At 71.7% G+C, this 57,671-nt stretch carries 47 protein-coding genes (1 of these 47 running past the window's edge); 18 read left to right on the top strand and 29 right to left on the bottom strand.

Features of this window, described 5'->3' with window-relative positions:
* A protein-coding gene (locus tag Ate02nite_RS28300; RefSeq protein WP_203810870.1) for a pectinesterase family protein crosses the window boundary here: on the top strand, positions 1 to 81 show its end. Its footprint begins 1,356 nt before the window's first position; 81 of the gene's 1,437 nt are visible here — the last part of the coding sequence; its start codon lies beyond the left edge, outside the window; the stop codon is at positions 79 to 81.
* On the opposite strand, the gene Ate02nite_RS28295 is transcribed toward Ate02nite_RS28300, so the two are convergent.
* The gene (locus Ate02nite_RS28295) at positions 78 to 2,954 is read right to left on the bottom strand and encodes a DUF4132 domain-containing protein (protein ID WP_203810869.1); all 2,877 of its coding nucleotides are present in this window, start codon (positions 2,952 to 2,954) and stop codon (positions 78 to 80) included. The genes Ate02nite_RS28300 and Ate02nite_RS28295 overlap by 4 nt on opposite strands.
* Positions 2,955 to 3,010: 56 nt before the next feature.
* Complete coding sequence (locus Ate02nite_RS28290; protein ID WP_203810868.1) at positions 3,011 to 4,597, bottom strand: sensor histidine kinase; 1,587 nt, start codon at positions 4,595 to 4,597, stop codon at positions 3,011 to 3,013.
* Between the two features lie 191 nt (positions 4,598 to 4,788).
* On the opposite strand from Ate02nite_RS28290, the gene Ate02nite_RS28285 reads away from it, so the two are divergent.
* Together Ate02nite_RS28285 and Ate02nite_RS28280 are read left to right on the top strand one after the other, a co-directional pair.
* Positions 4,789 to 5,148: a hypothetical protein gene (locus Ate02nite_RS28285; protein ID WP_203810867.1), complete on the top strand. Its 360-nt coding sequence runs from the start codon at positions 4,789 to 4,791 to the stop codon at positions 5,146 to 5,148.
* 9 nt (positions 5,149 to 5,157) lie between these two features.
* On the top strand, positions 5,158 to 5,964 hold the full coding sequence (locus tag Ate02nite_RS28280) for an N-acyl homoserine lactonase family protein (RefSeq protein ID WP_203810866.1): 807 nt from the start codon (positions 5,158 to 5,160) through the stop codon (positions 5,962 to 5,964).
* A 6-nt stretch (positions 5,965 to 5,970) separates the two neighbouring features.
* Here the strand turns inward: Ate02nite_RS28280 and Ate02nite_RS28275 are convergent, their stop codons facing one another.
* The 13 genes from Ate02nite_RS28275 to Ate02nite_RS28215 all read right to left on the bottom strand — a co-directional run bounded on the left by Ate02nite_RS28275 (position 5,971) and on the right by Ate02nite_RS28215 (position 19,156).
* On the bottom strand, positions 5,971 to 6,738 hold the full coding sequence (locus Ate02nite_RS28275; protein WP_203810865.1) for a sulfite exporter TauE/SafE family protein: 768 nt from the start codon (positions 6,736 to 6,738) through the stop codon (positions 5,971 to 5,973).
* A gap of 120 nt (positions 6,739 to 6,858) precedes the next feature.
* Positions 6,859 to 8,355 carry a gamma-glutamyltransferase gene (locus Ate02nite_RS28270; protein ID WP_203810864.1) on the bottom strand — a complete coding sequence of 499 codons (1,497 nt, stop codon included), beginning with the start codon at positions 8,353 to 8,355 and terminating at the stop codon, positions 6,859 to 6,861.
* Positions 8,355 to 8,990 (bottom strand): cyclase family protein, encoded by a 636-nt coding sequence (locus Ate02nite_RS28265; protein WP_203810863.1) that lies wholly within the window; start codon positions 8,988 to 8,990, stop codon positions 8,355 to 8,357. The genes Ate02nite_RS28270 and Ate02nite_RS28265 overlap by 1 nt, the downstream gene beginning before the upstream one ends.
* Before the next feature lie 12 nt (positions 8,991 to 9,002).
* Complete coding sequence (locus Ate02nite_RS28260; protein WP_203810862.1) at positions 9,003 to 9,776, bottom strand: creatininase family protein; 774 nt, start codon at positions 9,774 to 9,776, stop codon at positions 9,003 to 9,005.
* A 20-nt stretch (positions 9,777 to 9,796) separates the two neighbouring features.
* Positions 9,797 to 10,234 carry a cytidine/deoxycytidylate deaminase family protein gene (locus Ate02nite_RS28255; protein ID WP_203810861.1) on the bottom strand — a complete coding sequence of 146 codons (438 nt, stop codon included), beginning with the start codon at positions 10,232 to 10,234 and terminating at the stop codon, positions 9,797 to 9,799.
* Positions 10,231 to 10,995 carry an amidohydrolase family protein gene (locus Ate02nite_RS28250; RefSeq protein ID WP_203810860.1) on the bottom strand — a complete coding sequence of 255 codons (765 nt, stop codon included), beginning with the start codon at positions 10,993 to 10,995 and terminating at the stop codon, positions 10,231 to 10,233. The genes Ate02nite_RS28255 and Ate02nite_RS28250 overlap by 4 nt, the downstream gene beginning before the upstream one ends.
* Positions 10,992 to 11,966, bottom strand: a complete 975-nt coding sequence (locus Ate02nite_RS28245; protein ID WP_239147760.1) for an ABC transporter ATP-binding protein — start codon at positions 11,964 to 11,966, stop codon at positions 10,992 to 10,994. The genes Ate02nite_RS28250 and Ate02nite_RS28245 overlap by 4 nt, the downstream gene beginning before the upstream one ends.
* Positions 11,963 to 12,964 (bottom strand): ABC transporter ATP-binding protein, encoded by a 1,002-nt coding sequence (locus Ate02nite_RS28240; RefSeq protein ID WP_203810859.1) that lies wholly within the window; start codon positions 12,962 to 12,964, stop codon positions 11,963 to 11,965. The genes Ate02nite_RS28245 and Ate02nite_RS28240 overlap by 4 nt, the downstream gene beginning before the upstream one ends.
* Entirely contained in the window at positions 12,961 to 13,632 is a 672-nt protein-coding gene (locus Ate02nite_RS28235) for an alpha/beta fold hydrolase (protein ID WP_203810858.1), read from the bottom strand. The genes Ate02nite_RS28240 and Ate02nite_RS28235 overlap by 4 nt, the downstream gene beginning before the upstream one ends.
* A 1-nt stretch (position 13,633) precedes the next feature.
* A complete protein-coding gene (locus Ate02nite_RS28230) occupies positions 13,634 to 14,659 on the bottom strand; it encodes an ABC transporter permease (protein WP_203810857.1) in 1,026 nt (341 codons plus the stop codon).
* Positions 14,656 to 15,519 (bottom strand): ABC transporter permease, encoded by an 864-nt coding sequence (locus Ate02nite_RS28225; protein WP_203810856.1) that lies wholly within the window; start codon positions 15,517 to 15,519, stop codon positions 14,656 to 14,658. Before Ate02nite_RS28225 ends, Ate02nite_RS28230 begins: the two co-directional genes overlap by 4 nt.
* Positions 15,512 to 17,143: an ABC transporter substrate-binding protein gene (locus Ate02nite_RS28220; protein WP_203810855.1), complete on the bottom strand. Its 1,632-nt coding sequence runs from the start codon at positions 17,141 to 17,143 to the stop codon at positions 15,512 to 15,514. The genes Ate02nite_RS28225 and Ate02nite_RS28220 overlap by 8 nt, the downstream gene beginning before the upstream one ends.
* Positions 17,144 to 17,272: 129 nt before the next feature.
* The gene (locus Ate02nite_RS28215) at positions 17,273 to 19,156 is read right to left on the bottom strand and encodes a primary-amine oxidase (protein WP_203810854.1); all 1,884 of its coding nucleotides are present in this window, start codon (positions 19,154 to 19,156) and stop codon (positions 17,273 to 17,275) included.
* A 162-nt stretch (positions 19,157 to 19,318) separates the two neighbouring features.
* Here Ate02nite_RS28215 and Ate02nite_RS28210 point away from each other — a divergent pair, with 162 nt between their 5' ends.
* On the top strand, positions 19,319 to 20,005 hold the full coding sequence (locus tag Ate02nite_RS28210) for a GntR family transcriptional regulator (protein WP_203810853.1): 687 nt from the start codon (positions 19,319 to 19,321) through the stop codon (positions 20,003 to 20,005).
* A 1-nt stretch (position 20,006) separates the two neighbouring features.
* Here the strand turns inward: Ate02nite_RS28210 and solA are convergent, their stop codons facing one another.
* From solA to Ate02nite_RS28185, 5 genes are all read right to left on the bottom strand, one after another.
* Positions 20,007 to 22,280 carry an N-methyl-L-tryptophan oxidase gene (gene solA, locus Ate02nite_RS28205; protein WP_203810852.1) on the bottom strand — a complete coding sequence of 758 codons (2,274 nt, stop codon included), beginning with the start codon at positions 22,278 to 22,280 and terminating at the stop codon, positions 20,007 to 20,009.
* A 26-nt stretch (positions 22,281 to 22,306) separates the two neighbouring features.
* Positions 22,307 to 23,722 (bottom strand): aldehyde dehydrogenase family protein, encoded by a 1,416-nt coding sequence (locus Ate02nite_RS28200; RefSeq protein WP_203810851.1) that lies wholly within the window; start codon positions 23,720 to 23,722, stop codon positions 22,307 to 22,309.
* A gap of 9 nt (positions 23,723 to 23,731) precedes the next feature.
* Entirely contained in the window at positions 23,732 to 25,186 is a 1,455-nt protein-coding gene (locus tag Ate02nite_RS28195) for a glutamine synthetase family protein (RefSeq protein ID WP_203810850.1), read from the bottom strand.
* The gene (locus Ate02nite_RS28190; RefSeq protein WP_203810849.1) at positions 25,179 to 26,474 is read right to left on the bottom strand and encodes a Rieske 2Fe-2S domain-containing protein; all 1,296 of its coding nucleotides are present in this window, start codon (positions 26,472 to 26,474) and stop codon (positions 25,179 to 25,181) included. Before Ate02nite_RS28190 ends, Ate02nite_RS28195 begins: the two co-directional genes overlap by 8 nt.
* Positions 26,475 to 26,578: 104 nt before the next feature.
* Positions 26,579 to 27,175: a TetR/AcrR family transcriptional regulator gene (locus Ate02nite_RS28185; RefSeq protein WP_203810848.1), complete on the bottom strand. Its 597-nt coding sequence runs from the start codon at positions 27,173 to 27,175 to the stop codon at positions 26,579 to 26,581.
* A gap of 163 nt (positions 27,176 to 27,338) precedes the next feature.
* Between Ate02nite_RS28185 and Ate02nite_RS28180 the strand changes: the two genes are divergently transcribed.
* From Ate02nite_RS28180 to Ate02nite_RS28155, 6 genes are read left to right on the top strand one after another with little or no spacing between them, the layout of a single operon-like run.
* A complete protein-coding gene (locus tag Ate02nite_RS28180) occupies positions 27,339 to 28,886 on the top strand; it encodes an amino acid permease (RefSeq protein WP_239147759.1) in 1,548 nt (515 codons plus the stop codon).
* On the top strand, positions 28,883 to 29,680 hold the full coding sequence (locus Ate02nite_RS28175; RefSeq protein WP_203810846.1) for an urea amidolyase associated protein UAAP1: 798 nt from the start codon (positions 28,883 to 28,885) through the stop codon (positions 29,678 to 29,680). Before Ate02nite_RS28180 ends, Ate02nite_RS28175 begins: the two co-directional genes overlap by 4 nt.
* The gene (locus Ate02nite_RS28170) at positions 29,677 to 30,276 is read left to right on the top strand and encodes an urea amidolyase associated protein UAAP2 (protein WP_203810845.1); all 600 of its coding nucleotides are present in this window, start codon (positions 29,677 to 29,679) and stop codon (positions 30,274 to 30,276) included. Before Ate02nite_RS28175 ends, Ate02nite_RS28170 begins: the two co-directional genes overlap by 4 nt.
* A gap of 15 nt (positions 30,277 to 30,291) precedes the next feature.
* Positions 30,292 to 33,777, top strand: coding sequence for a 5-oxoprolinase/urea amidolyase family protein (locus Ate02nite_RS28165; protein WP_203810844.1), 3,486 nt, complete (start codon positions 30,292 to 30,294; stop codon positions 33,775 to 33,777).
* Complete coding sequence (gene atzF, locus Ate02nite_RS28160) at positions 33,777 to 35,414, top strand: allophanate hydrolase (protein ID WP_203810843.1); 1,638 nt, start codon at positions 33,777 to 33,779, stop codon at positions 35,412 to 35,414. The genes Ate02nite_RS28165 and atzF overlap by 1 nt, the downstream gene beginning before the upstream one ends.
* The gene (locus tag Ate02nite_RS28155; RefSeq protein ID WP_239147758.1) at positions 35,414 to 36,004 is read left to right on the top strand and encodes a biotin transporter BioY; all 591 of its coding nucleotides are present in this window, start codon (positions 35,414 to 35,416) and stop codon (positions 36,002 to 36,004) included. Before atzF ends, Ate02nite_RS28155 begins: the two co-directional genes overlap by 1 nt.
* On the opposite strand, the gene Ate02nite_RS28150 is transcribed toward Ate02nite_RS28155, so the two are convergent.
* Positions 35,988 to 36,515 carry a fascin domain-containing protein gene (locus Ate02nite_RS28150; RefSeq protein WP_203810842.1) on the bottom strand — a complete coding sequence of 176 codons (528 nt, stop codon included), beginning with the start codon at positions 36,513 to 36,515 and terminating at the stop codon, positions 35,988 to 35,990. The genes Ate02nite_RS28155 and Ate02nite_RS28150 overlap by 17 nt on opposite strands.
* A 129-nt stretch (positions 36,516 to 36,644) precedes the next feature.
* Between Ate02nite_RS28150 and Ate02nite_RS28145 the strand changes: the two genes are divergently transcribed.
* The 3 genes from Ate02nite_RS28145 to Ate02nite_RS28135 are packed head-to-tail and all read left to right on the top strand — an operon-like array spanning position 36,645 to position 39,955.
* The gene (locus Ate02nite_RS28145) at positions 36,645 to 37,682 is read left to right on the top strand and encodes an alpha/beta fold hydrolase (RefSeq protein ID WP_203810841.1); all 1,038 of its coding nucleotides are present in this window, start codon (positions 36,645 to 36,647) and stop codon (positions 37,680 to 37,682) included.
* Between the two features lie 40 nt (positions 37,683 to 37,722).
* A complete protein-coding gene (locus Ate02nite_RS28140) occupies positions 37,723 to 38,400 on the top strand; it encodes a response regulator transcription factor (protein WP_203810840.1) in 678 nt (225 codons plus the stop codon).
* A complete protein-coding gene (locus Ate02nite_RS28135; RefSeq protein ID WP_239147757.1) occupies positions 38,393 to 39,955 on the top strand; it encodes a sensor histidine kinase in 1,563 nt (520 codons plus the stop codon). The genes Ate02nite_RS28140 and Ate02nite_RS28135 overlap by 8 nt, the downstream gene beginning before the upstream one ends.
* A gap of 3 nt (positions 39,956 to 39,958) precedes the next feature.
* Here the strand turns inward: Ate02nite_RS28135 and Ate02nite_RS28130 are convergent, their stop codons facing one another.
* Positions 39,959 to 43,516 carry an alpha-L-rhamnosidase gene (locus Ate02nite_RS28130; RefSeq protein WP_203810839.1) on the bottom strand — a complete coding sequence of 1,186 codons (3,558 nt, stop codon included), beginning with the start codon at positions 43,514 to 43,516 and terminating at the stop codon, positions 39,959 to 39,961.
* Between the two features lie 165 nt (positions 43,517 to 43,681).
* On the opposite strand from Ate02nite_RS28130, the gene Ate02nite_RS28125 reads away from it, so the two are divergent.
* The 5 genes from Ate02nite_RS28125 (at position 43,682) to Ate02nite_RS28105 (ending at position 49,036) form a co-directional block, all read left to right on the top strand.
* A complete protein-coding gene (locus tag Ate02nite_RS28125) occupies positions 43,682 to 44,185 on the top strand; it encodes a SigE family RNA polymerase sigma factor (protein ID WP_203810838.1) in 504 nt (167 codons plus the stop codon).
* A complete protein-coding gene (locus tag Ate02nite_RS28120) occupies positions 44,182 to 45,399 on the top strand; it encodes a WD40 repeat domain-containing protein (RefSeq protein WP_203810837.1) in 1,218 nt (405 codons plus the stop codon). Before Ate02nite_RS28125 ends, Ate02nite_RS28120 begins: the two co-directional genes overlap by 4 nt.
* Positions 45,400 to 45,412: 13 nt before the next feature.
* Complete coding sequence (locus Ate02nite_RS28115) at positions 45,413 to 46,252, top strand: patatin-like phospholipase family protein (protein ID WP_203810836.1); 840 nt, start codon at positions 45,413 to 45,415, stop codon at positions 46,250 to 46,252.
* 235 nt (positions 46,253 to 46,487) lie between these two features.
* Positions 46,488 to 47,726, top strand: coding sequence for a DUF3500 domain-containing protein (locus tag Ate02nite_RS28110; RefSeq protein ID WP_239147756.1), 1,239 nt, complete (start codon positions 46,488 to 46,490; stop codon positions 47,724 to 47,726).
* Entirely contained in the window at positions 47,726 to 49,036 is a 1,311-nt protein-coding gene (locus Ate02nite_RS28105) for a HupE/UreJ family protein (protein ID WP_203810835.1), read from the top strand. Before Ate02nite_RS28110 ends, Ate02nite_RS28105 begins: the two co-directional genes overlap by 1 nt.
* On the opposite strand, the gene Ate02nite_RS28100 is transcribed toward Ate02nite_RS28105, so the two are convergent.
* From Ate02nite_RS28100 to Ate02nite_RS28070, 7 genes are all read right to left on the bottom strand, one after another.
* The gene (locus tag Ate02nite_RS28100) at positions 49,012 to 50,670 is read right to left on the bottom strand and encodes a S8 family serine peptidase (protein ID WP_203810834.1); all 1,659 of its coding nucleotides are present in this window, start codon (positions 50,668 to 50,670) and stop codon (positions 49,012 to 49,014) included. The genes Ate02nite_RS28105 and Ate02nite_RS28100 overlap by 25 nt on opposite strands.
* A 204-nt stretch (positions 50,671 to 50,874) precedes the next feature.
* Positions 50,875 to 52,173 carry a lipase family protein gene (locus tag Ate02nite_RS28095; RefSeq protein ID WP_239147755.1) on the bottom strand — a complete coding sequence of 433 codons (1,299 nt, stop codon included), beginning with the start codon at positions 52,171 to 52,173 and terminating at the stop codon, positions 50,875 to 50,877.
* 127 nt (positions 52,174 to 52,300) lie between these two features.
* Positions 52,301 to 53,032, bottom strand: coding sequence for a cellulose binding domain-containing protein (locus Ate02nite_RS28090; protein WP_203810832.1), 732 nt, complete (start codon positions 53,030 to 53,032; stop codon positions 52,301 to 52,303).
* Between the two features lie 17 nt (positions 53,033 to 53,049).
* Positions 53,050 to 53,424: a DUF742 domain-containing protein gene (locus Ate02nite_RS28085; protein ID WP_203810831.1), complete on the bottom strand. Its 375-nt coding sequence runs from the start codon at positions 53,422 to 53,424 to the stop codon at positions 53,050 to 53,052.
* Entirely contained in the window at positions 53,421 to 53,828 is a 408-nt protein-coding gene (locus tag Ate02nite_RS28080) for a roadblock/LC7 domain-containing protein (RefSeq protein WP_203810830.1), read from the bottom strand. The genes Ate02nite_RS28085 and Ate02nite_RS28080 overlap by 4 nt, the downstream gene beginning before the upstream one ends.
* Positions 53,825 to 55,924: a sensor histidine kinase gene (locus tag Ate02nite_RS28075; protein ID WP_203810829.1), complete on the bottom strand. Its 2,100-nt coding sequence runs from the start codon at positions 55,922 to 55,924 to the stop codon at positions 53,825 to 53,827. Before Ate02nite_RS28075 ends, Ate02nite_RS28080 begins: the two co-directional genes overlap by 4 nt.
* Positions 55,921 to 57,671 (bottom strand): helix-turn-helix transcriptional regulator (locus Ate02nite_RS28070; protein ID WP_203810828.1); only part of this gene is annotated, 1,751 nt, incomplete at its 5' end. The genes Ate02nite_RS28075 and Ate02nite_RS28070, both read right to left, overlap by 4 nt.

Raw genomic sequence — 57,671 nt, 5'->3', positions numbered from 1 at the left:
CCGCAGCTGACCGACGCGCAGGCGGCCAACTACACCCCGCAGAAGTACCTGGCCGGCACCGACGGCTGGAACCCGATCTAGGTTGTCAGGAAGCGCACGTCCCGGGCCACCTCCGAAATACCGGTGGGGGTGAGCCCGGCGACGTCGCCGCGGATCTCCGCGAGATGTTGCGGCTGGTCCGGGTCCTGCCAGTGGTAACCGGGCGCGAACCGGATCTCGATCGTCCGGGCGCCCGGCCAGGTTCGTTCCAGCGAGCGATGCCCGTCGGTGAATCGCCAGCCCCGGGCGGCCAGCGCGAACAGCTTTCCGCTCGGGACCTCGGTGCCCGCGACGGCGCTCAGGTCTTCGAGACCGAACAGCTCCCGGGACACCTGCGGGAACGGCTGGATGATCAGGTAGTCGTGGAGGATCTGGGCCCAGGCCGTACGGTCCGGGGCGAAGTGCCAAGGGTGAGCGACGCCCACCGTGAGCGTCGGGCCGAGCGTCCAGGTTTTGTCGTCGCGGTCGGCGAACGTGCGGTCCTCGGCCGCGCGGAAGACCGCGACCGCCGCACCCCGCTCGTCGAAGGCCGTCCACAGCAGCCGGTGCGTCAGCTGCCACATCAGCGGATGCTCGACGAAGTAACGCCGGAACTCTTCGGCGGTCCAGCGGTCACCGAGCGCCATCGCGTCCTCCAGCGCCCGGCTGCGCTCCGCGGCAACCGCGGGGAGGTCCTTGCGCAGCTCGGTGAGATAACGCCGGGCGGCCGTGGCGGTCCGCGGAAGCCGGGTGAGGTGCCTACCGTGCTCGTCGGTGATCCACACCTGGAACTGCGCGTCGATGCCGGCCGTGAACCGGTGAGGGCCGTCGTCGAGCACCGCGCGGCCGTCGGCGTCCAGGCCGAAGTCCGGGACGATCCGGTCGGCCAACTGGGCGGGACGCAGGCCGCGGGCCGTGGCGACATCGGCGAGGCGCTGCTCGGCCAGCCGCCGGAAACCGGCGGTCCTGGCCTTGCGCGACAGTCGATGCAGGTGGGTCAGCGCGAGGTCGGTGCCGATCGCGGCGAGTACGTCCATGCCGGTACGCACCCGCATGCCGGCGCTCGCCCAGGACGGGAAGAGCGCGGTCAGCGCCGGCACGGTGCTGTCGTCGCCGAGGCGGGCGAGCGCCACCATCGCCAGGTTGCTGCGCGCCGGGTAGCCGGCGGCCTGCCACTGCTCGAAGATCGCCCAAGCCAGGGCGGCGAGGGCGCGCGGGTCACCGGTCGCGCGTAGCTCGGCGATCCCGGGATGGGGGGCCGCGATCGTCGATGCGGCGAGCAGCGGTATCACGCCTTGCAGCGTGCCGGCCGGCAGGAGCGGCAGGACCAGCCACTCCGGCAGATCGGCGGCGCGGTCGGCCGGAGTGGAGATCCCGGTGATCGCTTCCACCCGGCCACGCGCGGCCGGGCTGAGCGTGGCCAAGGTGTCGGCCACGGCCTGCGGATAGGCGAGCACATGATTGCGCAGCAGCTCGTCCACGACCCCGCCCGGCGCCCGCTCGGCCAGCACCCGCAGCGCCACCCGCGGATCGCGCTTGGCCGCCACCAGCAGCGCCGGCCGGAAGTAATTCCGCTCGACCCGGTCGAGCACCAGCCCGAACGCCTCCTCGGTAGGCACCGCGGCCAGCGCCCCGATCATCCGTTTCTCATCGTCGGCGCTGTCGATCCGCCGCGGGTACTCCCGGTCGAGCTCCGCCGCCCAGGCGGTGCCGATGCCCGCGCCACCACCGGCCAGGATCGCCTCCACCCGGGCGAGCACCGGCGCGGGCAGAGCGGCCGCCAGCAGCCGGGGATCGCCCAGCACATGCCCGCCCAGCAGATCGGTGTAGAACGGGCAGTTTCCCTCGGCCTCCAGCTCGGCGAGAATCCGCAGCGCCCGCACCGGGAAACGGGTCAGCGCCCCCGACTTCAGCAGCAGCCCCGGGCGCAGCAGCGGCCCTTCCAGGGTGACCCGGCACAGCAGCCGGAAGGCGTCGTCGGTCGGGATCGCCGCGAGCAGCCGGATGCCGTCCGGATTAAGTCGTTCCCGGTAGTTCGGCTTCTCGTCCTCGAGCGAGAAGAGCCGGCGAAAGAACGGGTCGTCCAGGAAGACGGCCGCGGCCGGCCCCACCCCGTCCAGCAGGGTGCCCACCTCGCCCTTCCGCTCGTACAGCAGAGGGGAGGCGGTGACGTTGCCGCGCAGCAGTTCGACCTGGCCGACCGTGCCGGCCGCCAGCAGAAGGAGGCCGGCGGCCTGCTTCCAGGCCTCGCCGTGGTCGGATGCGTCCGGCCACCCCGCCGCGGTCGCCGCGCAGTCCTCGTCGACCCAGTCCGTGCGCCGCGGCACCAGGTAGGTCGTGACGATCCGGCCCACCGGCGAGGTGCGGTAGCCCGCCAGGATCTCAACGGCCCGCTCATATTCCTCGCCAGGCGCCCCGGCCAGCCGCACCCGAGTCGCCCGCGCCACCGAGATCAAGCCTTCCAGGTCGCGGCCGCGCCACATCCTCTCGAAGTTCTCCTTCGGGGCCGGGTCGATCTCCCACAGCGCACCGCTGACGACGAGCCCGGCCATCTCCCCGACGGCCCGGGCGGCGAACTCGATCCCGAACCGGGCCACCCAAGCGTCGACCAGCGCCGTCGCGACGGTCCCGTTCCGGGTGCCGGCCAGCAGGGCGGCAACCGCCGCGTGGCGCGGATCGGCGCCCGGCCCGTCCGGCCCACGCCAGCCGTCCAGGTGCCCGTGCCCCGCCGCGACCAGCGCCGAATCGAAGATCACGGCGCGCCGGGCAGTCCGAGCGACGCGCTTGGCGAACTCTTCCGTCCCGAGCATGTCCCGCAGCAGCCCGACCGGGTCGGCCGGCAGGCTCACGCTTTCACCCCGGCGAGGGCTCAGCCCGTCGCGCCAGGCTTCCGGCAGCACCCAGACGTCCTCGTCCGGCAACACGAACTTCGCCACGACATCTCCCGCGATCGATCGACAGCGCCCGAAGGCTAGACCACGGGTACGACTTTTCAGCGGGAGCGGGCCAGCGGCTCCTGGGGGAGTCGGATCACGAAGGTGGCGCCCGGGCCGGTGGTGTCCGCGACGGCGATCGTGCCGTGGTGCCGCTCCAGGATGGTTCGGGTGATCACCAGGCCCAGCCCGGTGCCCGGGATCCTGGCCTCCAGGGCGGTCGACGCCCGGTAGAAGCGCCGGAACAGCCGGGGCCGCTCGTCGACCGGGATGCCGATGCCGTTGTCCGCCACCGTCCAGGTCACCCAGCCCGGTGCGGCCGGGTCCAGGCCCGCGCGGACCGTGACCGTGCCGCCCTTCGGGGTGTACTTCATCGCGTTGGACAGCATGTTGTCGGCCACCTGCCGGAGCCGGTCCGGGTCGCCGCACACCGGCAGCCGCGGCGGCAGCTCGGCCCGGACGGTGAGGTCCTTGGCGTCGGCCGCGAACTTGGTGGTAGCGATGCTCTCGATGAGCAGGTCGGCCAGGTCCAGCGGCGCCATCTCGATGGTCAGGCTGCCGGACTCGAGGCGGGCCAGTTCGAGCAGGTCGTCGGCCATCACGCTGAGCCGTTCCGCGCAGTTGCCGATCGTACGCAGATTTTGGGCCTGCTCCTCCGGATCGGCCTCCTCCTCGAACAGGGCCACCGTGCCCAGGATGATCGCGAGCGGATTGCGCAGCTCGTGGGTGACCAGCGCGAGGAACTCGTCCTTGGTTCGGGCCAGGTCGATCGCCAACTCTTCGGCCCGGCGCCGCTCCAGGTACTGCCCGACGTGCGCGGCCAGCCCGCAGAGCAGGCCGATCAGGAGCTCGTCGGGCTCCTCGGCCCGGTCGCCGTACACACAGAGCGCGCCCAGCACCCGCGACCCGGTGCGGATCGGCACCCCGACGGCGACCCGCAGGCCGATCCGGGCGGCGGCCCGGTAGCGCGGCGAGGTGGTGTCGGCGCCGAGGTCGGGGACCCAGCGGACCCGGCCGTCCTGGTAGACCGTGCCCGGCAGGCCGGTGCCCGGCTGCAGTTCGCCGATCGCGAAGTGCGCCAGGTCGCGGCCGGCCCGATTGTGCCGGGCCGTGCACGTCAGGACCTGCCGGTCCTCGTCGATCAGCCACAGCTCGGAGACCGGCCAGCCCATCCGGACGCCGAGCGCCTCGACCACCCGGGCCGCCGCGTTGCTGCTGGTCGGTGCCTCGGCCAGGCCCCGCGAGACGGCCGCCTCGATCATCGTGAACCGGGCGCCGCGCAGGGCCGCCGACACGTCGTGGGCGAGCGCGTGAACGACCTGGTCGGTGATGGTGAGGACGGTCTCGACCGGCAGTTCGTGCCCGTCGCGGTGGGTTGCGGTCAGTTGCAGCCGGCGTTCGAGAAGCCGGCCCGGGTCGCCGTCGGCCAGCCGCAGCAGCCCGGCGTGGTAGATGGCCCGATGCCGGGGCGGGGCGATCAGCTGGGCGATGTCCTGCCCGTACGCCTGCTGCCGGCTCCAGCCGAAGGTCGCCTCGGCCGCGCGATTCCACTCGACGATCCGGCCGTCGAGGGTGACCGCCACGTAGGCCTCGGACATCATGGCGAGCACCGCGTCGGCGCCGGCCGGCGCGTTCCGCTGGTGCATGCTCGACCCCCATGCCGGACTGGACCGAACGCCTGCCCGATCATTTTGCACCCGTTCGAGGATTAAAAAGCCCATTTCCGGGGTACGGGCGGTCGGCCGACCCGGTGAAACAGCGCGGAAATCCGCTGGATCTTGGGTCGTCACCTGCTCCGGCTTCAATTCCTGTCAAGCGATAGGAAGTGGGTGGCAGGGTGGGTCGGCTCGGTGCGGTCCTCACCGCCTTCTGCGTCCTGGTGCACCTCGCCATGGCACACACCGCCGCCCTGCACGGCAGCCTGATCCCCACCGCATTCGCGACCGGCATGGCCGCGCTCTGCCTACCCTGTGCCGGGCGGCTCTGGCACGACCCGGACACCCGCACCTGGCGGATGACCGCGCTGATGGCCGCGGTGATGCTCGCCGCCCAGCCGCTGATGGGCGCCGGCCACGCCCACGGGCCGGCCGGCACTGTCGCGGCCGTGGCGTTGCTGCTGGTCGCGCTGCTGCACCGGCCCGGCCAGCAGCCGGGACAGGCCAGGCCACCGTGGCGCCTGCGCCACGACGAATCCTAGGAGAAGACCTTGGGCGTACGCCGAATCATCGCGCTCACCCTGGGCTGGGAGGACCTGCCCAAGTCGGCGTCGGTGCACGGCGCCTCGCGCGCCGAGCGGGTCCGCGAGCCGGTGCCCGGCCTGCTGCTGGAGACCGACGACGGCTGGCTGCTGCTGGACACCGGTTTCAACACCGCACTGCTGCGCGACCCGGCCCTGCGCCGCCGCTTCTACCCCAGCCCGAACTACCAGCCGGAGCTGCCCGGCCCCGGCGAACCGCTGGAAGAGGCCCTGGCTGCGGTAGGCGTCGACCTGGCCGACGTCACCGCGGTAGCGCTGAGCCACCTGCACGTAGACCATGCCGGCGGTCTGAAGCATTTCGCCGGCCGGGTGCCGGTTCACATTCAAAAGACCGAGCTGGCGTACGGCCTGAGCAACCACCCCGAACCGGAACACCACTCGATGGCCCGCATCGACTACGACGACCCAAGAATCGACTGGCGCCAGGCCGACGGCGACGTGGAGATAGCCCCCGGCGTGACCGCGTTGCTCACTGCCGGCCACACCCCCGGCCACCAGAGCTTCGTGGTAGACCTCGACCCAGCGGTAGGCGGCGGCGGTTACGTCTTCGCCTGCGACGCCGCCGACCTGACCGAGAACATCACCGAAGAGCGCCCGATCGGCGCCTTCATCGGCGTAACCGCCGACCAGACCGTCCCCCCGATCCGCCGCCTGAAGGAGATAGCCGCCCGCCGAGGCTATCCAGTGATCCCAGGCCACGACCCAGTAGCCTGGCCAACCTTGACCACCGAGCTGGCCACCCGCTTCCGCCTTTGACCTCGTTCACGCGATGAGCGCGCGGACCAACAGGTAGGCGCCGACGACCAGCCCGAACGTCACGATCACCACGCGCAGCACCGGGGCCGGCAGCCGCCGCGCCACCCGCGCCCCGAGATAGCCGCCGGCCACCGTGGCGGGCGCGACGACCGCGACGACCGCCCAGTTCACCGGCCCGAAGATGCCGTACACGGTGAGCGTGACCAGCCCGATCACCGACGAGAGCAGGTTCTTCAGGGCGCTGACCCGGGCCAGCGTCTCGTCCAGCACCAGAGCGAGCCCGGCCACCAGCAGCACCCCGAGCGCGGCGTTGAAGTAACCCCCGTAAAGCGCGCAGAGGAACACCGCGAGGTGCAACATGACGACCCCACGCCGAGCCGAAACCTCCTGCGGATGCCCGACCAGCCCGCGAAGCCGAGCCTGGAACGCCAGCGTCAGCGCCGCCCCCATCACCAGAAACGGCACCACCAGGTCAAACACCCGCCGGGGAGTATGCAGCAGCAGCCCACACCCGCACAGCGCACCGATAACCGCGGTAGGCAGCACGCGAAGGATCCGCCGCCCCTGCCCCACCAGATCGGCCCGGCTGCCAACCACGCTGGAGGCATAGCCAGGCGCCACCGACAGGGCATTGCTCACGTTGGCCGCCACCGAAGGCAACCCGATCGCCAGCATCCCCGGAAACGTGATCAACGACCCGCCCCCGGCAATCGCATTGACGGTCCCGGCCGCCAACCCAGCCACCAGCAACAACGCCGCCTGAGCAACGTCCACATCCACTCTCTTTCAAGATCAAATTATTAGCGTACGGCCTCAGCGCGGCCCGCGGAAAGCGGCGGGCAAAGCCGCACAGCCCCTCACAACGTCCTCCGAGGAGGGTGTCCGGGGAGTGCGTCAGGTGAGGATGGCTGCCAGGCCGTCCGCGCGGGGGTCGCTGGCCGCGGCCAGGACGCCGCCGCTGAGCCGGGCCATCTGCACGTGCCCGGCGTCGTCGTGCGGCCCAACGGTGTACTCCACCGCAAGCCCGAGCCCGCGCCCGGTCTCCTCCAGCCCCGCCGCGCCCGGGGTCCCCGGCTCCAGGAGCAGGGTGGGCACCTCCCGGTCGATCTCCCGCGCGCCGATGATCCAGCGCGGCCGGGCCAGTACCGCAGCCGGATCGCCCGAGCCGAACGCGTCCGCCGCAACCTGGGCGAGGATCCACGGCTGGGACCGCCCGCCCTGACAGCCCAGCGCCAGCACGGTGTCCCCGCCGATGGCCAGCGTCGGGCAGAGAGTGTGCGGCGGCCGGACCCCACCGGCCAGGCGTCCCGGGTGATCCGGTTCGAGGCTGAACGACGAACCCCGGTTGTGCAGCACGATCCCGGTGTCCGGCTCGAGGATCCCGGACCCGAAGCTCTGAAAAACGCTCTGGATAAGCGTGACCGCGCTGCCGTCGTCCCCCACAGCGGTGACCGCCACGGTGTCCCCAGCCGGCTTCGGCCCGTCCGGATCCGCGCCAGCCGAGACCGGCGCCCGAAGCAGCAGCCCATCCAGGTCAACCGCCCCGGTGCGCGGATCCCCAAGCAGCGCATCCCGGGCAACCTGAGCACGCCGAGCGTCGGCAAGCAGATCCCCAGCCCCGACGATGCCAAGGAACGTAGCCCCCTGCACCGGCGGCGGCGCCGCCACCCAGGCCACGTCACCGGCAGCGGCGCTCAGGGGTGTGGTGACCTCGGCCTGGTGGGCGGCGAAGTCGCTTACTGACAGCGGGCTGCCCAGGGCGTTCAGGCCGGCGACCAGGCGGTGACCCAGGTGGCCACGGTAGAAGGACCGCCAGTTGGTGGCGATCGCGTCGAGGGTGGCAGCGAGCTGCGGTTGCACCAGGGTGTCGCGCGGCTGTCCGGCGTCGTCCAGAAGCAGTTCGCGGAGGCCAGGATCGGCTTGGATGTCGTCGAGCCGTCCCAGGATCGCCCGGTGCAGGCCGGCGCTGACCGGCACGCCGTCGGCGGCCAGCGCGCGGGCCGGGGCGAGCAGCTCGGCGAGCGGAAGTCGGGCGCCCAGCTCCGCGATCGCCGCCCAGCCGGCGACCACGCCGGGCACGGTGACAGTCTGCGGCCCGGCAAATGGCATCCGTGGCCCAGCGGCCCGCAGCGCGTCCACGTCGACGTTCGCGGCGGCGGCCCCGATGGAAAGCACCGCCACGGCCTCTCCAGCCAATCCCGCCGGGGACGAGGCTGGGGCTGGGCGGACGATGGCTACCAGGTCGCCGCCTACTGAGCACTGGTGTGGGTAGGCGACGGTCAAGGCTGCGGCGGCGGCCAAGGCTGCGTCGAACGCGTTTCCGCCGGCCGCCACCACCGCTCGGGCCGCCTCTATCGCGGCCGGGTGGGGGGCCGCTACCGCGACCGCCATCAGGCGTCTCGCTTGATCAGGATGGCTCGGGCGAACGAGCCGTCGGCGTCCACCAGCTTGGCCGGCAGGCAGACCAGCTCGTAGGCGCCTGGCGGCACGCCGTCCAGGTCGGCGTTCTCCAGGATGATCAGGCCCGCTCCCAGTAGCACGTGGTGAGCGTCCCACGTCTCGGTGCGGGTGTGGCTTTCGATGGTCAGGTAATCGATGCCGATCAGCTCTACCCGCTGGTCTATCAGCCACTGGGCGGCGGACGGGGAGAGGCCAACCCAGGACGGGGCGCGGTCCGGCTCCTTCAGCGGGCCGGCCGAATTCGAGGTCTTCAGCAGGACCCGCTTCTGGCCGGCCACGCCGGCGGCCGCAAGGTCGTCGACGGTGATGTCGCCGGTCACCGCGGTCAGGTCGGCTACCAGGGCAGGGCCTACCAGCGAGTGCAGGTCCAGCTTGTCGACCGGCGTCGCGCCGTCCACGAAGTGCGCGGGCGCGTCCACGTGCGTGCCGGTGTGGGCGCCCAGCCGCCAGCGGGTCACGTTGGAGGCGTCGCCGTTGGCCAGGGACTCGACTACCTCGACCTCCGGCTTGCGGCCCCAGTGCAGCATCTCCGGGTGGATCGGGAGGGTGATGTCGAAGATCTCCACGACGGGTCCTTTCTAGTGAGGGCGGTGCGCGGACGACGGCCAAGGCTCGCGGGCCGCGGCGGCGACGGCCCGGGCGGTGGTCTGCACGCAGCGTTCGAACTCGGACTTGCCGTGTTCGGCGTTTGCCTCGGCCACGTCGCGGCCCCACACGCCGGTTTCGCTGACCTGGTCCATCCGGTAGTCCCAGAACGAGTCGACGTCCACGTGTGAGGTGGCTCGGTCCATCCGGACCAGGTCGGGGCGCAGGTGCAGCATCACCGAGGTCTCGAAGAAGTTGGCGTGCATCAGGCCGCGGCCGAACTGCACCCGGCCGTTGACCTCGGGGCCGGGGTACATGGTGACGTAACCGATCGCCCGGATGCGCGCGTCCTTATGCCGTACCCGTAGCTTCTCGGCCGAGACGTCCAGCGCGCCGTTGTTCCAGATATGGCCGTTGAGCAGCACGAACTGCCGCACGCCGGAGGCGTGCAGCGAGTCGATCACGTCTTCCATCACGGCGATCAGGGTTTCCGGGCGCAGCGCGATGGTGCCGGCGAAGTCGCCGTGCGAGCCGGACACACCGTAGGTGATCGGCGGGATCACGGGTATGCCGGTGACCGCCGAGACCTCCTCGGCCACCGCCTGGCAGATCACCGTGTCCACGTTGAGCGGCAGGTGCGGGCCGTGCTGTTCGACCGCGCCGACCGGGATGATCACCGTGTCGGCGCGGGCGACCGTGTCGCGGGCCTCGGGCCAGGTCAGCTCGTCCCAGCGCACCGGCCGGCCGTTGCCGCCGAGGTTGTCCATCGAAGCCTCCAAGGGAAAGGTCACCAGAGCCGCCGCGATTTCGACGGCAGCAGGTCTAGAGCGGGCACCGCGATCACCTCGTCGGTGTCGGGCACGGTCAGCCAGACCGTCGCGGCGGGGCTGTAGTCGCTGATCAGCTCCCGGCACACCCCGCACGGCGCGATGATCCGGAACCGGTCGGCCGGCTTGATCTGCACGGACACCACGCCGGCCACCTCGCCGAGGGCTACGCCCGCGGCGCGGGCGGCCCCCAGAGCAACCCCCTCGGCGCAGATCGAGCTGCGCCGGCAGGAGCCTTCGACGTGTACGCCGAGGTGCACCGACCCGTCCGTGGTCCGCAGTGCCGTCGCGACCTCGTGCCGACCGGCCAGGAAGACCCGGCCGAGTAGTTCCTCGGCCCGCCGGAGCAGCTCCACATCGGCCTCGGCCATCGACGGAGCCGCGGTAACTGGCGTCATGCGGGCAGGCCCAGGAGCCGGGCCATGTTGCCGCCCTCGACCAGGGCCCGGTCGGCCTCGTCGGGCACCGCCTTGGCGATCTTCATGCGTTCCAGGTCGAAGTCGGAGCCGGGCCACTCGCTGCCCAGCAGGATCTGCGACGGGCCGAGCCGGGCGTACGCCCGCTTCACGTCGCTCACCAGCGTCGCCGACGTCTCCAGGTAGATGTGCGGGTTCCGCTCGGCCACGATGATCGCCTCGGGCACGTTCCAGACCGCACCCATGTGCGCGATGATCGTCGGCACCTCGGGGAAGCCCTTGGCGATCTCCTCGATCGCCAGCGGCGCGCAGAACGCGTCGTCCAGCGCGTTGATCAGCACCGGCAGGCCGAGTTCGGCGCACCGGGCGAAAACCGGGTCGAGCAGGCCGTGGTCGGCCACGTGATAGCCGTGCAGCGACGGGTGCAGCTTCAAACCGGACAGCCCGAGGTCACGGATCCGGGTGATCTCGTCGAGCGCGTCGTCGGCCTGCGGCATCACCTGGCCGAAGCCGAACAGCCGGTCGGGGTGGGACTTGACCAGCCCGGCGATGAAGTCGTTCTCGATGCGCTGGGCGAGCGAGCAGACCATCGCCATGTCCACCCCGGCGGCGTCCATCCGGTCCAGGATCCGTTTCGGGTCGAACGGCGTGTAGGGCGGCGGCGCCTGCCCGGGCCGGGCCCCGGTGAGGTAGTCCGAGCGCCCCCGGACGTCCTGGGTGGTGTTGTACGCGTCGATGATCATGCGGGGCCTTCCAGGGGAATCAGTGGCAGGTGGCATCGGACCTGGCGGCCGTCGGCCACAGTGCGCAACAACGGTGCTTCCGTGCGGCATTTGTCCACCGCGTACCGGCATCGGGTGTGGAACGTGCAGCCGGCCGGCGGGTCGGCCGGGTCGGGCAGCTCGCCGGTGAGCTCGATCCGTTCGCGCGAGGGAGTGGCAGACAGGGTCGGGACGCTGGAGAGCAGCGCCTCGCCGTACGGGTGGGCCGGACCGGCGAAGAAGTCGTCGCGCGGGGCGACCTCGATGATCTCGCCCAGGTACATGACCGCGATCCGGTCCGCGATGTGCCGCACCACGCCCAGGTCGTGCGAGATGAACAGCATGGTCAGGCCGCGGTCGCGGATCAGGTCGGAGAGCAGGTTGACCACCTGCGCCTGGATCGACACGTCGAGCGCGGAGACCGGCTCGTCGGCCACCACGAACTTGGGCGACGGGGCGAGCGCACGGGCGATGCCGATCCGCTGCCGCTGGCCACCGGAGAACTCGTGCGGTCGCCGCCCGCCCGCTTCCCGGCCGAGTCCGACCTGGTCGAGCAGGTCGTCGACGACCGCGCGGGCCGCAGACGGTGACATGCCGCGGGCCCGCAGCAGCGGCTCGGCGACGATGTCGGCGATCTTCCGGCGCGGGTTGAGCGAGCCGAACGGGTCCTGGAACACCATCTGCAGGTCGGCCCGGGTGCTGCGGAACAGCGTCCCGCGCATGGTGGTGATGTCCGCGCCGCGGTAGCGGATGGTGCCGCCGGTCGGCTCGGTGACCCGCACGGTGGCCCGGCCGAGGGTCGACTTGCCGCAGCCGGACTCGCCGACCAGGCCGAGCGTCTCGCCCTCGTAGATGGTCAGGTCGACGTCCCGGACCGCGCGCACCCGGCGCCCGGCCGAGCCACCGAACTCCACCCGCAACTTCTCCAGCTCGATGAGTGGGGTCGGCTTCACGGCGTCACCGCCAAGGTTTCCCGCGAGCGCTCGAGCACGCAGCGGTCGAGATGCGCTTGTCCGCCGTACCGCTGCTGCAATTGAGGGATGGCGTCGCCGCAGGCAGCGTGAGCGAACGCGCAGCGTGGGGCGAAGGCGCAGCCCTTCGGGCGCGCCACCCCGGTGAGCGGGCTTCCGGCGATGGCCGGAAGCCGCGCGACGGCCGGGCCGTCGACCCGGGGGACCGAACTGAGCAGACCCATGGTGTACGGGTGTTGCGGGTGAAAGAGGACCTCGTCGCGGGTGCCGCTCTCGATGATCCGGCCGGCGTACATGACGGCGACCCGGTCGGCGACCTCGGCGACCACGCCGAGATCGTGGGTGATCAGCACGATCGCCGTGCCGTGGTCGGCCTGCAACCGCTTGAGCAGCCGCAGCACCTGGGACTGGATGGTCACGTCGAGCGCGGTGGTGGGTTCGTCGGCGATCAGCACGGCCGGGTCGTTGGCCAGTCCGATGGCGATCATCACGCGCTGCCGCATGCCGCCGGAGAGCTGGTGCGGGTAGGCCCGCGCGGCCTGGGCCGGGTTGCCGATGCCGACCTCGCCGAGCAGTTCTACGGCCCGCTCCCGGGCCTGGCGTTTGGGGACCTTCCGATGCGTACGGATCATCTCGGCGACCTGGTCGCCGACCCGCTGGGTGGGGTTGAGCGCGGCGAGGGCGTCCTGGAAGACCACCGCGATGTCCCGGCCGCGCACCCCGCGCAGTTCCTTCTCGTCCGCGGCGACCAGGTCGCGGCCGCCGAAGAGAACCTCGCCGCCGATGTGCGCGCGCGGTCCGCGGTTGAGCCCGACCAGGCTCATCGACAGCGCCGACTTGCCGGAGCCGGACTCGCCGACCAGGGCCAGGATCTCGCCGCGGCGCAGGCTGAGGTCGACGCCGGCGACCGCGGGCAGCCGCCCGGCCGGCACGTCGAACTCGACGGTCAGGCCGCGGATCTCCAGCAGGGTTTCGCTCATAGCGCGGCCAGGGCCTTTTCGATCACCGTGAGCACGTCGGCCGGCCGGACCCGGGGAGTGAAGTGGCTGCCGGGGACCTCGCTGGTGGTCGCGCCGGCCCGGGCGGCCATGTCCCGCTGGATCACCGTGGGCAGGGTCTTGTCCTCGGCGGCGACCAGGTACCAGGACGGTTTGGTGCGCCAGGCCGGCACGCCGGTCGGCTCGCTGAAGATCCGGTTGTCGCTGGGCCGGGACTCGGAGTCCCAGATGCCGCGCTGGTCGACCGGCACGTCCCAGCCGATCTCGTCCCAGTACTCGTCGGTGTGCTCGGAGGCCCATTCGCCGTTCGGGCCGCGCCGCATGTACTTGGAGACCTCGGCCGGCGGGTAGGCCTCCACGATGCCGTTGACCGTCTCGCCCTCGTCGGGGGCGAACGCGGCGACGTAGACCAGGCCTTTGACCAGGTCGGAGCGACCCACGTTGGTGATCACCGCGCCGCCGTAGGAGTGCCCGACCAGCAGCACCGGCTCGTTCAGCGACGAGACCACGCCGAGGGTGTGCGCGACGTCGTCGGTCAGCGAGGTCATCGGGTTGGTGATCAGGGTGTGTGCCCGGCCGCCGAGCAGCGGGACCAGTTCCGACCAGGTGGTGGGGGTACCGCCGGCGCCGTGGACGAGGACGATGTGCATGTCAGGCCTTCCTCAAACGCGGGTCGAGCGCCAGGTAGAGCAGATCCACGAAGACGTTGACCAGGGTGAACAGCAGGGCGATGGCGAGTGCCGCGCCCTGCACGATCGGGTAATCGCGCTGCAGGATCCCGTTGACCAGCAGGTTGCCGACGCCGGGATAGGAGAAGACGGTCTCGGTGATCACCGAGCCGCCGAGCAGCGAGCCGAACTGCAGGCCGAGCACGGTGACGATGGGCAGCGACGAGTTGCGCAGCACGTGCCGGCGCAGGATCGCGGCCGGCGACAGGCCCTTCATCCGGGCGGTGCGCACGAAGTCGTCGCCGAGCACCTCGAGCACCGAGGCCCGGACGATCCGGGTGATGAACCCGGCCATCGACAGCGCGAGGGTGGTCGCCGGCAGGATCAGGTGTTCGAGCCAGGGCCAGATCAGCTCGGGCCGGTCCTGCAGGATCGCGTCGAGCAGGACGAAGTTGGTCAGTGGGTGGTAATCGAGCGCGTTCGGCAGCCGGCCGATGACCGGCAGCCAGCGCAGCCAGACCCCGAAGACCACGATGCTGAGTACGCCGAGGGCGAACCACGGCAGCGAGAAGCTGACCGTGCCGATCGTGCGGGTGGCGGTGTCGATCCAGGTGCCCCGGCGCAGCGCGGCCAGGATGCCGGTGAGCATGCCGATCAGCACCGCGATCAGCATCGCCGCCACGGTCAGCTCGATGGTGGCCGGCAGCGTGTCGCCGAGCAGGCCGGTGATGTCGTTGCCGCCGTAGAACGAGCTGCCCAGGTCGAGGTGGACGATGTCGCTCAGGAAGCTCCAGTACTGCGAGAGCAGCGGCTTGTCCAGGCCGAGCGCGGCGTTGATCTTCTCGGTGTTGGCGGTGATGTCGGCCGCGGTGGCCGTTCCGGAGGCACCGCCGGCGGCCAGGCCGGTGGCCGGCGAGCCGGGGAGCAACCGGATGGCGGCGAACACCATCGTGCTCAGCACCAGCAGCACGACCGGCACGGCGGCCAGGCGCTTCAGAACCAGCCTCATCGGTCCCCCCGGGGGTCGAGGGCGTCGCGCAGGTCGTCGCCGATGAAGTTGCAGGCCACCACGAAGATCAGGGTGGCGGCCGCGGGCAGCACCACCAGTCGCGGTGCGGTGTAGAGGAACTCCTGGCCGGCCTGCACCATGTATCCCCAGTCCGGGGTCGGAGGCTGGATGCCCAGCCCGAGGTAGGAGAGCCCGGCCGCGAACCCGGCGGCGACCGACAGCGTCATCACCACCTGGGCGAGCATCGGCCCGGCCATGTTCGGCAGCACCTCCTGCACGAGGATGCGAGGTGCGCGGGTGCCGCCGAGGCGGGCGGCGAGCACGTAGTCCCGGCCGGCCTCGCGGGCGGCCAGCGCGCGGGCGAGCCGGCCCAGGCCGGGGGCGAGGGCGGTGCCGATGCCGACGACCAGGCTGCCGACGCCGGGGTTCCAGGCCGAGACGATCAGGATGATCAGCAGCATCGACGGGAACGCCAGCGCCAGGTCCATCAGGCGCATGAGCACCCACTCGACCTTGCCGCCCGCGTACCCGGCGATCATGCCGATCCCGATGCCGAGCACCGCGGCCAGCGCGGTGGACAGGAACGCGACGAGCAGCAGCGGCCGGGCGCCGTAGAGCATCCGGGCCAGTTCGTCGCGGCCGAGGTCGTCGGTGCCGAACAGGTGCCCGGTGGCGCCCAGCGGCAGCAGTGCGTCGGCGGTGTTGCGGGTCGGGTCGGCCGAGATCAGCAGCGGCCCGACGATCGCGGTGACCACGAACAGCACCACGACGAGCCACGAGCCGGCGGCGAGGGGCCCGCGCCCGAGCCTCCGCGCCGCGAACGCGGTGCGGAGGCCGGACGTGGTGGTCGAATCAGACACTCGCGGTTTCCATGAAGCAGCGGTGGTTGCCCAGGGCCTTCCAGTTCATGTTGGTCACCTTCGCGCCGCTGACCACCGGGTTGGAGGCGCAGACCAGCATCGAGAGGGTCATGTACTTGTCGGCCCACTCGCGGGCGATCTCGCTGTACCGGGCCTTGCGAGCGGTGGCGTCGGCGATGTTCTTGGCCTCGAAGAGCATGTCGGAGTACGCCGCGGCGCCGTCCAGGGTGGTGAAGCCGGAGATGAAGTCGCCGTAGACGCCGGACGGCTTGGCCAGCGAGCCGATCATGTCGTCGGCGTCAGGGTAGTAGCCGTTGCGCTCCCAGATCATCAGGTCGTGGAATTTGTCGTCCGGGGTGAGCAGCCGGTTGAAGTAGGTGGCCGGGTCCACCGAGTCGGTCTCCACCTTGAGCCCGATGTCGGTGAGGTTCTGCGCGATGAGCTGCGCGGCCTTGGGGTGCCAGCTGTCGCTCGCGGCCATCAGGCGTACCGTCCGGCCGGTCGCGCCGGCCTCGGTGATCAGCCGCTTGGCCTCGGCGATATCGGTCTTCGAGATATCGGCCAGGGTCGCGTCGTACGCGTCCTGGTTCGGCGGGATGGTGTAGCCGTCGGGCAGCACCGCGGCGCCGAAGAAGGCCTGGGTGATCAGCGCCTGCCGGTCGATCGCCAGGTTGATCGCCTTGCGCACGTTGAGCTCGGGGATGCGCCGGACGTCCATCATCATGAACGCGTCGAAGCTCTTCGGGGTGTCGTAGACGGTCACCGACTTGTCGCCCTTGAGCTGTTCGAGGGCCGAGTACGGGGTGAACTGGGTGGCCGACACGTCGCCGGACAGCAGCGAGCTGACGATCGTCGACGGGTCGGTGACCTGCTGCAGCACCAGCCGGTCGATCGGCGGCTTGCCCTTGTAGAAGCCGTCGAACGCGGCCAGCGTCACGTTCTGGCCGGAGGTGGCCGAGACGAACTTGAACGGGCCGGTGCCGACCAGGTTCTTGCCGATGTCGGCGCCGTACTTGGTCAGGGCGGCCTTGGAGATGATCCGGCCGCCGATGTCGGAGAGCCGGCCGAGCAGGGTGCGGTCCGGCTTCTTGAGCACCATCACCACGGTGTTCGCGTCCGGCGCGGTGAACGACGTCATGTTGTCGCCGATCGCCTTGAGCGTCTGCGAGGCGCCCTTGGGCAGGGTCTTGTCGTTGGCGTCGAACTGCCGGTTGAGGGTGGCCAGCACGTCGGCCGAGGTGAACGTGGTGCCGTCGTGGAAGGTGACGCCCTGGCGCAGCTTGAAGGTGTAGGTGAGCTGGTCGTCGGAGATGGTCCAGCTCTCGGCCAGGTCGGCGACCGGCTCGTTGGTCTCGAAGGAGATGAAGGTCAGGCCGCGGCAGACGCAGTCGACGACCATCCAGTCGCCGAGGGTGGTGTAGAAGGCGGGGTCGTTGATCGCGCTGGTGCCGTCGATGGCGAGGGTCAGGGTGCCACCGCTGCGGGTGGTGCCGCCGGAGGCGTCGTCCTTCTCGGCGGCGACGCCGCAGGCGGCGAGCAGGCCGGTGAGGCCGGCACCCATGCCGAGGATGGAGGCGCCGCGCAGCAGTGTGCGGCGGGAGACTGCCTGGTTGCCAAGGTCCATGGGGAGCAACTCCAGGGGGTGTATTAAAGTCTGCCGATTTGGGATTTCATTCGAAGGAGATTGGATCCAATTATTGCGGCCGCACGTCGCGGTCGTGTGTCCCGAATGTGAACGGATCTTTTCGGGGAGCTAGGAAGACGCGGGGTCGGGGATGTCCAGGGCCGGGTTGCGGTCGAAGAAGCCGTCCGGCTCCAGCACCAGGTGGATGGCCTCCACCGGCATGACCGGCCACTGTTCCGGGCGGGGCAGGTGGTGCACGCCGAGCACCGGCCAGACGACGAGGGGGACCCCGTCGATCGAGCGTTCCTGGCGCTGCCAGACGTGCACGCCGTCCTCGCCCGGCTCGGCGTGGTTCGGGTACTGGCCGCCGATGAACTGCTCGTCCTCGGCGTACGGGGTGGCCCAGACGTGCTGGTGGATGAAGGGCGCGCGGCGCGACATAACCGATTCCGGCCGGCCGAAGCTGCGGGTGGTGTTCGGGATGACCAGGCGGTACGCGGTCGGGTCGCCGTACCGGTTGGTGCGCTCGGCGCTCTCGATCCGCCAGTGCCGGGCGATGCTCGGGTCGTTGCGCATCCCGGTCTCCACGTCCAACGGCTCGCGCACGTAGCGGACCGCATTGCCGTAGGGATTCAGCGCCGGGTCGGATTCGGCCTCGGCGTGCTCCTCGACGAGCCGGTTCAGTGAACCGTCGATCGCGGTGTCCAAGCGGATGCCGAAGTAGTGCTGGTGGATCGGGGTCTGAACGAGCTCGGAGACCTTCCGGCCGTACGGCGCGTCGGCCCCGGCTTCGATGCCCGAAGCGGACAGGATGCCGGTCAGCTTGACCTCCAGCTCGATCCGGCCGTCCTGGTAGAGCGTCCAGTAGAAGCCGTAGTCGTAGTTCGCCACGGTCTGGAAGTTGGAGATGATCAGCCGCCGGGAGCGGCGCACCTCGCTGACCCCGCGGCGCAGGTCGTTGTGCTTCCACAGGATGCTGGCGTCTTCTTCGTGCATACAGATCGCGTTGCCGGTGGTGACCGGCTCGCCGTACCCGCCGAGGTGCACGCCGTCGAAGTAGTGGATGGTGCCGAGGCAGTCGCAGCCCAGGGCGAGCGAGTTGGTCAGCGGGCCGGCGCCGTACTCGCCCCAGTCGAAGAAGTTCTTGCGATATTGGGTGGAGTTGGAGTCGAGGTACGGCACGTACATCTCGTTGCAGGCCGCGCGCTTGAGCACCGACCGGCCGAGGAACTCCAGGTCGTAGAGGACCAGGCCCTCGCGGTGGGTGAAGCCGACCCGGAACGTCCAGCCCTGCCAGTCGACCTTCCAGCCGTCGACGGTGAAGCTCGGTCCGTCGGCCTGCACCACCTCGAGGGGCTTGAGCCCGGCCCGGTCCGGCCCGAACGCGCCGGTGGCCAGCGAGCCGGCCTCCTCGGAGACCGGGATGACCCCGTGGTCCTCGACCTCGAGCACCTCCATGGTGTGCATGTCGATGATCGGCACGACGCCCTGGACCGGCCGGGCGTACCCGTTGTCGTCCTCGGTGGTGCGGTGCCAGACGGTGCCCCAGGTGACCCGCCGGTCGCGGTACTTCTCCTCGAAGCCGCCCATCGACTCGGCGTCGATCATGACCAGCGAGACGTCGTGGATGCCCCGGCGGGCCAGCGCTTCCCGGAACAGCGGGCTCTCCCGGCAGGCCTGGGCGGCGGCCCGGGCCTCGTCCGAGGTGATGCCGGGCCGCCGGGGGTCGACCGGACGCCAGTCGGTGCATTCGGCCGCGTCGCCGGCGATCAGCACGTCGATTTCCCAGGCTTCGCCGCCTCCGGCGGACATAGCAACCAATCCGAGGCGTACGCCGTCAGAGGAGCTCCGGGCATGCGCCTCATCGAGGGTGGCGCCCCAGAAACGAGGGCGCTCGCCGAGCCGGCCGTCGGCCCGCGCCGCGGCGACCGCGAGGGTGATCTCGCCGGGGGTCAGCGGGTCCAGCGGGTGCGCGCGGGCGGCCGGGGTGGGAGTGGTGTGGCACGCGCTCATCGGCGGCTCCTGTTCATCGGCTGACTCGGGACGACATTACGGCAGTTCGGGATACCTTCACAGTCATGATGGATCCAATCTTTAACAGTTGGGCTCCCATATTTGACCGACGGCTTGCTATCGTTTCTCCCCATCCCCACTCCTGGATCGAACGAGGGCACTATGGACACCAGCTCGCCTGCGTCGAGCAGCGCACTCGTCGACGAGACGGCCGCCGCCATCCGGGCCCGGATCATGTCGGGGGAGATCCCGATCGGCGCCCAGCTGCGGCAGGCCGAGCTGGCCAAGGCCCTCGGCGTCAGCCGCACCCCGGTCCGCGAGGCGCTGCGCCAGCTGCAGACCGGCGGCCTGATCGAGGTGGTGCCCAACCGCGGCGCGGTGGTCCGGGTGCCGGCGCCCTGGGAGGTCCGGGAGGCGTACGAGGTGCGCGCCGAACTCGAAGGCCTGTCCTGCGTGCGGGCGGTCCGGCGGATCACCCGGGACGGCTTCGAGGAGTTGCGGGCCACCAACGAGCTGCTGCGACCGGGCGACGGTCCGCCGAACGCGGCGTCGCACGCGGCCAACGACCGCTTCCACACGCTGATCCACGAGATCTCCGGCAACGACCGGCTGGCCCGGGTGATCAAGGAGATCAACGAGGCGTTCCCGCGCAACGTCTCGGCGCTGGTGCTGCAGGAGCACCCCCGGCACCGGGACGACAACTTCGCCGAGCACGAGCGGATCCTCGCCGCGCTGGAGGCCCAGGACGACGAGCTGGCCCGCCGCGAGATGCAGTCGCATGTGATCAGCGCCGGCGAGCAGCTGGCCCGCTGGTACGAACGCCGCTCCGCGACGGTCTTCCGAGGCTGAGTCATCCGAGCTCGCCGAGCGCTTCCGGCGAAAGGAAGTCCAGATCGGGCCGCTGCTTGCCGAGCGCCAGATCGGCCAGGCCCGCGCCGATCGCCGGCCCGAACTTGAAGCCGTGCCCCGAGCAGGCCGCCGCGACAAGCACCTGCGGCGTCCCGGCCAGCGCTCCGACCGCGAACCGGTTGCGCGGCGCCATCGTGTACCGGCACGCCACCGAGTCGACCACGTCGCCGTTCGCGGCGGGCAGGAACCGGCGAGCGAGACCCAGCAGGGTGGCGGCCTCGGCCGCGGTGACCGGCGTCTGCGGCCGGTCCGGGTCGTCGGCCGGCCCGTGGTCCAGCCCGATCTTCATGGCACTGCCGTCGAAGGCCGGCAGCCCGTAGAGCAGGCCCACCCCGGGGACCTCGACCGAGAACGGGCCGAGCGCGGGCGCCGACACCGCGGCCGGGTCGGTGGCGCCGATGTGGATGTTGACGATCCGGACCACCTTGAGCAGGTCGGCCAGCTCCGGCACCAGCGCGCCGGTCCACGGGCCGGCCGCGATCACCAGGCGGTCGGCGCGCAGCAGCCCGTCGGCGGTGCGGACCGTGACGCCCTCGCCGTCCGCGCTCCAGCCGTCGACCCGGCAGCCGGTCCGCCGGTCCACCCCGTGTTCCAGGCTCAGCTCGCGCAGCGCCCGCATCGCGGCGGCCGCGTCGAGCACCCCGGCGGCCGGGTCGTAGACCGCGCCGAACTCGTCGCCGAGCCGCAGGCCCGGGAAGAGCTCCGCGGCGCGGGCCGCGTCGACCGGCACGCAGTCGGGGCCACGCAGTCCCGCCTCGCCGACGGGTCGGGCGTAGAGGCCGCCGGTGGTGGTCAGCAGCTGGGTGCCGGACGCCGCCGACAGCTCGGCCCAGGCCAGGTAGGCGCGGTCGACCAGGTCGTCCCAGATCGGGTTCGGGTAGGCCCGGCGGATCATCCGGATGTGCCCGTGCGACGAGCCCTCGGTGTGCCCGTCGGGGAACCGGTCGAGCTGGATCACCCGGGCCCCGCGCTGGGCCAGGTGCCAGGCGGTGGACGAGCCGTGCACCCCGGCGCCGACCACGATCACGTCGGTCCGGCTGCTCGATCGGACCGGGGCGGTCCGCCGGCCGAGCGCGGAGACCAGGGCGTCCACGTCGGACTCGTCGTTGTAGACGTGCACCGAGGCGCGGACCACCGCGTCGAGGCCGCGTCGTTCCAGATCCCAGCGGCCGTGGTGGGCCGGGACGGCGACCAGGTGCACCCCGGCGGCGCGCAACCGGCGTACGGTATCGGCCGGTTTCTCGTCGTCGCGGACGAAGGTGACGATCGCCCCGCCGCCGGCCGCCGGGTCGGTCAGCCGAACCCCGGGCAGGTCGGCCAGGGCGCCGCGCAGCCGGTCGGCGAGCCCGGTGGCATACCGGCCGATGGCGTCGACGCCCAGCGTGAGGGTCTCCTCCAGGGCGGCGCCGAGGCCGAGTCGCAGGGCGTGCGAACTCTCCCAGGTCTCGAAGCGGCGGGCGCCCGGGGCCAGCTCGACCAGGTCGCCGCTCTGCCAGACCGCGCCGCGGACGTCCGGGTGCGGCGGGTGCAGCCGTTCGCGCATCCGCGGCGAGACGTAGAGCAGGCCGGTGCCGCGCGGGCCGCGCAGGAACTTGCGGCCGGTGCCGACGATCAGGTCGATGCCGGCCACGTCGAGTGGCAGCTGGCCCAGGGACTGGGTGGCGTCGAGCAGCAGCGGCACCCCGGCCGCCTCGGTCAGCGCGGCGATCGCGGCCACCGGCTCGATCAGCGCCGAGGAGGTCGGCACGTGCGCCACGGTGACCAGCGCGGCCGGTTTGCGCAGCGCGGCCGCGAGGGCGTCCAGGTCGACGGTGCCGTCGGCGGCGCAGGGCAGCACCTCCACCTCGATGCCCCGGGAGCGGCGCAGTTCGAACAGGTGCAGGGCCGAGCTGACGTAACTGGACGCGGCGGCGAGGATCCGGTCGCCTGCCTGCAACGGCATCGCGTCGATCGCCCGGTGCCAGGCCACGGTGGCGCTCTCGGTCAGCGCGATGTCCTCGGGCTGCGCGCCGATCAGCTGCGCGGCCAGGGCGTACACCCGCTCGGAGCGTTCCTTCGCCGCCTCGGCTGCCTCGTAGCCGCCGATCCGCGCTTCGAGGCGCAGGTGCTCGATCACCGTGCCGAGCACGGTCTCGCTGGGCAGCGCGGCGCCGGCCGCGTTGAGGTGCCGGGCATACCGGGCGCCGGGGGTGGCGTCTCTGGATGTTAAATGCACGAAATTGGATCCCATCTGGCTAACGCTCACAGCGCGATCACGACGCCCTTGGACTCGCAGAACGAGTGCAGCGCCTCGTCGCCGAGGTCGCGGCCGAGCCCGGAGTCGCCGACGCCGCCGAACGAGAGTGCCGGGTCGAAGATGTTGTAGGTGTTCACCCACACCGTGCCGGCCCGCAGCGCGGCGGCCATCCGGTGCGCGCGGGACAGATCGCGGGTCCACACCCCGGCGGCCAGGCCGTACCCGGTGTCGTTGGCGATCGCGATCGCCTCCGCCTCGTCCTCGAAGGCGATCACCCCGGCCACCGGCCCGAAGATCTCCTCCTGGGCGATCACCATGTCGTTGGTGACCCCGGTGAACAGCGTCGGCTCGACGAAATACCCCGGCCGGTCCGGCACGGTGCCCCCGGCCCGCAGCTCGGCGCCTTCGGCGACACCCTTCTGGATGTACGCCAGGACGATCTGCCGCTGCTCCTCGGAGACCAGCGGCCCGACCGAGATGCCACCGTCCAGCCCGTTGCCGACCGGCACCTTCCGGGTCGCCGCGGTCAGCCGCTCGACCATCTCGTCCAGGATCGACCGCTGCACCAGGATCCGGCTGCCGGCCGTGCACATCTGCCCGGAGTGCCCGAACGACGCCCGCATCGCGGTCGCGGTGGCCGCGTCCAGATCGGCGTCGGCGAACACGATGTTCGGGCTCTTGCCGCCGAGTTCCAGGGTGACCCGCTTGGTGGTGACCGCTGCGGACGCCATCACCCGGCGGCCCACCTCGGTCGAGCCGGTGAACGACACCTTGGCCACGCCGGGGTGCGCGACAAGCGCCGCGCCGGTCCGCCCGTCGCCGGTGAGCACGTTGAGCACGCCGTCCGGCAGGCCGGCCTCGGCGCAGAGCGCGGCCAGCCGCAGCATGGTCAGCGGGGTCTGCTCGGCCGGCTTGACCACCACGGTGCACCCGGCGGCCAGGGCCGGGGCGAGCTTGTGGGCGGCCGTCATGATCGGGAAGTTCCACGGCAGGATCAGCGCCACCACCCCGACCGGTTCCAGGACGGTGTAGACGTGGTGGGCGCCGCCGTCGATCGGGACGACCGTGCCGGTGAGCCGGCCCGGGGCGCCCGCGAAGTGCCGGAAGTCCTTGGCCGAGAACGCGGTGTCGGCCCGGGACCGCTCGATCGGCTTGCCGTTGTCCCGGGTCTCCAGGACCGCCAGCTCCTCGAGGTTCTCCTCGATCAGGTCGGCGATCCGGCTCAGCACCCGGGTGCGCTCGATCGGCGGCAACCCGGACCAGCGGCGGTCGGCGTGTGCTCGCCCGGCGGCCCGTACGGCGGCGTCCACGTCCTTGCCGGTCGCCTGGGCGACCGACGTGATCAGCTCGCCGCTGGCCGGGTCGAGCACCGGGATCGTCTCGCGGTCACCCGCATCGAGCCATTCACCGTCGATGAACATGGTGTCCTCTCAGAACAGGTCGAAGTATTCGCGCTGCTCCCAATCGGAGACGTGCGCCAGGTAGCGGGCGAACTCGTCGCGTTTGATCCGGCTGTACCAGTCGACGACGTCGGGGCCGAGCGCGTCGGCGAATGCCGGATCCTGCGCCAAAGCGGTGACCGCCTCGCCCAGGGAGCGGGGGAGCAGGGTCGCCTCGGCCGCGTACGGGTTCTCGGTCGGCGGCCCCGGATCGGTGCCGCGGGCGAGTCCGTCCAGGCCGCTCACGATTTGCGAGGCGATATAGAGGTACGGGTTGGCGGCCGGCTCGCCGGACCGGTTCTCCAGCCGCGCGCCGGTGTCCGAGCCACCGCCGACCACCCGGACCATCGCGCCCTTGTTGTCGGCGCCCCACAGCACCCGGTCCGGCGCGAGCGAGAACGGCAGGTACCGCTTGTAGCCGTTGACCGTCGGGGTGGTGAACGCGGCCGCCGCCGGCGCGTGCGCGAGCAGCCCGCCCAGCCAGTGCCGGGCCGTGCTGGACATCAGCTCTTCGTCCGGCCCCGGGTCGAAGGCCGCCCGCCCGGTCTCCCTCTCCAGCAAAGACTGGTGCAGGTGCCAGCCGGTGGACGCGGTCGCCGTGCCGGCCGGGCGGGACATGAACGTGGCGTGGTAACCGGCCCGTTGACACAGCTGCCGGATCGCCGACCGGGTGAGCGTCACGTGATCGGCGGCGGCTGCGGCCCCGGTCGCCGACAGGGTGATCTCCAGTTGACTCGGGCCGAACTCCAGCTCGATCGAGCGCAGCGGCAGGTCGAGTCGCTGCAGGCCACGCTGCAGCAGCTGGACCAGATCATCGACCCGGTCCAGACCCTCCTCGTGCAGCAGCTGGCTGCCGCGGCTGACCGCGGCCTCCTCGCCCCGGAAGACGTGGAACTCCAGCTCGACGCCGACGGTCAGGTCGTAGCCGGCGTCGGCGAGCCGGTCGAGCTGCCCGCGCAGCAGGCTCCGGGTGCAGTACGGCACCGCCGACCCGTCCGGGAACCGCAGGTCGCACAGCACCCAGCCGGTCTTGGAAGCCCACGGCAGCACCCGGAACGTGGTCGGGTCGGGCACCAGCACCACGTCCCCGGCACCGGCGAACCCCTTGGCCGCGTCGGCGGTGAAGACCGGCAGGGCCGACCGGCCGGAGGAGTCCTTGAGCAGCAGCGAGCTGGGCGCGGTCACCCCGGAACGGAACGCGGCCGGCACCGCGGCCCGGGTCAGCGTCTTGCCGTGCAGCACACCGTGCTGGTCGGCGAAGGAGAACCGGACCAGCTCCAGGCCGAGCTCGTCGATCACCCGGCGAGCCTGGGCCGCGGCGGCATATTGGGCCTGGGTCCACAGGTCGTGCCGGTCGATGAAACCGCCACGCTCGGCGGCCAGCATCGGCCGGGCGTCCCAGCCGCCGCCGCCCTCGGCCACCGGGCGTTCGTCGACGCTAGGCACGGGATGCCCACGGCGACTTCGACCGGCGCTCGGACTCGCGACGACGCCAGGTCGCCTCCCAGTCGGCGGTCGGCGCGATGGTGTCCACCGCGAGCGGGCCGGTCAGCCCGGCGCCGTGCGCCGGCAGCGGGCCACCGGCCGCGTGCGCGTCGATCGCGCGCAGCAGCTTGCGCCGGTTGGCGGTCACCGCCCGGTCCGAGACGCCCAGCCGTTCGGTGGTGCGGTCCTGGATGCGGCCCATGCTCTCGACCGCCCACTGGTCGTGGACGTTGATGTCCAGACCCATCCCGGTGTACGTCAGATCGCGCTGCTCGGCCGGGTCGTACCCCCAGTTGTTGGCCCGATTCCGCAGCGGCCGGTAATCCGGCAGGCTGACCTCGGACAGGCGCTGCGCCAGCAGCGTCTCCTTGTCGGTCTGCTCGGCGAAGTCGTAGAAGATCATGTACCAGTAGTGGTTCTCGTCGTCGACCGGCACGTGCCACTGGATGAAGACCTTGTCGTTGCCGAACGGCACCACGAACGCGTTGGGGAACACCAGGTTGGTGATCCGCACGTGCCGGATCTCCTCGGTGAGCTGCCGCAGCGCGTACACCCGCAGGCCGTACTCGGTGTCCTCGACCTCGATGTCCGGCCGGAACGCGTCGCCGACCAGCTTGGACAGCTTCTGCCCGGTGCCCTCGACGATCTCGCTGAACTGCTGGCCGTACACCTCGCGGGGATCTTCGTCGATGAACCGGTGCAGGAAGGACACGTGGCTCGGGTCGATGCCGCCCTCCAGGCCCTGCAGCCAGTTGCACTCCCAGAGGCCCTTGAAGGCGAAGGTGTACTCGTCGGGGGCCTCGAGCGCGTCGTAGCCGGGCAGCGGGGGCGGGTCGCCCTCGCCGAGGTAGGCGAACACGATGCCGTTGCGTTCCACGCAGGGGTAACTGGGGATGCGCACCTTCTCGGCGAAGCGGCTGTGCGCCGGCTCGGCCGGTTGTTCGGTGCAGCGGCCGTCCGGCCCGTAGAGCCAGCCGTGGTAGAGGCAGCGCAGTCCGCCGTCCTCGTGCCGGGCGAAGGCCAGGTCGACCCCGCGGTGCGCGCAGAACCGCCCGACCAGGGCCCAGCCGCCGTCCGGCTGGCGGAACAGCACCAGGTCCTCGCCGAGCAGGCGGACCGGCTTGACCTGCCGGTCCGGGGCCAGCTCGGAGACCAGCGCGGCCGGCTGCCAGTACGCGCGCATCAGCTTGCCGAGCGGCGTGCCGGGCCCGCTGCGGGTGACCCGTTCGTCCTCCTCGCGCTTGAGCACGCGGCCTCCCCATCGTCGGCATCCGATCCAGCCAAGATTGGATCCAATCCTGACACGGCTTTGATCACGGGGAAAGGGCCGTCGTGTTTCCGGTCGGTGTCGGCTCAGCCCAGAAGGCGCAGGGCAGCGCTGGCGACCGCGTCCTGCAGGGTGTCGGCGGGCGGGAGAGTGGCGAGGTCGCGGCGCATGCCGATGACGCTCTCCACCAGGCCGAAGACGAGCTCGCCGGTGATCTCGGAGCCGCCGGCCGCGGCGGTCAGCGACCGGTAGACCGCGCGCAGTGCCTCGCGCTCGTGCCGGAACTGGGCGAACGGCTCGGACGCGGTCTCCGGCAACGCGTACAGGATGCCGATGTTCCAGGGGGCGCCGAGCAGGACGCCGACGTCGTACCGGATCAGGGTGTGCAGCGCGGCCGCCGGGGCCAGGCCGGCCAGTGAGTCGGCGAAGGTCAGCGACGGCCGCACGGTCGCCTCGAGCAGCTCGGCGAGGATCTGTTCCTTGTTGTCGAAGTGGTAGTACAGCGACGCCTGCCGGATGCCGACCCGTTCGGCGATCAGCCGGGTCGAGGTCGCGGCGTACCCGCGCGAGGCGAACAGCTCGGCCGCGGCGTCCAGGATCTCCTCGCGGGCGGTGGCCGACGGCAGCCGCCGGGCGCCGGAGCGGGGCCGGCCGACCGGGGCGGCGGAGGTCGGGGAACTCACGACCTGAATGGTGCCACGGCCCGCGCGGCGTAACGCCGCCGATACATCCGGCAACCCAAGCTTTACGGCCGGGAAACCGCTGCCGCCCTCGTCACCGGAAATCTGTCAACTGACAGATATTGACCCTGAGGAGGCGGTCGTGTCCCCAACCTCTGCTCCGCCAGTGCCTTTGAAGAGTGATGCCGACTCCGCCGATCTGCGCGGGTTCGGATACGAGCCGCAGCTGCATCGCAGCATCGGCAGCTACGCGTCGTTCGCCGCCGGTTTCTCCTTCGTCTCCATCCTCACCACGGTCTTTCAGCTGTTCGCCTTCGGCTTCTCGTTCGGCGGCCCGGCCTTCTTCTGGACCTGGCCGCTGGTCTTCGCCGGCCAGTTCATGGTCGCCCTCAACTTCGCCCAGCTGGCCGCCCGCTACCCGATCTCCGGCTGCATCTACCAGTGGTCGCGGCGGCTCGCCAACGCCACGGTCGGCTGGTTCGCGGGCTGGGTCATGATCATCGCGCAGATCGCCACGGTCGCCGCGGCCGCGATCGCGCTGCAGGTGGTGCTCCCGTCGATCTGGTCCGGCTTCCAGCTCGTCGGCGGCGACCCGGCGCTCACCTCGACCACCGGCGCCACCAACGCGGTCATCCTCGGCTCGGTGCTGATCGCGATCACCACCGTGATCAACGTGATCGGCGTCCGGCTGATGTCGATCGTCAACAGCATCGGCGTCACCCTGGAGATCATCGGCGTGGCCGCCGTGGTCGTCCTGCTGCTCACTCACGCCGAGCGCGGGCCGGGCGTCGTCTTCGACACCGGCGGCACCGGCACCGGGCTCGGCTACGTCGGCCCGTTCCTGGTCTCGGCGCTGATGGCGGCGTACGTGGTGGTCGGTTTCGACTCGGCCGGCGAGCTCAGCGAGGAGACCCGCGATCCCCGGCACACCGCCCCGCGCACGATCCTGCGGGCGCTCGCCGCGGCCGGGATCGGCGGCGGCCTGATGCTGATCGCCGCCCTGATGGCCGCGCCCAGCCTGACCGACGGCCGGCTGGCCACCGAGGGCCTGCCCTACGTGCTGACCAGCCGGCTCGGCGAGACCGGCGGCCGGATCCTGCTGATCGACGTGGCCATCGCCATCGCGGTCTGCACCCTGGCCATCCAGACCGCCGGCAGTCGGATGGTCTTCTCGATGGCCCGCGACGACGTGCTGCCGTTCTCGGCCGCGCTCCGCAAGGTGTCGCCGCGCACCGGTGCCCCGGTCCTGCCGGCCATCGTGGTCGGGGTCGGCGCGGCCGGGGTGCTGCTCGTGAACATCGGCCAGCCCGCCCTGTTCACCGCGATCACCAGCGTCTGCATCGTGATGCTCTACATCGCCTACGCCCTGGTCACCGTCCCGCTGCTGTACCGCCGGCTGAAGGGCTGGCCGGACAACGAGGAGGCGGCCGCCACCGAGCGCGGCGGGAAGCTGTTCTCGCTCGGGAAGTTCGGGATCGTCGTCAACGTGCTGGCCGTGGTCTACGGCATCGGCATGATCTTCAACCTCGGCTGGCCCCGGCCCGAGGTGTACGACCCGGCCGGCGCGCACTGGTACCTGCACTACTTCTCGCTGCTGTTCGTCGGCGGCGCGCTGCTCGCCGGTGGCCTGGCGTTCCTGCGCTACCGCACCCGGGCGATGTCGCTGCACATCACGCTGCCGGCGCCGGCCGTCGCGGAAGCAGAGACCGCGTGAGCACCGCCACCACCGCCGGGGCGCGGGCGCACGCCCGCGCCCAGGGCGGCACCGTCGTCGAATGCATGCCAACACTTCCAGCCGGTGACGGGCTCACCTGGGCCGAGACCATCCCGGGCGGCGGTTACGCCAGCAAGCGGCTCGCTCGCGGTTCCACACTGCAACTGACCGATGTGTACGGCGACGCCTGCGTCTCGGTGCTGCTGTTCAACGCCGACGAACCGTGGGAGCGGCTCAACGTCGCCGACACCGTGAAGGTGCTCTGGCAGGCCTACGTCGGCGCGGGGCACCTGCTGCTGTCCGATCAGGGGCGGGTGCTCGCCTCGGTGACCGCCGGGGCGGCGGACCGGTCGGACACCTTCTGCGGCACGTCGACGCTGCTGAGCAACACCGAGCGATACGGCGACGGCAGCCCGCAGGGGCCGACGCCGGCCGGGCGGGAGCTGTTCACGGTGGCCGCCGCCAAGCACGGGCTGACCCGCCGGGACCTGCCGCCGAGCATCTCGTTCTTCCAGGGCCTCCGGGTTGGCGACGACGGCGGGTTCACCTGGCTCGGCTCGGCCGGACCGGGGGCGACCGTGGAGCTGCTGGCCGAGATGCCGGTGACGGTACTGCTCGCCAACGTGCCGCACCCGCTCGATCCGCGGCCGGCGTACACCTGCTCCGCCGTACGCCTAAAAGCATGGACCGGAACGCCGACCGCGCCCACCGACGACCTTTGGTCGCGGTCGCCGGAAGGCGAACGGGCCTTCCTCAACACCGCCGACTACCTGACCGCCCGGGGGCTCGCATGAGTGTGCTCGACGTGATCGTGGAGGCGCGGGCGCCCTGGTCGGCAGTCATCCGGCGCGGGCAGGTGCTGACCATCGAGGACCTGAAGGGCAACCAGGCGGTCGACTGCCTGCTCTACAACGCCGACGACACCAGCGAGCGCTACTCGGCGCCGGACACCATCGCCGCGCAGGGCAACATCTTCCTGACCACCGGCAGCGTGCTGCGTTCCAGCGAGGGCCGGCCGCTGATGACCGTCATCGCCGACGAGGTCGGCCGGCACGACACGGTCGGCGGTGCGTGCAGCCGGGAATCAAACACCCTGCGGTACGGCCACCACACCAAGCACCAGCACGCCTGCGTGGAGAACTTCCTCATCGAGGGCAGTCGCTGGGGTCTGGGCAAACGCGACCTGGTCAGCAACATCAACTGGTACATGAACGTGCCGGTCGACCCGGACGGCAGCCTCGGCATCGTCGACGGAATCTCGGCGCCCGGCCTGACCGTGTCGCTGCGGGCCGAGATGGACGTCCTCGTCCTGGTCTCGAACTGCCCGCAGATCAACAACCCGTGCAACGGCTTCGATCCCACGCCGGTCCGCATGGTCGTGACGCAGTAAAGAAAGGCCGCTCTCATGTTCGACACCCTGCTCGTCGCCAACCGCGGCGAGATCGCCGGCCGGATCATCCGCACCGCCTCGCGGATGGGCCTCAAGACGGTGGCCGTGTACTCCGACGCCGACCGGGCCGCCCCGCACGTCTCGATGGCGGACGTGGCGGTCCGGCTCGGCCCGGCCCCGGCCCGGGAGAGCTACCTGCTCGTCGACCGGGTGCTCGACGCGGCGCTGTCCACCGGCGCCGGTGCCGTGCACCCGGGTTACGGCTTCCTCTCCGAGGACGCCGGGTTCGCCACCGCGGTCGAGGAGGCCGGGCTGATCTTCGCCGGGCCGACCCCGGCTCAGCTGGCCGCGTTCGGCGCCAAGCACACCGCGCGGGAGTTGGCGTCGGCCGCCGGAGTGCCGATGATCGAGGGGACCGGGCTGCTGTCCGGGCTGGACGAAGCCCTCGCCGCCGCCGAGCGGATCGGCTATCCGGTGATGGTCAAGGCGACCGGCGGGGGTGGCGGCATCGGCCTGCAGGCCTGCTTCGACGCCGCCGCGCTGACCGCCGCCTTCGACCGGGTGGAACGGATGGCCGTCGCCAGCTTCGGCAGCGGGGGAGTGTTCCTGGAGCGGTACATCCAGCAGGCCCGGCACGTCGAGGTGCAGGTCTTCGGGGACGGCGCCGGGCGGGTGGTCGTGCTCGGCGACCGCGATTGCAGCCTCCAGCGCCGCAACCAGAAGGTGATCGAGGAGGCGCCCGCCCCCGGTCTCCCCGCTTTGATTCGTGAGCAGCTGCACTCGTCGGCCGCCGCGCTGTGTTCGTCGGTTTCCTACCGCTCGGCGGGAACGGTCGAGTTCGTCTACGACGCTATTTCTGAACGGGCGTCATTTCTCGAGGTCAACGCCCGGTTGCAGGTCGAGCACCCGGTCACTGAGGCGATCTACGGGATCGACCTGGTCGAGTGGATGCTGCGCCTGGCTCAGGGCGACACCGACATGCTTGCCTCGGTGCCATCGGCGTCGGGGGCCGCGGTCGAGGCCCGCGTCTACGCGGAAGACCCAACCCAAAACCACCGGCCAAGCGCCGGCTTGATCACCCAGGCGAGCTTTCCCCCAGATGTACGGGTGGACGGCTGGGTGTCGGCCGGGACCGAGGTGTCGACGGCGTACGACCCGATGCTCGCCAAGGTGATCGTCTCCGCGCCGACGCGTTCTCTTGCCTTCCAGGCGTTACGTGAGGCCCTGTCGGCGACCCGGATCGACGGCATCGAGACCAACCTGGGCCTGCTGCGAGCCGCCGCGTCGCATCCCGGTGTTCTGGACGCCACTCACTCGACGGCCACGCTCGCCGACGTGCACGACGAGGAACCGCGGATCGTCGTCGAGCGGGCCGGCACGATGACCACGGTGCAGGACTGGCCCGGCCGGACCGGGCTGTGGGAGGTCGGCGTGCCGCCGTCCGGGCCGATGGACGACCTGTCGTTCCGGCTGGGCAACGAGGCGCTCGGCAACCCGGTTGGCGCCCCCGGCCTGGAATGCACGGTGGACGGGCCGGCGCTGCGCTTCACCGCGCCGACGACGATCTGCGTGACCGGCGCGGCCGTCCCGGTCACCGTCGACGGGGTCCGGGTGCCGCGCTGGGAGCCGGTATCGGTGCCCGCCGGGGCCGTTCTGGACGTGGGTAAGGCGACCGACGGCGGGTTACGGGCTTACGTTTTGTTTGCCGGCGGCCTCGACGTGCCGCTCTACCTGGGCAGCGCGTCCACGTTCACGCTCGGCCAGTTCGGCGGGCACGGTGGTCGGGCGCTGCGAGTAGGCGACGTTTTGCGCACATTCAAGAGCGCGGCGATCCGCGGGCCGGTGCCGGTCGAGCAGCGGCCGGTGATCCGCCGGGACTGGCAGATCCGGGTCACCGAGGGCCCGCACGCCGCCCCCGAGTTCTTCCTCCGCTCCGACATCGACGAGTTCTATGCGGCCGAGTGGACGGTGCACTTCAACTCCGCCCGCACCGGCGTCCGCCTGGTCGGGCCGAAACCCCGCTGGGCCCGCACCGACGGCGGCGAGGCCGGCCTGCACCCGTCCAACATCCACGACACCCCCTACTCGGTCGGCGCCATCGACTTCACCGGGGACGTGCCGATCCTGCTCGGACCGGACGGCCCCAGCCTCGGCGGTTTCGTCTGCCCGGCCACCGTCATCACCGCCGAACGCTGGAAACTCGGGCAGCTCAGTCCCGGCGACACGGTGCGCTTCGTACCGGTCTCCGACCTCGACTTCACCCCGCTGATCAGCGCGGTCGACGACGGCATCCTGGCCCGCGGCGAGGACGTCACCTACCGCCGGTCCGGCGACGACAACCTGCTCATCGAGTACGGCCCGATGACCCTCGACCTCGGCCTGCGGATGCGGGCGCACGCCCTGATGGACCGGCTGCGCGCGGAGGGCCTGGCCGGCGTGGTCGACCTGACCCCGGGTATCCGGTCGCTGCAGGTGCACGTGGACCCGTCTCGTCTTCCGGTGCGGAAAATCCTGGGTCTTGTCCGCGAGCTGGAAAATGAGATGCCGCGCGACCTGGAAGTGCCCAGCCGGATCGTGCACCTGCCGCTGAGCTGGGACGACCCGGCCACCCGCGAGGCGATCGCTCGCTACATGGCCGGGGTGCGCGACGACGCGCCCTGGTGCCCGTGGAACATCGAGTTCATCCGCCGGGTCAACGGCCTGGACAGCGTCGAGGACGTCTACCGCACCGTGCACGACGCCAGTTACCTGGTGCTCGGCCTCGGCGACGTCTACCTCGGCGCGCCGGTGGCCACCCCGCTCGACCCCCGGCACCGCCTGGTCACCACCAAGTACAACCCGGCCCGCACCTGGACGCCGGAGAACGCGGTCGGCATCGGCGGCGCCTACCTGTGCATCTACGGGATGGAAGGGCCGGGCGGTTACCAATTCGTCGGGCGGACCGTGCAGGTGTGGTCGCGCTGGAAAACCCAGCCCTGGCTGCTCAACCACTTCGACCGGATCCAGTGGTACCCGGTCGGCGCCGAGGAACTGCTCGACCTGCGGGCCGACGTGGCCGCCGGACGGCACCGGCCACGGATCGACGAGGGCACCTTCCGGCTCGCCGAGCACGAGGCCTTCCTGGCCGAGAACGCCGCCTCCATCGCCGACTTCCGGGCCCGGCAGTCGGCCGCGTTCGGCCAGGAACGGGCCGACTGGGCCGCCGCCGGCGAGTTCGACCCCCGGCCCGAGCCACCCGCCCCGCCGGCCGCGGCCGAGGTCACCGTCCCCGAGGGCGGGGTGCTGGTCGAGGCACCGTTCGTGTCCAGCGTGTGGCGGATCGACGTGCGGCCCGGCGACCGGGTCGAAGCCGGGCAGCCGCTGCTCGCCCTGGAAGCGATGAAGCTCGAGACCGTGGTGACCGCGCCGCGCGCCGGGCTGGTCGCCGACATCCTGGTCAGTCCCGGCACGCAGGTCGCGCCGGGGAACCCGCTTGTCGTACTCGCCGGAAGGACCCTTTGATGACAGTGCAGGACCGCGTCCGTGCCGCCTACGCCCAGCTCGCCCTCGGCGAGCGCCCCGAAGCGTGGATCACCCTGCGCCCGGCCGAGGCCGTGTTCGCCGAGGCGGAGGCGGTGGCGGGCCGGCTCGCGGCCGGCGAGACCCTGCCGTTGGCCGGGAAACTGGTGGCGGTCAAGGACAACATCGACGTCGCCGGCCTGCCGACCACGGCCGGCTGCCCGTCCTACGCCTATACGCCGGTGGTCAGCGCCGCGGCCGTGCAGCGGCTCGTCGACGCCGGTGCCATCGTGCTCGGCAAGACCAACCTCGACCAGTTCGCCACCGGGCTGGTCGGCACCCGCAGCCCGTACGGCGCGGTGCGGGACGTCCGGGATCCGGCGCGGGTCTCCGGCGGTTCCAGCTCCGGTTCGGCGGTGGCGGTCGCGCTCGGCATCGTGGATCTGGCGCTCGGCACCGACACGGCCGGCTCGGGGCGGGTGCCGGCCGCGTTCCAGCAGATCGTCGGCATCAAGCCGACCTACGGCGTGGTGCCGACGTCCGGCGTGGTGCCGGCCGCCCGCAGCCTCGACTGCGTGACGGTTTTCGCCCGTACCCTCGCCGAAGGCCGCGAAGCCGTCGCCATCATGAGTGAGCCTTTCCCGGCCGATGCGCCGCTTGCGGCGCCGCCGCAGCCGGTGATCGCGGTCCCGGACCGCGACGAGTTGTTGCACATGTCCGAGGAGTGGCTGGACGCGTTCGAGCGGGCGGCGAAAACCCTGGAGAGCGCCGGGGCGCGGCTGCGACCGATCAAGCTCGCGCCGTTCCTGGCGGCGGCGAAGCTGCTGTACGAGGGCGGGTTCGTCGCCGAGCGGTACGCGGCGGTCGGCGCCTTCATCGACTCGCTTCCGGACGACGTCGATCCGACCGTCGGCGCGATCATCGGGAAAGCCCGGGACATCCCGGCGCACGTGCTCGTCGCCGACACCGAACGGCTGCAGAAGCTGCGCGACGAGGCGATGGCCGAGTGGGGCGACGCCGACGCGCTGCTGCTGCCGACCGCGCCCTTCCACCCGACGATCGCCGAGGTCACCGCCGACCCGATCGGCGTGAACGCGCGGGTGGGCACGTACACCAACTTCTGCAACCTGTTCGGGCTGGCCGCGGTCGCGGTGCCGGCCGGGATCGGCGTCCAGGTCATCACCAGGGGCTTCGCCGACGCGGTGGCCGCCGACATCGCCGCGCTGCTTGTCGGCCCGGAACCGGCCGTGCCCTACTCGGCCGGGCTGCCGCTGCTGGTGCTGGGCGCGCACCTGACCGGCCAGCCGCTCAACCACCAGCTCACCTCGGCCGGCGGCCGGCTCTCCGGGCCGGTCCGGACCGCCGCCGAGTACCGGATGTTCGCCCTGCCCACCGCGCCGCCCAAGCCCGGCCTGCTGCGGGTCGCGCTCGGCGGCGCCGCCATCGCCGGCGAGCTGTGGGAGCTGCCGCCCGCCGCGCTCGGGCCGTTCCTGGCCGCGCTGCCCGCGCCGATGGCCCTCGGCCAGGTGCGGCTCGCCGACGGGACCTCGGTCACCGGGTTCCTGTGCGAGCCGGCCGCCCTCGCCGACGCCCCCGACATCACCGCCCACGGCGGCTGGCTCGCCTACCTGGAGTCCTGATGAACAGTGTTGCCCTGCACGCTCCCCGCTTCGTCCTCGGTGACCTGCTGCTGACCCGGCTCACCCGGCACCGGGCCACGGTCGCCCTGGTCACCGGCGGGGCCGCGGTGATCGGGCTGTCGGCCCAGATCGCCGTACCCATCCCCGGCAGTCCCGTTCCGGTGACCGGGCAGACCCTGGCGGTCCTGCTCATCGCGGCCGGCCTCGGGCCGTGGCGGGGCACGGCCGCCTGCGTGGCGTACGTCGTGGCCGGCCTGGCCGGGGTCCCGTGGTTCGCCGGGGGTGCGGCCGGCTTCCCCGGGGCGACCTTCGGTTACCTGCTCGGCATGGTCGCGGCCGGCGCGGTCGTGGGCGAGCTGGCCCGCCGCGGCGCCGACCGGACGCCGTGGCGGGTGGTGCCGACGATGGTGCTCGGCAACGCGATCGTCTACCTGTTCGGCGCCACCTGGCTCGCCGTGTCCCTGCACCTCGGCGCGGCCACCACGATCCGGGTCGGCGTGCTGCCGTTCCTGCTCGGCGACGCGGTCAAGGTCGCCATCGCGGCGGGCCTGCTGCCCGCCGCGTGGCGTTTCCTCAGACGTTGCAGGTAAACAGGAACTTCTCGGTGGTGCCCAGGGTCGTGCGGTTCGAGTCGAAGGCCGCATAGGTCCGGCCGCCGCCCCCGACCGCGCCCAGCAGGTGCCCGTCGAACGCCCGGATACCGAACCGGCCGGCCCCGTCGCTGACGAAGGTGAACTTCTCCCAGTCCCGCAGCACCGTCGCGTCGGTGTGCAGGACGTCCGGGTAGGTGCCGCTGCTCAGACCACCGCTGGCGACCGCGGTCACGTAGTAGCCGAACGCGGTGCGCAGGCCGTAGTGGCTGTTGTCGCCGGTGTTGACCAGGGTGAACCGCTCCCAGGTGGACGCCACGGTGGCGTTGGTGTGCATCACGTCGGTGGTCCGCCCACCGCCGCCGACGGCCGTGACGTAGTTGTTGGTGGCGGTCCGGATGAAGCAGGTGTTCGGGTCGGCCGCCTGCGCCGGCCCGGCCCCCAGCAGGGCGGCCGCGGCGGTGAACACCCCGGCGAACAGGCTGCCGAGGATCTTGGTGCGGTGTTTCATGCTCGCTCCCCGTCGTTGGTTTCGTCCCTCAACCCTTGCGGCCGGCGGTGGTACGGACGAGGAACGCGACCGGCACCTTGCATCGATAATTAGCTATCCATGCGTCGGTCCGGCTGAGAGATTGGGCGGATGCTGGGTGATGTCGTACGGGGGTACCGGCAGACGCTGGGCTGGTCGCAGGAGGACCTGGCCGACCGCACCGGGGTGAGTGTCCGGGGGATCCGCAAGATCGAGGCCCGGGAGACCGGCATCCCGCGCCCGGCGACCGTGCGCCTGCTGGCCGACGCGTTCGCCCTGCGCGGCGACGAGCGGGACCGCTTCTGCCAGACCGCGCTGACCGCGCCCGCCGACCCGCAGCCGTCCGAGCTGGTGCGATTCGCCGCGACCCCGGTGGGCCGGGTCGCCTACACGGTGACCGGCAGCGGGCCGCCGCTGCTCTGCATGCTCGGCTGGATCTCGCACCTCGACGTGCTGGGGGAGAGCCCGCAACACCGCCGGTTCGTCGAGGCGCTGGCCCGCGAGCACACCGTCATCCGCTACGACAAGGTCGGCTGCGGCCTGTCCGATCGCACCGCCCCGGAGCCCACCCCGGCTTCCGAGCTGGCGGTGGTGGAGTCACTGGCCGAGCACCTGGGCCTGGGCCGCTTCGCGCTGTTCGGCTCGTGCGAGAGCGGCCAGGTCGCGGCGACATACGCGGCCCGGAACCCGGCCGCACTGTCGTCGCTGATCCTCTACGGCAGCTGCGCGCGCGGCGCCGACCTGGCCTCGGACGCGGTCAAGCGATCGGTGCTGGACCTGGTCCGGACCCACTGGGGCCTGGGCTCGCGGGTGCTCGCCGACATCTGGTTCCCGGACGCCCCGGCCGAGCAGACCGCATGGTTCGCCCGGATGCAGCGGGCCGCCGCGACCGCCGACACGGCCGCCGCCCTGCTGGAGATGTTCTACCGCACCGACGTCACCGCGCTGCTGCCCACGATCCGGGTGCCGACCCTGGTGCTGCACCGGCGGGGCAGCCGGGCGGTCCGCTTCGAGCTGGGCCGCGAACTGGCCACGCTGATCCCGGGCTCGACCCTGGCCGCCCTCGACGGCCGGATGCAGCCGATCTACGCCGAGACCACCGACCTGGCCGCCGAGACCCTGCTGTCCTTCCTGACCAACCTGAAATGAGCTTCAGGTTCGTTAGCCGAGGTGCTGCGAGGATGGCCCGGTGCGGTTACTGGTGGTGGAAGATGAGCGAGAGCTGGCCGAGTCCCTGCGTCGTGGCCTGGTGGCCGAGGGTTACGCCGTCGACGTGGTGCACGACGGGAGTACCGGGCTCGAGTACGCCCTGACCGAGGGTTACCAGGCGGTGATCCTGGACCTGATGCTGCCCCGGCTGAACGGTTTTCAGGTGTGCGCCCGGCTGCGGGAGTCCCGGGTGGGCACCCCGGTGCTGGTTCTCACCGCCAAGGACGGCGAGTACGACGAGGCCGAGGCCCTGGACACCGGGGCGGACGACTACCTGACGAAGCCGTTCTCGCACGTGGTCCTGCTGGCCCGGGTGCGAGCCCTGTTGCGCCGTGGTGGCGAGCCGAGGCCGGTGGTGCTGACCGTCGGTGATCTGGTCGTGGACCAGGCGCAGCGCCGCTGTTCGCGCGGCACCACCCCGATTCCGCTGACCGCCAAGCAGTTCGCGGTGCTGGCCTGCCTGGCGCGCCGGTCGGACGCGGTGGTGAGCAAGATCGATATTCTGGACGAGGTGTGGGACGAGGCCTACGACGGCGACCTGAACATCGTCGAGGTCTACATCCGCGCGCTGCGCCGCAGCATCGACGTGCCGTTCGGCCGGCAGAGCATCGAGACGGTCCGCGGCGAGGGTTACCGGCTGGTGAGCGCCCGTGCGTAGCCTCCGGTTGCCGAAACTGGGTTCGGTACGCGTGCGGGCGGCGGCCGCCGCGGCGCTCGCGGCCGCACTGTGCTTCGGGGGCGGGTCGCTCTGGCTGCGCCACGTCATCTACACCAACGCCATGGCGGCGTCCGTCGAAACCGCCCAGCAGGTCGTCCGCGGTGTCGCGGCGACCTACGACACCTCCGCGGCGCGAACCGGGGCGGAGTCCGGAGCGCTCGTCGACCGGACGCCCCGCCCCGAGGCGTCGATGAGCGAGGCAGAGGTCAGCGAGCTCATCAGCAAGATGCCCGACGGCGTCGTGGACGACCTGTTCCGGTTCCCGTTCTTCCTGAATTCGTTCGCGGTCGTCGACACCAACGGCAAGGTCCTGCTGGCCCAGGAGCGGATGGCCTACTACATCCGGGAAAGCGGACTGGCCTTCCCCAGTAAGCCACCGGACATGCAGGACGGCTGGACCGGGCGGGTCAGCGTGCTGCTGAGCCCCTCCCGGAACGGCGAGCGCGGGCACAAGCTCGACGGTCAGACCGTCACCCTGGTGGCGATGAACGTCCAGGACACGAAGTGGCACGTGGTGGCCACCGTCTACGCGCTCGCCTCGCCACTGCCGGCGCAGAACGCGGTGGCCCGCGTCGACCAGTGGCTGATCCCCGGAGTGCCGGCGGCCGCCCTGTTCGTCGCCGTGTGCGCCTGGCTGGTCGCAGGCCGGGCGCTGCGCCCGGTGGAACGGATGCGGGCCGAGCTGGCGCGCATCACCGCCGCGGACATGAGCAGCCGGGTGCCCCAGCCGCGCACCGACGACGAGATCGCCCGACTGGCGGAAACCATGAACGCGACCCTCGACCGGCTCGCCGACGCAGCCGAGCGGCAGCGGCGGTTCGTCGCCGACGCCGCGCACGAGTTGCGCAGCCCCCTCGCGGGCCTGCGGAACACCGTCGAGGTGGCCCTCGAACACGGCGAAGCCGCCGACCTGACCGCCGTCAAGGCCACCACCGACCGGCTGCAGCACCTCACCGACGACCTGCTCCTGCTCGCCCGCCTGGAACGCACGGCACCGCCCACCGGAAAACCGGTCGACCTCGCCGCGATCGCCGAGGAGTTGGTCGGCGAGCGGCACTACCGAACACCGCCGGACGAGAGGTTCACGGTGGTGGCGCCGGAGCCCGCGCTGGTGACCGGCCGCGAACCGGAACTGGCCCGGCTGCTGGAGAACCTGCTGGACAACGCGGCACGGTACGCCCGGGACCGGGTCACCGTGACCGTCACGAAACCCGAACCGGACCTGGTGCGCATCGAGGTCCACGACGACGGCCCCGGCATCCCGGCGGCGGACCGGGAACGGGTCTTCGAACGGTTCACCCGCCTCGACGAGGCCCGCGACCGTGGGCACGGCGGGGCCGGCCTGGGCCTGGCCATCGCCCGCGACATAGCCGTCCGCCACGGCGGAAGCCTGTCCGTGGCCGACTCGGACGGCGGGGCGCGCCTCGTCGCTGACCTACCGCAGTCACCGCAAACCCCGGTCGGCGCGGGCCAGGCCGGCCCGCGCCGACGGTGATCCTCAGCCCATGAGGAACCGGTAGTTCCCCGGCGGGACCAGGTACGACGATCCGTCCTGCGGCACCGCCTCGGCCGGTAGTCCGGTGGCCGCCGCCGGCAACCGCACCAGCGCGGTCGCGTTCGGCGGCACGACCACGTCGAGGGTGAGCGTCGAGCCGGCCTTCGTCCAGGCCGAGCGGGTCACGCCGTACGCCGTGGAAAGCGTGGCCGACGCGGCCGTGAGCGAGCCGCCGGGTTGGGGTGCGATGAGCACCTGCCGGTAGCCCGGCGTGGCCGGGCCGACCCCGCCGACCGTGCGATAGAGCCAGTCACCTACCGAGCCCAGGCCGTAGTGGTTGAACGAGTTCATGCCCGGGTCCTGCAGGGAGCCGTCGGTCCGGATCCCGTCCCAGCGTTCCCAGATCGTCGTCGCCCCGCGCGCGTTCATGTAACCCCAGCCGGGATAGTCCGGCTGCTGCAGGATCCGGTACGCGGTGGCCAGGTGCCCGTGGCCGGCCAGCACCGGCAGCAGATTTTCCACGCCCATGAACCCGACCGACAGATGCCCGTTGCGGGCGTCCACCTTGGCCGCGAGCCGGTCCGCGACCGCCTGCGCCCGGTCGTCCGGCACCAGCCCGAAGGCCAGCGCGAGAACGTATCCGGTCTGGCTGTTGCTGCCCACGGTCCCGTCGGCGGCGACGAACCGGGCGGTGAACGCGGCGCCGATCCGATCGGCCAGCGTCCCGTACGCCTGGGCCTCGGCGGCCCGTCCGGTGGCCGCCGCCATCCGCGACAGCAGCCGGGCCGACCAGCCGAAGAACGCCGTACTGCTCAGGTCGTTCGGGGTGTTGTCGTCGACGTTGAGCCAGTCGCCGAACGTCTCGTGGTCGCGGATCAGGTCGGCGCCCGCCGTCGACCGCAGGTAGTCGACGTACTTCGCCATCGCCGTGAAGTGCTCGTCCGCAACCGACAGGTCGCCGTAGCGCTGCCAGATGGTGTACGGCACGACCACCCCGGCGTCGGCCCAGCCGGCCTTGCCGGCGCCATCGATCACGGCCGGCGCCACGTCGGTGAACGCCCCGTCGGCCCGTTGCGCGTCGACCAGGTCGTCGGCGAACTTGGCGAGCAGCCCGTGGGTGTCGAAGTTGAAGGTGGAGGTGGCCGCGAACGCCGCGATGTCCCCGGTCCAGCCGAGCCGCTCGTCGCGCTGCGGGCAGTCGGTCGGGATCGACAGCATGTTCGACCGGGCGCCCCAGACGATGTTGTGCTGGAGCTGGTTGACCAGCGGGTCGCTGGTGGTGAGCGTGCCGGTCTCGGCGCCGCTGGTCCAGGCGGCCAGCCCGGTCAGGTTGTCGGCGGTGGGGGTTCCGGGATACCCGATGAGTTCGACGTAGCGGTAGCCGTGCACGGTGAAGTGCGGCTCGAACACCTCGGGCTGGCCGGTGCCGGCCAGCGTGAACGTGTCGGTGGCCTGGGCCGCCCGCAGGTTGGTGGTGTAGAGCGTGCCGTCCGGGTTGAGGATCTCGCCGTGCCGCAGCGTGACCTTGGTGCCGGCCGGTCCGGTCACCCGCAGCCGGTTCCAGCCGGCGAAGTTCTGCCCCAGATCGGCGATCCACACCCCCGGCCGGGGCTGGGTGATGGTGGTCGGCCGGATCTCCTGCTGCACTGTCACACCCGGGTCGACCTGGGCGACCAGGGTCGGTTGGGCCTGGGTGCGGACGGTGACGGGCACGCTGTCGCCGCCGCGGATCCGGGCGTCCTGATCCTCCCCGTGGTACAGGTCGTCGCTGATGATCGTGCTGCTGGTGGCGGTCCAGGACGCGTCGGTCCGCACGTCGGCGCGGGTCCCGTCGGTGTACTCGATGGCCAGCCGGGCCGAGTACCAGGGCGATGTTCCGTACCGCTGGCTGCCGGCGAAGCCGATGCTCCCGGAGTACCAGCCGTTGCCGACCAGCGCGCCGATCGTGTTGCCGCCGGCCGCGAGCCGGGCGGTCACGTCGTAGACCCGGTACTGCAGCCGCTTGGTGTAGTCGGTCCAGCCGGGGGCGAGCCGCTCGTCGCTGACCCGGGCCCCGTTCAGGTAGGTCTCGTGCAGGCCGAGCGCCGTCGCGAACAGCCGCGCCCGCGCCACCGGCTTGCCGACCGTAAAACCCTTGCTGAGGTACGGCGTGGGGTTCGGCACCGCGACCTGGTTGCCCCAGTCGCCGCCGCCGAGCCCGGCGATCACCCGGGCGGCGGGCCAGGCCGTGTCGTCGAAGCCCGGTTGCTCCCAGCCGGCCGGCCCGGTCGGCGAGGCCTTCCACGAGCCGTCGGTGACCACGGTCCCGAGTTTGGCGATCACGCCGGCCGGGCCCGCGGAGGTGTTCGTGGCCGCGATCGCGATGGTGTTGGCGCCGGCCCGGACCTGCCCGGTCACATCCACCGTGGTGGCCCGCTTCCACGAGTCGGTGACCCGGCGCGAGGAGCTGACCTGGACGCCGTTGAGCCAGACGTCGGCGGTGTCGTCGCCGGTCACCACCAGGGTGGTCGGGCCGGTGGTGACCGGCAGGTCGACCGTGCGCCGCAGGTAGCGGGTGGCGGCCGGGGCGGGGTCACCCTCCGGGTACCAGATCCAGGAGGCGCCGGTCAGGTTGGCGGTGGCGGGCGCGCCGATGAACGCGGCCTGCCACTCGGTGGCCGGGTCGAACAGGCCGGTGTCGAACCGGGCCGGAGCGCTCCACGGGCTCGGGCGGCCCTGCGCGTCCCAGACCCGGACCCGCCAGTGATAGGTGCGGTTGCCGGCCAGCGCCGGCCCGCCGTAGGGCACGTCGACGCTCTGCCCGGAGGCGACCTGGCCGCTGTCCCAGACGTCCGCCGCGTTCGGCACGGTGCCGACGGTGACCTGGTAGCGGCCCTGGATCTGGCCGCCGGTGGTCGCGACGAGCCGCCAGCCGAAGCGCGGCGTGCGGGTGTCGAGGCCGATCGGGTCGGTGCGGCGCTCGGTGGTCAGGCCGGCCAGGGTCACCGGCGATCCGGCGCCGCTGTCCGGCGCGGCCACCTCCCGGTTCCACGGCCCGCGCCCATAGACGCCGAGGTCGGCCGCGGTGACCCAGGCCGCCGTGGTGCTGGTCGCGGCCTGCCAGGCGCCGTCGGTGACCAGGTCGACGGTGCCGGCCGCGGAGGCGATCCGGACCCGGCCGAGCAGGCCCGCCGGTCCGGCGGTGGTGTTGCGCACGGCGATCCGCAGCGTGTTGGCGCCGGGCCGGAGTGCACCGGCCAGGTCGACGTACCGGGCGTGTTTCCAGGCGTCGGTGGTGCGGGCCGAGCCGGTCAGATAGGTGTCGTTGAGCCAGACGTCCACGGTGTCGTCGCCGGTCACGACCAGCTGGGCATCGGTGTAGGGCCCGGCCGGAGCGGTGAAGGTGCGACGGAGGTAGCGGCTGGCAGCGGGGGCGGTCTGGGTGGGATCACCCTCCGGGTACCAGATCCAGTGCGCCGGTTCGAGGCTGACCGGCGTGGTGACCAGGGTCTGCTTCGGGGGAGCGGCGACGGTGACCGCCAGCAGGGCGGCGAGGGCGAGTTTGGGGACGGAGAGAAGCATGTGGTCTCCTCGTTAAAACGTTTCAACACGCTTTGTTAAATGCTAGTTACGGCCGGAGATCCACTCAAGAAACATCGATGATCGTGCACGTTTGGGCACCCGGGTCCGCCCCACCCCAACCATCGGGCGCCGGGACCGCGTTGTATGGGGAGAAGGGGGTGGCGAATGGCCGAGGTCGACGGCTTCCGGGAGTTCGTCCGGGAGCGTTCGCCGGCGTTGTCCCGCCATGCCTATCTGCTGACCGGGGACCATCAGCTCGCCGAGGACCTGCTGCAGAGCGCCCTGGCGGCTACCTTCCGGCATTGGCGGCGCATTCGCGACGACAACCCCGACGGGTACGTCCGCCGCGCCATGTACCACCAGCACATCAGCTGGTGGCGGCGGAAGCGGGTGCCCGAGCAGCTGTCCGCCGCGCCGCACGAGACCGCGCACGCCGATCCGGCCGAGGCCACCGCCCTGCGCCTGAGCCTGGCCCAGGCGCTGTCCCGGCTCAGCGCCAAGCAACGCGCGGTCGTCGTGCTGCGGTACTACTCCGACCTGACCGAGGCGCAGGCGGCCGACGTGCTGGGCGTCCGGGTCGGCACGGTCAAGCGGCACGCGCACGACGCCCTCCGGCGCCTGCGCGAGATCGCCCCCGACCTGATCGCCGGCGAGAGGAGTCCGCGATGAGTGCCCACCTGCGCGAAGAACTACGCAAAACCGCAGACCAAGCCCAAACCTACGACGTGTACGCCGGGAGCGTGGCGGCCGCGCGACGGGGCCGGCGCCGCGCCGTGGTGGCCTGGGCGCTACTGGTCGCGGCACTCACCCTGGCCGTGCCGTTCGTGCCGTGGTCCCCGCCGCCGACGCCGCCCGCCGACAGCGCCGCCGTCGCGTTGCCGGACCGGCTCGGTCTGCCGGCCTTCGGGTCGCGCGGTGTCGCCGGGCTCGGCGCGGCCGCGGTGGTCTACTCGGGCTACGGCGGCCGGTTCGGCCCGTTCTTCGACGACGCGGACACCTTCGCGTTCGTCGGGGCCACCGCCGAGGACTACCGCACGCTGCACACCGGCCTGATCGACGACCAGGTGCTGCTGTCCCCGGACGGAACCGTGGTGGCCATCCCGGAACGGCTCGTCGACCTGCGCACCGGGAAGGAGCGGGAGCTGCCCGGCGTACCGGTCGCCTGGTCACCGGACGGCAGCCGGCTGGTGGTGGAGGGCACCCGGATGCGGATCGTCGACGTCGCCACCGGTGCGGAGACCGACCTCGGGCCGGTGGACGAGTGGTCCTCGGCGGCCTGGTCACCCGACGGCCGGCGCCTGGCCTACGAGCAGGACCACCGGATCATCGTGCGCGACGAGACCGGACGAACCCTCAGTTCGTTCGTGCCGCCGGGCGGCACGATGCTGGCCGGCAAGGGCGCCTGGACGCCGGACGGCCGCGCGCTGGCCCTGCTGCCGTCCAACACCCGGGCGTGGGCGCCGCGCTGGTTCGACCCGGCCGACGGCCACGAGGTGGACGGGCCGGACCTGCCTGCGATCGGCGGCGAGATCTACGGCGGCAGCCTGCTCGGGTGGCGGCCGGACGGGTCGGCGCTCGTCTTCATCAACGCCTTCCATCCGCGGCTGCTGGCCCTGGCGTCGGGTGCGGCCGAACCGGTCAGCGTGATGACCCTGCCGGCCGAGGTCTACTACCTCGACGTGTCCGACCGGGCGATCGAGTCCGGCCGGATGCGTACCGGTGACGCGCCGTTCTTCATCGGCCCCCACCTGTGGCCGTGGCTGATCGGGGGCGCGGCCGGCGTACTCGGGCTGTGGTGGTTGGTCCGGCGGATGAACGAGCGGGCCCGGACCCAACGGGTCCGGGCCGTCCCGTGGGAGACGACGCACGGCCCGCTGGTGTGATGAGATGCCAGGCATGGGTGCTGACGGCAAGGCCCTCGTGCTCGGCGGGGGCGGCGTGACCGGGATCGCCTGGGAGATCGGGCTGTTGTACGGCTTGGCCGAGCTCGGCGTCGACCTGACCGAGGCGGGGCTGTTCGTGGGCACCTCGGCCGGCTCGGCGGTGGCGGCGCAAGTGCTGTCCGGCGTACCCCTCGAGGGTTTGTTCGAAGCTCAGCTCGCCGGGCCCGGCAGCGAGGTCGCCGCCGGGATGACCGTGGGTGGCCTGGTGAAGTTCGTGGTTGCCGGCCTTTGGCCGGGCGATCCGGCGCGGGGCCGCGCCTGGCTGGGCCGCCAGGCGCTGCGCGCCCGAACGATGCCGGAGGCCGATCGGCGGGCGGTGATCGCGCGCCGGATCGGCGACCGCGAATGGCCGGCGACCCGGTTGCTGATCCCGGCGGTCGAGGCCGAGACCGGAGCGGTACGCGTTTTCGACGCGGCCAGTGGTGTTTCGCTGATCGACGCCGTCGCGGCCAGCTGCGCGGTGCCGCTGACCTGGCCGCCGGTGACCATCGGCGGAGCTCGCTACGTCGACGGCGGGGTCCGGTCGGTGGCCAACGCCGACCTGGCCGCCGGTAACCGGCAGGTGGTGGTGCTCGCCCCGGTGACGCAGTCGGCCCGGCCATCCGGGCGCCCAGGCGCACAGCTCGCGGCCCTAGGGCCGGAGGTGCGTGGTGCGGTGGTGTCGCCCGACGCGGGCGCGCGGGCGGCGATCGGCCGGAACGTGCTGGATCCGGCGCGGCGCAGGCCGGCTGCTGAAGCCGGCCGAGCCCAAGCCGCCGCCGAGGCCGCACGTTTAAGTGCGGTCTGGGCATAAGCCTGCGAATTAGTTTTGCGATATGAATCGCCTGTCTATCTCCTTTGAATCTACAACGGAGTCGCGGCCCGCTATTGCGCTAGTTATTGCAGGTGGGAGTGGTTGCACAGGGTCCTGATGGAATATTCATAGACATTATTATCAATAATTTCTTGCCTTCCCTTGATGAGGTTGCTGAGATTCTCCTGACAACCGGCCGGGCGGTTTCCATCCTCATCAACAAGGGAGCAAATTCGTGAATAGCGTTAAGGTGGCGCCGCGCAGATGGCGTGGAGTCGCGCTGGCGGCGACAGCCGTCATTCTGCTCGGCGCGGGGATCGCCACGGCCAATGCCGCCACCGTTGGCGGTAACGCTGGCGGCAACAAGCCCAAGGCCGCGGCGGTCAAGGATCCGACCCGCGGTGCTAAGGGAGTTGCCGGCCTGGTAAACGCGGCCAACGCGTTCCTCGACACGCTCACCGACGACCAGAAGGCTTCGGTGCTGCTCGACTTCACTTCGGACAACGCCACCGCCTGGTCGAACCTGCCGTGCGGCTCGAGCTGCCGGGTCGGCATTCAGCTGAGTACCCTCACCGACGACCAGCTGACCGCGGCGAAGGCGGTTCTCACCGCGGCGACCGGAACGGGCACCGGCAGCGGCTTCGACCAGATCAGCGACATCCTGGCCGCCGACGACAACCTCGCCGCCCAGGGCAGCACCGGTGGTGGCGGCGCCCCGCCCTCCTCGGACGCCTCCGCCCCGGCGGCCGACCCCAGCGCGTCGGCTCCGGCCGGCACGCCGCCGTCGGGCGACCCCGGCGCGGGCGGCGGAGGCGGTGGTGGCTACGGCAGCGGCCTCTATCTGCTGGCGTTCCTCGGCACCCCGTCGGCGACCGGCACCTGGCAGCTGCACTTCGGCGGCCACCACCTGGCCGTCAACCTGACCTACAAGAAGGGCAAGGTCGCCGGGACCACGCCATTCTTCATCGGGGTCGAGCCGACCAGCTTCATCGACGACGACGGCAACACCGTCCAGGCCCTGGCCAAGCAGAAGGACGCCATCTCGGCCCTGGTCGCCAGCCTCAGCACCAAGCAGCTCACCTCGGCCAAGCTGACCGAGTCGTTCAGTGACGTGCTGCTCGGCCCGGACAAGGACGGCCAGTTCCCGGCCACCAAGGAGGGCGTCTCGGTCAAGGCGCTGTCGCCGAAGCAGAAGAAGCTGGTCCTCGACGCGATCCGGCCGTGGGTGTCGATCGCCGACGACGCCACCGCCCAGCAGCTGCTGAAGACCTACGAGTCGCAGTTGGACAAGACCTTCATCGGCTACTCCGGCACCACCGCTCTGGACACCCAGGGTGACTACGTCCGGATCGACGGTCCCGGCGTGTGGATCGAGTTCGTCTGCCAGAACGGCGTGGTCTACAACAACCAGATCCACTTCCACACCGTCTACCGCGACCACACCCGCGACTACGGCGGAGAGTTCTCCTTCTGATGCGTCTTCCATCGCTTCTAGCGGTGGCCATGATGTCGGCGACGCTCCTGCTGTTCGGGGCGTCGCCGGCCTCGGCCCACCCGATGCCGCACTCGGTGGTCCTGCTCGACGTGCACGAGACGTCGGTGACCGCCCAGCTCGAGATCCCGCTCGGCGACCTGGCCACGGCCAGCGGAATCGACGTGTCGCAGCAGGACGCGCTGCGCAGCTACCTGACCGCCCACATCCGTCCGGTCACGACCACCGGCGAGGCTTGGACGGTGAGCGTAGGCGACCTGTCGGTGACCGCGACCGAGCAGAGCTCGACCGGCCCGTACCAGGAACTTCTTGCTTCGGCGACCTTGACGCCGCCGCCCGGCGGCGACCTACGGCACTTCCTCTTCCGGTACGACGTGGTGGTCCACCAGGTCGTCACGCACACCGTGCTGGTCTCGGTCCGGCAGGACTGGGCGGCCGGTCAGGTCGACGCGGATGCCGTCCAGGTCGGCACCATCGAGATCGACACCCGCACGATGACCGTCCCCGCCCTGACCGTGAACCTGCGCGGCGGCAGCACCTGGTCCGGCTTCGTGGCGATGGTCAGGCTGGGCGGCAACCACATCCTGGCCGGCACCGACCATCTGCTCTTCCTGCTGATCCTGCTGCTGCCCGCGCCCCTGCTGGCCGCCCGTGGCCGTTGGCGCTCAACCGTGGGTGCCCGCACCGCCGTCACCCGGATCGGCCGGACAACCCTGGCCTTCACGGTCGGTCATTCGGTCGCCCTGGCGGTGAGTGCGCTGACCCACCTGCGATTCCCGGCCTGGCCGGTCGAGGCATTCATCGCGGCCAGCATCCTGGTCGGCGCGATCCACGCGGTCCGCCCGCTGTTCCCCGGCCGGGAAGCCCTGGTCGCCGGGGTGTTCGGCCTCGGGCACGGGATGGCGTTCTCGTTCACCCTGGCCGAGATGCAGCTGTCCACCGGCCGCCTCGCGCTGAGTCTGCTCGGCTTCAACCTCGGCATCGAGCTGGTCCAGGTGCTCCTGGTCGCGCTGGCCCTGCCGGCCCTGATCGTGCTGGCCCGGCTGCCGATCGGCCGGCCGTTCCGGCTGACCGCCGCCACCGTGACCGGCCTGGCCGCGACCGGCTGGCTGGCCGCCCGGCTCGGCCTGGCGAACCCGCTGGCCAGTGCCGCCGACAGCGTGGGCGAGCACCCCACCCCGATGCTGCTGACCCTGACCGCGACCGCCCTGGCCGCGACGGCCTGGACGGCCCGCACACGGTTCCGTGCGCGGGCCGACCGGGTTCGTCAGCGGCCGCCGACCGCCGCGTAGGCGTCGACGATGCCGTATCCGTAGAAACCGTTGAAGTTCTTGCCACCGACACAGTTGGCGTTGAACTCCGTGGAACGGCCCTCCTGCACGTACGACTGCAGGCGGGGTTCCGGGCAGGCGTGCTCGGCCGCGGAACGGTAGAGCTGACGCTCGACCAGGTCCGGGGAGAGCGTCTTGCCACCGGTGCGGAAGTCGCGGTGGCCGTACCGGCTCACGATCAGCGCACCCACGCCCGCCGCGTGCGGCGAGGCCATCGAGGTGCCCTGCAGGTACGTGTAGTAGCCGCAGACGCCGGCCTTGGTGCAGTCCTTGAAGACCGAGCCGGTGCCGGCCGCGGTGATGTTGCCGTCCGCGTCGACCAGGCCGTCCTCCTTCAGAACCTTGACCGGGTAGGTGGACAGGATCTCGTTGCCGACGGTCTGGAAGGTCGGGGTGCCGAAGCCGTCCCGGTACCAACCGCCCGGCGCCGCCACCGAGATCTGCTCGGTGCCGTAGTTCGAGAAGTCCGACTTCTTGCCGGACGGGCCGAGCGAGGCGACCCCGATGACGTGCGGGCCCTCGACCGGCAGATCCCAGCAGGAGCTGTTGTCGATCGGCCGGCTGTACGGGTCAGCGCCGTAGTCGGGGCTGGACAGGTCCGTACGCGGGGCGCCCAGATCTTCGTGGTTGTTACCGAGTGCACCGAACAGGGTCACGCCCTTGCGGTGGGCGTACTCGAGGGCCCTCCGCATGCCCGCGATGATCGCGCGCTGACCGGCCTGGTCGGCGGCGCTGTCGGCGGCGTTGGCGGTGCAGTTGTAGAGCCACGGGTCGACGTAGAACGACATGTTGACCACGTCGAGGCCGTTGTCACCCGCGAATGTCAGGGCGTTGACCACCGGGTCGAGGAAGAAGTACCCCGAGTCCTGGCCGCCCTTGAGCTCGACCAGCGTGACGTTGGGCGCGATGCCGGACAGCCCGACGCCGTTGGCGGCGGCGGCGATGGTGCCGGCGGTGTGCGTGCCGTGCCCGTTGTCGTCGGTGCCGGTCGGGTCGAGGCAGCTCGCCACCTCGCACGCCCCGTCGACGTCGACCAGGTCCGGCGCGAAGTTCCGCGACAGCCGGGCGCTGTAGTTCGGGGCGATGTCGGGGTTGGACGCGTCCAGACCGGTGTCGAGGATGCCGACCGTGACACCACGGTCGCCGGCCTCGATCCGGCGGGACTTGTCGGCCCGGATCATCGACAGGCCCCACAGCTTGTCGTCGAGCGGGTCCATCTTGGCCGGACCGTGCTGGCCCGTACCGCCGGTGTGCTTGGCCAGGCCGGTCTCGACCCGTTCGACCTTGTTCGGCGCGTACCCGACGGCCTTGCGGACGCTCGCCCCGATCAGCTTGCCGGAAGCGGCGGCCTTGCTCTCGAACCGGGCGTCGGCCGAGGTGACTCGGTAGACCCCGACGGAATCGTTGCTGCTGACGACGGTGCCACCGGCGGCCTTGATGGCTGCCGCCGCATCCGTCGCGGAAACGCCGTCGGCGGAGACGACGGTGTAGTCGACCGGGGTAGCGGGTGCCGCCGTGGCGGTGGTCGGCACCGTGGTCAGGAACGCCAGGCCCGTTGCGGTAACAACGGCCCCGACGGTGAGGCGTCTTCTCATGGAGTGCGCTCCTCCTGGAGTTGTTTGATGAATCCCATCGGAAAAGATCTCCAATAGCCAGGAGAACCGCTGTCAATTTCTGTCTTCGTCATCCCCGCAGGCGGCGGCTAAGCGCCGCCACCTGCGAAGAACCGTAAAGGTCAGACTTAAGGACCGACCATTCGGCCATTTTTATATTGCCGCTCATCTTTCCGATACGCCGGTTTAGGGCAGGATCGGCAGGATCCCGCAATTGCTGGTCGCCGATCGGCCGGCCAGTCGGTCGGTCAACCACGACACGGCCGTTCCCTGGTCGGCCAGCAGCGGTCCGAAGTGGTTCAGCAGCGGGTCGAACACGTCCGGCAGCAGGATCGGGGCATAGACCACCTTGCCGCCGAGGCGGCACCAGTCGGCTGCCATCGTGCGGGCCTGGCCGTGCGGCACCAGGTTGTCGGCGACCCCGGTGGCCACCCGGACGACGCCAGTCGGCTTCCGGGAACCGATGAACTGCTGGTCGATGAAGCTGCGCAGGCTTGGTTCCGCCTCGATGACGTCGGCCAGCGACTTGCCGGTGGTCGTCCAGGACGTGCTGCGCTTGAAGGCGTACCCGAAGAGCGCGTCCCCGACGCACATGGTGGACAGGTCGGCCAGGGCGGCCTTGCCGGCGTCGCTGAGGTACTTTTCGGCCACGGCTCGCAGGCTCGGATCGGTCTGCAGGAACCCGTTGACCGACCAGCCCAGCGCGCCGACCAGCTCGGTCCCGTCGATCGCCTCGGTGACCTTGATCAGGTCGGCGGGCGGGGCGCCGGCATAGGTGGCCGTCAACGCCACGTCGGGCGCATAGGTCGACTGAAGCTCCGCCGCCGAGGCGACCGCGCCGCCGCCCTGGCTGTACCCGTACAGGCCCACCAGGGACTGCGCGGTGATCGAGGTGTTCGGGAGCGCCTTGGCCGCCCGCGCGGCGTCCAGCACGGCGTGCCCCTCGTCGACCCGATTGACGTACGGGTGCAGCCGATCCGTCGTCCCGAGCCCCGGATAGTCGGTCTGGATGACCGCGACGCCCTTGGCGAGAAGCTGGTACATGGCCAGGATCTCGTACCCGATCGACACCGTCGTCTGACCGCTGTTCACGCCCAGGATCAGCGGATACTGCAGCGCCAGCGAGGTCGAGCACTGATCGCCCTGCCCCATCGTGCCCGGCGCGAGCACGACCAGCGGCCGCGAGCCCGGCCCATTCCAGTCCGCCGCCGGCTCGAGGTAGGCGCCGGTGACGGCGACCGGATTCCCGTTCGAGTCCGTCGACTTGTACATCACCCGGGTGGCACTGCCCGGCAGCGAGGAATTGATGCCCGGCAGCGAGAGCGCCAGCGCCAGCGGTTCGGCGCGGACCAGCGAGCCGTTGGCCGCCGGCAGCGCGGCCGGCGGCGTGTAGAAGTCCGGAATCGTGACGCCACGCGAGGTGACGGCGGCCGCCGCCGGCCCGGCGCCGAAGCCGACCCCGGCGATCGAAACGGCAACAACCAACAGAGCAGAGCAAATTCGGGAGCGTACGGGCATGTCCAGTCTCCGTCGACTCGGCCTGCGAGCCGGTGGCGGCCGCAGTTACCGGACGGTAACTTCTGGAAACGAGACATTAAAGATGGTCGAACTATCACTCCGCCGCGGTGCAGGCCTCCTCGTTGACCCGGCAGGCGGTGGGCTTGCCGTCCACCAGAGTCGCCCCGCGTACGTCGAAGACCACGGTCACGGACGCCCCGGCCGCGATCTGCTCGGTCTCGGCGGTCGGCGTGAACGTCCACACCGTCCCCGACTGTGCGACGGTGGCCCCGCTGACCGCAGCCAGCTGCAGGGTCTGGCGCGGCATGGTGATGGTCAGCCGCCAGTCGCCGGCCGTGCCCGGGCCGGCGCTCGAGACGGTCACCTGAGCGCGATAGCCGAGCAGCCCGTCGGCGGCCGTGTAGACGGCGGACAGCTTGGCCTCCCCGGCGGCCGGGCTGGACGCCGCCGCCGAGCTGGGCTTTCCGGTTGTGGGCGACACGGTCGGCTTTGTCGGCGTCGCGCTGGCGCTGCTACTGCTCGGCGCGGCCGACGAAGGCCGGGCGCTCGCCGACGTCGCGGCGGCCGAGGCGGTGGGTCCGAGCGCGGCGATGCCGCCGCCCGGCGGCAGGTCGGCCAGCCCATCCGGGGTACGCAACACGGCCCCCACCAGCAGCGCGGTGCCGGCCGCCGCCGCCAGCACCCCGCCGACCAGCCAGAAGACGACGGCCCGGCCCCGGTTGCGGCCGCCGCCGGAGCCCGGCAGGTTCGCCGTCTGCAGCGCCGTGGCCAGGCCCAGCATCGAGTCCAGCAGCACCACCATCGGGGACCGGTGTGGCTGGCTCATCGGTGGGTCCTCCGGGTTCACAGGGCGTTGAGACCGTTGAGCAGTTGCTGGAGCTGGTTCATGGTGGGCGCCTCGGCGGCGTCCCGGCCGCGCGGAACGGCCACCAGGCCGGCGTCGCGCAGGTCGCTCAGGATCACCCGGACCGTGCCCAGCGGAAGGCCGAGCCGGGCCGCGATCTCCGACACCGACACCGGTTTCTCGGTGAGCCGCACGATCGTCCGCTGCTCGTGCGACAGGTCGCCGGGCGGCTGGTCGTCCGAGACCCGCCGCACGATCGCGTTGAGCGTGAAGTCGCCGTGCGCCGTCTCGGTGCGCCCGCCGGTGATCGCGTAGAGGCGGACCAGCGGCCCGGCCTCGGCGTCGTACCAGACGTCCTCGGTGGTAGCCGTCATGGCGTCTGCACCAGGTCGACGGAGGCCAGCCGCAGGCTGAGCCGGTCGGCGTACCAGGCGATCTTCTCCTGCGTGCCGATCAGGTCGTTGACCGCGTCGAACAGCACCGCGAGCAGCGCTCCCGCCGCCACCGGAAGCACGACCAGCATCCGGAAGTCGGTCTCCACCAGGGTCTGGTCCACCCGGTGACCGCCGTTGTTGCGGTCGGCCGCCTCCGCGACAGCATGAAGCCCCGCCGCGACCGCCGAGAGGTTGGTGGCCGACACCGGATTGGTGCCGGCCGACATCGCCAGCTCCAGCCCGTCGGTGGACAGCAGGACCACCCCTTCGGTGCCCGGAAGCGCCGCGGCCAGCTCGTTCAGGAGCGGACCGATCCCCGTCGCGGCGACGAAACTCTGGTTCACATTGCCTCCGTCTGTCGACTGCCCACCACGGGTAGATCTACGGTCGCCGTGCTCGCATCGCTCATCTCGCCGAAACGTGCCCGCATTCTTTCGACCCGGTTGAGCGGCGGCGCGTCCGGTCCCGGCCCGTCCTGCCCGAGGTCGGTGACCAGCTCCCGGGGCAGACTCACGGTGGCGGCCAGCCCACCGGCCGTCCCCGGCTCGAGCTTGACGGTGATGTCGTGCCGGGCCGCGAACCGGCCAACCGCGTGAAAGCCCCACCAGAGCCCGTCGGCCGGCGGCTCCGGGTCGGCCATCACCTCCTCGGCGGTGGCCAGGTCGAGATCACTCATCCCCGGCCCCACATCGGTGACGAGGAACGTGTACCCGCCGTCCAGATTCCGGACCCCACCCACCCGCACCCGAGTCTCCGGCGAGGAGTAGGTGGTGGCATTGTCGATCAGCTCGGCCAGCAGATGCGTGACGTCGGTGACCGCGTTCCCGGCCAGCGCGGCCGGTTCCACCTGCCCGGTCGAGACCCGGGTGTAGTCGGCCACCTCGGCCGCCGCCCCCCGCGCGATCTCAACCAGCGGCATCGGACGCCGCCACCGCCGCCCCGGCGTCCCACCGGCCAGCGTGATCGCCTTCTCCACGTTGCGCCGCATCCGGGTAGCCAGGTTGTCGGCCCGGAACAGATCGCCAAGCGTGTCGTCGTCGGACTGCCGCCGCTCCATCGCGTCGAGCAGCCGCAGCTGCCGGTGCACCAGCCGCTGGCTGCGCCGATGCAGCTCCAGCAGCAGCTCCTGCCGGGCCTGACCGGAGTCCGGCCGGGCATCCGGCGCGGCCGCCACCGAACGCCGCTGCGGCCCACCCCGGCGGGCCAGCAGAAACACGCCGATCACCGCAACCAGCCCAACCCCCGCGACGAGTCCGGCGTAGAGGATGGCGGCCACCGCACCCGGCGTAGCCGCCGTCATCCGCTGGTCAGCCGCAGTCTCCGCCGCCCGCAGCCCCGCGATGGCAGGCTCCGCCGCAGCGTTCCAAGCCGCCCCGGTAACCGCCGCCCGCCCGCCCGTCAGAAGCCGCTGCTCCACCGTCTCCAGCTGCCGAAACAGCGCCGGGTCGAGGCCCGTCCCGGCGTCGCCGCCCGTGCCGGCATCCGACCCTGTGCCTGTGCCCGTGCTCGCGCCCGTGCCCGTGCTTGCGGCCGTGCCCGTGCTTGCGCCCGCGCCGGTGCCTGCACCGGCGTCGGCCAGTCGGGCCTCGCGGATGCCGATCAGCGTGCCGATCCGCAGCCGGTCGGCGTCGGTGATACCGGCGGTCGTCGTCAGGGCGCCGGTCAGCAGCGCGTCCTCCTCGGCGAGGGCCTCCCGGGCCCGGCCGAGCGCGGCCAGCGTGTCCCCGGCCGGCAGCCAGGGCGCACCGAGCCCGGCCGCGATGACCCCGCTGTAGTCGGCGACGACCTCGGCCCGCCCCGCTCCGGCGGTGTCCACCTCGGGCTGCCCGGCATTGCCGGTGTTTCCGGCGGAACTCCCGTTCCCGCTGGTGCTCGCCCCAGAGCTTCCGTTGCCGCCGGTGTCGGCCCCGGAGTTCCCGTTGCCGCCGGTGTTGGCCCCGGAGTTCCCGTTGCCGCCGGTGTTCGCCCCGGAGGTCCCGCTACCGCCGGTGTTCGCCCCGGAGGTCCCGCTACCGCTCGTGTTCGGTTCGGCGCGGCCGGAGCTGCCGGTGTCCACCCTGGTGCGGAGCGCGCCGAGGCCGTCGAGGCGGCGGCGGAACTCGTCGGCCTCGCGGGCCGCGTCGGCCGTGACCAGGCCGCTCCGCCAGCCGGTGCGCTTCGCGTCCAGGGCGGTTCGGGCCCGGTCGGTCCGGGCCCGCTGGTCGGCGAGCTGCGCGGTGCCGACGCCGGGCCGGAACGCGGCAGACAGCCGGCGCTCGGCCTGCAACTCGACCACGACGCTGTCCACCGCATGCCCGAGCTGGTCGACGGTGCTGCGCTGCCGGAGCTGGTCAGCGGCGGCACCCACGGCCGGCCCGGCGGCGGCCAGCCACAGCAGCACGAGCAGGACGAGCCCGAGGCCCAGGCGAGGTTCGACCCGCCACCGCAGCCACCGGCTCATGCCACCGCTCCATCCACCGCTGTCGGACCGTCCGCCAGCAACTCACGCAGGCGGGCGAGCATCTCCCGCCGGTCGGTACAGCCCAGCCGCTGACGAATGCGAGCAATGTGGTGCTCGACGGTCTTGGCCGAGAGGAACAGCCGATCGGCGACCTGTTTGTAGGTCATGCCTGCAAGCACCAGAGCGGCCACTTCCCGTTCGCGGTCGCTGAGCAGTTGCTCCGCGGACTCCTTGGACTCGGCGGAGCCGGGCCGGCCCTGCAGACTACGGGCACAGTCGAGCAGCACCGTCATCGCCTTGCGGTCGGTGGTCCGGATCGCCGCCTGCCCCGCCAGCCGAGCACCGTCCCAGCCCAGGCCAAGGGCGGCCAGACCACGAGCGGCCGCCTCGACCTGATCGGCATCGATCCGGTCGGTAAGAATCGCGAGCCAGCCCTGCGCGGCCGCCGCCAGCGCCGCCGGATAAGGCCCCGACGCGCGCGCCCGATCGAGCGCGGCAGCATGCCGCTCCGCCTCGGCCGTCTCCTCGGCAAAAATCGCCGCGTGCAGCCTGCTCCAGTGCAGCGGCGCACTCCACAGCGGCACGTCCCCCAGCCGCTCGAGCAGCCGATCAGCATCGGCCAGGTGGGCGGCGACCCGGTGCCGCTCGCCCAGCCGGGCCGCGGCAACGGCCATCTCCCCGAGCGGAAGCAGCATGAACAGGTCGACCGGCTGACCGATCAAAACCTGACAGGCATCCGGCCAGATGGCCCGCAGATCAACCAGGTCGCTGTCCCGCCGAGCCAGACCCACCCGCAACGCCGCGGCGAACAACCGATCGCGCCCACCCCGCGCCGCCGCCTCGGTGACCAGCCGCCCAGCCGAGGCAAGCTGTCCGCGCAGCATCCGGCTCCAGGCCTGCAACAGCCGATGGCGCGGCGCGAGCAACGGCCCGCCCAGCCCCGCGCGCACGGCACGCTCCAGGGTGGCCTCGGCGATGTCCAGGTCGGCGCTGTGCAGCCCGACGAGCGCAGCCAGCGCCGCCGGACTGTCCGGCAGCAGCACTCCGGTACCCACCGGCTCCAGCAACGACGAAGCCTGAACCAGCGTGGACAGCGCCGCCGCCGGAGCCCCGGTGACCGACTCCCGCACCCCACGCGCCATCAGGTTGGCGGTGGCGTGCAGCAGAGTCGGCGGCCCGTCGTCCGTCGCAGACTCAGCCTCACCGACCGCGCCGTTGCCCTTGCCCGCGCCGTTGCCCGTGCCCGCGCCGTTGCCGTTACCCGTGCCGGTGCCGGTGCCGGTGCCGGTGCCGGTGCTTGCGCCTGCACCTGCGCCAGTGGCCGCCAGAGCCGCGGCGCGAAACCCGGCCCCAGGTCCGGCCCCAGCCCAGCGCAGCAGGTCGGCGGCCCGATCGAGCTGGCCACCGTGGGCCATGGCGACGGCAGCGACATAGGCAGCCTCGGCCCGCTGGGCCGGCGACCCGGTGGCCACCGTCCGATCCGCGAGCCGAGCGGCTTGGTCCAGGTCACCGGTGAGCGCGGTAGCCAGCGCACGCCGCGCAACCGCCGGCCGCCCGGCCCCAGCCGCAGCCGCGAACAGCCGCGCCGCGAGCGCCGGATCATCCCGCAGCGCTTCCTCAGCGGCCGCCTCAAAGGCCGGCCCCAGCCCAGCCAGCGCATCACCACCGAAGCCAGCGCCAGCGGACGCTCCAAAAGCCGGACCGAGTCCGCCCAGCGTGTCACCGCTGAGGCCCAGCCCGGCGGAGG

The organism is Paractinoplanes tereljensis (genome assembly GCF_016862435.1).
In the GTDB taxonomy this organism is placed as follows: Bacteria; Actinomycetota; Actinomycetes; order Mycobacteriales; family Micromonosporaceae; genus Actinoplanes; species Actinoplanes tereljensis.
This window is presented reverse-complemented; position numbering and strand designations above follow the sequence as displayed.

Bases quoted from the DNA above. Each gene is read 5' to 3' on its own strand.
- Ate02nite_RS28235 (WP_203810858.1), bottom strand. From the start codon at position 13,632: ATGCACATCGTCCTCGTCCACGGCGCCGGCGGTACCCCCACCACCTGG.
- Ate02nite_RS28250 (WP_203810860.1), bottom strand. From the start codon at position 10,995: ATGATCATCGACGCGTACAACACCACCCAGGACGTCCGGGGGCGCTCG.
- Ate02nite_RS28170 (WP_203810845.1), top strand. From the start codon at position 29,677: ATGAGTGTGCTCGACGTGATCGTGGAGGCGCGGGCGCCCTGGTCGGCA.
- atzF (WP_203810843.1), top strand. From the start codon at position 33,777: ATGACAGTGCAGGACCGCGTCCGTGCCGCCTACGCCCAGCTCGCCCTC.
- Ate02nite_RS28270 (WP_203810864.1), bottom strand. From the start codon at position 8,355: ATGGCGGTCGCGGTAGCGGCCCCCCACCCGGCCGCGATAGAGGCGGCC.
- Ate02nite_RS28085 (WP_203810831.1), bottom strand. From the start codon at position 53,424: ATGACGGCTACCACCGAGGACGTCTGGTACGACGCCGAGGCCGGGCCG.
- Ate02nite_RS28130 (WP_203810839.1), bottom strand. From the start codon at position 43,516: ATGCTTCTCTCCGTCCCCAAACTCGCCCTCGCCGCCCTGCTGGCGGTC.
- Ate02nite_RS28210 (WP_203810853.1), top strand. From the start codon at position 19,319: ATGGACACCAGCTCGCCTGCGTCGAGCAGCGCACTCGTCGACGAGACG.
- Ate02nite_RS28155 (WP_239147758.1), top strand. From the start codon at position 35,414: ATGAACAGTGTTGCCCTGCACGCTCCCCGCTTCGTCCTCGGTGACCTG.
- Ate02nite_RS28230 (WP_203810857.1), bottom strand. From the start codon at position 14,659: ATGAGGCTGGTTCTGAAGCGCCTGGCCGCCGTGCCGGTCGTGCTGCTG.
- Ate02nite_RS28200 (WP_203810851.1), bottom strand. From the start codon at position 23,722: ATGTTCATCGACGGTGAATGGCTCGATGCGGGTGACCGCGAGACGATC.
- Ate02nite_RS28290 (WP_203810868.1), bottom strand. From the start codon at position 4,597: ATGCACCAGCGGAACGCGCCGGCCGGCGCCGACGCGGTGCTCGCCATG.
- Ate02nite_RS28240 (WP_203810859.1), bottom strand. From the start codon at position 12,964: ATGAGCGAAACCCTGCTGGAGATCCGCGGCCTGACCGTCGAGTTCGAC.
- Ate02nite_RS28150 (WP_203810842.1), bottom strand. From the start codon at position 36,515: ATGAAACACCGCACCAAGATCCTCGGCAGCCTGTTCGCCGGGGTGTTC.
- Ate02nite_RS28075 (WP_203810829.1), bottom strand. From the start codon at position 55,924: ATGAGCCGGTGGCTGCGGTGGCGGGTCGAACCTCGCCTGGGCCTCGGG.
- Ate02nite_RS28120 (WP_203810837.1), top strand. From the start codon at position 44,182: ATGAGTGCCCACCTGCGCGAAGAACTACGCAAAACCGCAGACCAAGCC.
- Ate02nite_RS28125 (WP_203810838.1), top strand. From the start codon at position 43,682: ATGGCCGAGGTCGACGGCTTCCGGGAGTTCGTCCGGGAGCGTTCGCCG.
- Ate02nite_RS28115 (WP_203810836.1), top strand. From the start codon at position 45,413: ATGGGTGCTGACGGCAAGGCCCTCGTGCTCGGCGGGGGCGGCGTGACC.
- Ate02nite_RS28145 (WP_203810841.1), top strand. From the start codon at position 36,645: ATGCTGGGTGATGTCGTACGGGGGTACCGGCAGACGCTGGGCTGGTCG.
- Ate02nite_RS28260 (WP_203810862.1), bottom strand. From the start codon at position 9,776: ATGGACAACCTCGGCGGCAACGGCCGGCCGGTGCGCTGGGACGAGCTG.
- Ate02nite_RS28220 (WP_203810855.1), bottom strand. From the start codon at position 17,143: ATGGACCTTGGCAACCAGGCAGTCTCCCGCCGCACACTGCTGCGCGGC.
- Ate02nite_RS28105 (WP_203810835.1), top strand. From the start codon at position 47,726: ATGCGTCTTCCATCGCTTCTAGCGGTGGCCATGATGTCGGCGACGCTC.
- Ate02nite_RS28215 (WP_203810854.1), bottom strand. From the start codon at position 19,156: ATGAGCGCGTGCCACACCACTCCCACCCCGGCCGCCCGCGCGCACCCG.
- Ate02nite_RS28165 (WP_203810844.1), top strand. From the start codon at position 30,292: ATGTTCGACACCCTGCTCGTCGCCAACCGCGGCGAGATCGCCGGCCGG.
- Ate02nite_RS28090 (WP_203810832.1), bottom strand. From the start codon at position 53,032: ATGAGCCAGCCACACCGGTCCCCGATGGTGGTGCTGCTGGACTCGATG.
- Ate02nite_RS28100 (WP_203810834.1), bottom strand. From the start codon at position 50,670: ATGAGAAGACGCCTCACCGTCGGGGCCGTTGTTACCGCAACGGGCCTG.
- Ate02nite_RS28255 (WP_203810861.1), bottom strand. From the start codon at position 10,234: ATGACGCCAGTTACCGCGGCTCCGTCGATGGCCGAGGCCGATGTGGAG.